Below are 57,671 nucleotides of genomic sequence, written 5' to 3'. Positions count from 1 at the left end.
CATTTTGATATTATCTCTTTAATATTAGTATATTTATTATAGCCCAAAATGTCAACCCTTTATTTGGAAAATAATATTGTTTAAAAATCTATATTTAACATTTAACATGTCTTATCTCTTTAACTATTGTAAATACTAAGATATAAGGTTAAAATTAGTGAATATGAAGATTGAAAGGTATGATGATATAAATATGAAATTTGAAGATTTAAATTTACATTCTGATATATTAAAAGCTATAAATGGTCTTGGATATACTGAGCCATCTGAAGTTCAAGAAAAAGTTATTCCCTTAGCACTAAAAGGTGAGGATATTATAGCTAAAGCTCAAACTGGTAGTGGTAAGACAGCAGCTTTTGCTATTCCTGTTATTCAAAATATGGATGTTGAGCTTAATGAAGTTCAAGCATTAGTATTGACTCCAACTAGAGAACTTGCAGTGCAAGTTAAGGAAGATTTCTCTAGTCTAGGCTTATTTAAAAGATTAAAAACTATAGCAATTTACGGTAAACAACCTATGTCTGTTCAAAAAACCCAGCTAAAACAAAGAGTTCACATAGTTGTTGGTACTCCTGGTAGAACTTTAGACCATATTAAAAATGGTACACTAAAACTTGATAATATTAAGTATCTAATAATAGATGAAGCTGATGAAATGCTTAATATGGGATTTATTGACCAAGTAGAAGATATTATAAAGTACGTTTCCAAAGAAAGACAAACTTTAATGTTTTCTGCTACATTAGCTCCTGAAATTAAGGAACTTATTGAAAGACATATGAATGATGCTAAGACTATCGAAATAGCTGGTGAAGCCTTAACTGTTGATAGAATAAACCAACGTTATTATGAAATAGCTGAGAATCATAAGTATAATTTATTAAGAGATATCTTAACTTTAGAAAAAGTTAATCAAGGTATATTATTCTGTAGAACTAAAAGTAATGTAAGTATGTTAGCTTCAAGAATGAGAACTAATGGATATTCAGTTACTGAGATTCATGGCGATATGCTTCAACGAGAAAGACTTATAGCCTTAAAAGAATTTAAAGAAGGTAAATTCAAATATATAGTTGCTACTGATGTTGCTGCTAGAGGTATTGATGCAAGTGGAGTCTCTCATGTATTTAATTATGATATTCCACTTGAGTTAGAAGCTTATGTTCATAGAATAGGTAGAACAGGTAGAGCAGGTAAATCGGGTGAAGCTATAACTTTTGTAACTCCTCATGAAGATAAATTCTTAAAAGCTATAGAAGAGTTTATAGCTTTTAAAATTCCTAAAGCTATGAGACCTGATAGAGATGAAGTTTTAAATGCTCCTAAAGAAGAAACATCAACTATAGTTAAAGAAAAGCCTAAAAATCTTGGTGAAGTTACTAAAATATATATTAGTGGTGGTAAAAAGAAAAAGGTTAGGAGAGGCGACATAGTTGGTGCTTTAATAAATAGTGGTAACATACCTGGAGATAAAATAGGTGTTATAGATATTTATGATAACTATAGCCATGTAGATATATTAGAAGGATTTGGGCGTGATTTGCTAAGGAAAAATAGAGAAATACTTATTAAAGGAAAACCTTTCAGAATTAAGAAAGCTACACCTAAAGATTTCTAAATATTAAAAAGAGTTGTTATTTGTGTAACAACTCTTTTATTTTTAATTATGATATTGGTGCTATATAACCTTTTTTAAATAAATCTTTAACTATTTCATATAAAGCATCACAGTATTCATCATATTTTTGTGATACCGCTTTATCATTTACGCCTTCTTTAGTAGTCCATTCTAAGTTTATAGAATACATTCCATTTTCTATTATAGGCATTGGGAATACTCCAGTATGTGCTTGAATAATTCCTATCATTTCTCCTACATTTATTTTATATCCATATTCCATTAACATTGCATCTTCTCTTTTTAAACCTTGGTTATACTCTTCTATTAAATATTCTCTATTTAAGCCTAAAACTAAAGATAAAAGTGTTATTCTTTCTTCAAATCTGACTTCTTTTAATTGTTTACCTAATAAATGTTGCTTCATAAAATTCACATTCCTTCCTTTGCTATTCAGCTCTAATATTTTTATAAATCGTATACTCAATTAAATGCTTTGTTTCTAAGCATACGTTTAATATAAAAGCTTAGAAATATAGTGTATGTTTATTATATATCACTTTTAACATTTATTAAACTACCTAAAAGCTAAAATTATAATATATTTCTTAAATATTCTAAAAATTGTGTCTACAAACTTTACATCCAAACTATTTCTATATTTTGTACTTATTAACTTTATATATTATTTGATTTTTTTAATGATATTATCCACCTTTTATTTTAAATACACCACAGAAATTAGAAAATAGATTTCTTACTCTTATAAATAACCTTTATGTTTTTATGCATAAAAAAAACACTCTAAAAATTAGAATGCTTAATTACAAATTAAAAGTTGTGCACCTTGCTTTGACAATAACGTATGAGCGTTACCTATGCAGTTAGCTCAGGCCAGATTTTTCCACGGCACATAAGAGTACTTGCTTATCGCTGCTTCGGTCAAGATCTGACGAGGTTCACAAGCTCTTATTGCGTGGGACCCAACCCTCAACACCACTTACATAGGTCAGACCCCACAAGTTAAGGCCGAGGCAAGGAATTCGATCCTGCTATAGCGGATTGCAGGTTACAGGGCACCGCTGACTCCCCATCTAGCACAACTATGGCGGAGAGAATGGGATTTGAACCCATGATAGAGTTTCCCCTATACACGCGTTCCAGGCGTGCTCCTTCGACCACTCGGACATCTCTCCATATAGAATAACTTATTTAATTTAAATTACTTTTTCATTCTATCATAGGTATAATAGACTGTCAATTAAGTATTTAATGCATACTTGTCCTATTTTTTCTACTATTAAAATTTAAAAATAAAATTTAATTTATATCTTTTATTAATATATTTTTTGAAAAATTATAATTGTATTTTCTATAACATCCTATCTCCACATTTTTTCCTCTATATAATATTAACTTAGCTAAGTATTCATATATTAAATAATTTAACCATATAAAATGTTCAATTATTTTTCTATTATTTTAATTATATCTTTATTATTGCAACTATTTCAAAATATAAAAATAAATCTTTATATTACTCATCTAATTAAAATAATAATATATATTTAGATAACAAACCTAAAACTATATATTACTAAATGTAATATATAATTGACAAAAAGACTTTTATATATTAACATCAGATTAAGAGAGGTGGTAAAATTATGATTAAAAGGTTTAGTTTAAAAGACGAGAGAATTACAAAAAAGATTAACGAAATAGGTTCTAATTTATATCCAGTAATATTAATTTTAAGTATTATAGAAATATTGTTTAAGTTTAATATTGGCAAATACCATATTGAAGATAATTTATTAGTTTTAATCGCTCTTATAATGTCAATTTTATATTTATGTATAAGAAGCTTAATACTACGAATACCATTATTTAAAACTACCGATATGTGTATAAAAGAAATACAAAACGAGTATAGACATCACAGCTTTGCAATTTGTATAGGTACTTATATTATAGGATATTTTATTTGTGAATCTTTCTTTACTGAAGCTAAGTTATATGCTAATTTTATATGGTTAGTCCCACTTATTATATATATCACAAGTATTGTAAAAGCTGGAGCACTTAGTATAGATAATAAAAAAGCTAAAAAGTATGAAAAAAATATACTAATAATAGCCACTATAATAGGTAGCATATTTTCAGGAATATTTTTTAATAGATATAACTTATTTGTAAATGGAAATATTAATTTTGATGCATTAGAATTAACTATTATTTACTCATTAATTTTTGGTGTGGTTTATTATTTTTTTATAAGTTTTCTAATAAAAAAATCAATAAAAAATACTAATAGAGAAGCTAAAGACTTATTATCTGATGACTTTTAAAATTCTAAAATTAGGAGATAATTATGAAAAATATAAAGATGAAGTTAGCTAGAGTTGAAGCTGATTTATCCCAAGAGCAATTAGCACAAATAATTGGTGTAGCAAGACAAACTATAAGCTTAATAGAAGCTGGAAAGTATAATCCTTCTTTAAATTTATGTATATCAATATGTAAGGCTTTAAATAAAACGTTAGATGATTTGTTTTGGGAATAACCAAATTAAAGTTTGAATTCTCACTTAAAACATAAGGAATCTTAATAATTTATCTTTCTCAAATTATTAAGATTCCTTATTTATTTTAATTTACAATATTTATAACAATATATTTATAAATATTGTTGCAATAATTATTTGAAAAGCTCCTATTAGTAATCCATACCCCATGGCTTTAGGTCCTTGTGCTTTTAAATCTGCAAATTTAACTCTCATTCCTATTCCAGCTAAAGCTATTATCTCAAAATTTCCACTTATCCATTTAAATACAGTTGATACTTCATTTGGTATAAAACCTAAACTGTGAATTATACTTAATATAAAGAATCCCGTTATAAACCAGGGCACTGACACTTTTACTCTTTTATTTGAACTTGCACTGTCAGTATTATCTTTATCAGATATTTTACTAAATACAATTACTACTACAACCAAAAATATTATTCTTATTATCTTAAATATTGTAGCCATTTGTACTACATCATCATTTATAAATTTAGCTGATGCTATAACTTGTCCAACAGATTGAAGTACTCCACCTATAGTTGCTGAAGTATGAACTAAACTGTTTTTGTATAAGATTGAAGTTATTAAAGGCAATAGAAACATAAGTATTGTTCCTGTTACATTTACAATAGTTATCGCTATACCTTTATCAGAATCAGTTGCTCCTACAACAGGTGCTGTAGATGCTATAGCTGAAGATCCACATACTGCATTTCCTGAGCACATAAGCAATGAAAAATTTTTACTAAACTTTAATTTTCTGCCTACATAATATGCAAATATTATAGTAGCTGTCATTTGAAGAGCTATAAATAGAACACCAAATCCTCCAACTGAAGCTATTGCACTAAGATTTAAAGTTCCACCCATTAGAACTATTGAATATGCCAATAAATTACTTTCTGAAAATTTTGACCCTAAATTATATTTTGACTTATTAAATATTGTATTTCCAGCTAACATCCCTAAAAAAATTGCAAATGTTGCAGCTCCTAAGCTTGGAACAAATTTAGCTAAAAACATGCCAATTAATGCTATAATGGTACATACTATAAAACCTGGCAATATACCCTTAACTTTATTTATCATGTGTTCACCTCATTTTTTATCTTTATGTTTTTATTATATTTTACACAAGTTAAAAAGTAAAATCGGTTATTTTTATATTATCAATAGGTAAATACCTATATGCTAATTTTGATATATAAATAAATTATTTGGTTCTTTAATTTTTTCTATAGAATTAACTTTAACTTCCGGAACAACTCTATCTCTTCCTTTTGAATCCTTTATGGTATTTTTTGTTACAGTTCCTTTTATATTAACCCAAGTATTAGTTTTTACATTTCCTCCATAATAAGTACAAGTTACACCTATATATTGAGAATCAGCAGCACAACAATTCATAACCAATCTAGTCACAATAAAACTATTATTATTCATATTTTTCTTAGCATATACCATCCCTTCAACTTGAACTTCTCTTCCTATGTAATCATCTATATTTTTTTGAATATCTTCTAAATAGCAATAAAAATTCTCATCCTTTAGTTCTATAATTCCACTTGGTATAGATGTCTCATGATTATGTTTTTCTTTAACCTCATGATCATCATAATATGGGAATAGATTGACACCTTTGAATTCTAAATAAGTTGAGCTTACATTTATATTTCCAGCAATCATTAACATAGCTACTGCAAATATAAATATTAAATTATTCTTCTTTAAACCACCTCTATCAGGTATAGTAAATATCTTAGGAAATTGCATAATTGTAAATATAAATAAAATAATAAATCCTATAATTAAATATACCTTCATCTTTGGATGTATTAATATATAAATTTTACCTGTATATATCATAAAAAAAATATATAAGCTTAAAGTTAACAAAACTAAAAACCAAATCAATTCATTCAAATTAAATTTCTTCATCTTTACCTCCTACCATATAAAGCAGGATGCTATAAAGCATAAGCTAAATACTACAAATATTAATTTAAAAACAAAAGTCTTTTTATAAGTTGAAAATAACATTAAAGTATTTTTAAGATCAACCATAGGCCCAAGTAATAGAAACCCCATTACTGCTCCAAAGGAAAAGCTTCCCAAAAATGCAGAAGCTACAAAAGCATCTGCCTCTGAACAAAGTGATACAAAGAATGCAAATAACAACATTATGACTACTCCTAAAATAGGGTTTGTCCCAAGCAAAAGAAACTTTTCTTTTGGTACAAATACTTGGAATAATGCCGCAAGAGCTGCTCCTATAATAAAATATTTTCCTATATCATAGAGCTCTTTTATTCCATGGTTTATCATTAAGTTAAGCTTTGATTTTCTTATACCATAAGTATTACAACCACATGTACACATATTAGAGTTACAAAGAAAATCATCTTTTATAAAGTCATTATTCTTTTGAAGTACAAGCATTATAAGTCCAGTTGCAACTGATATTACAAAACCTAGTAAAACTCTAAGCCCAACTACTTTAGCATTTCCATTAAAAGCATAATAGGTGGATAAGATAACCAATGGATTTATTATTGGAGCAGCTAACATATATGTTACTGCAATATTCATAGGTACACCTTTTTTTATAAGGCCCCTTGTAATAGGCACTGCAGCACATTCACAAATAGGAAAAATAAGTCCTATTAAACCTGCCGCAAGTGATCCTACTAAAGGGTTTTTAGGCATTGCCTTTTCTAATATTTCTTCTGTTAAAAAGGTTTGCATAAATGCAGATAGCATTGCTCCTATCAATATAAAAGGAATAGCTTCTATCATTATGCTTGAAAATATAAGTGCAAACTTCGTTATTATCTCAATTGTGTAGCCCATTTTAATCTCCTTCTATATTTAAAATTTATTTATATATTCTTTAATCCGTTTGTACATAGCTTTATTAATTAAGTCACATTGATTTAAATTCTCTCTCAAGTCCTCCTTAGAATAACAAGTTATTATATGCGCATGAATATTTACTGCCTCTAATTTATTTATTTGCTCACTTAAAACCTCTTTACTTACTTTATTACTATTATTTAAGACTATAAGGTCAGCAGAATATATATTAGGCAATATTAAACTTCCCAAATTTTTCAAAAACATATTTAATGTTATGGCATCTAATACAGTAACTATTCCACCCCTTCTTAAATAATTTTTAAGATCAGCTTTATCTATTAAATCTAAAAGCTTATCAATATTAGATATTCCGTTACTTTCTATAATTAGTCTGTCAGGACTGTAAAACTTAACCAAGCTCAAAAATCTTTCGTAAATTAATTCATCGTTTGCATTAAAAGTCTTAAGTGTTACATTTCTTTTTTTTATTACAGAATCATCAATATTTTCTTTTCCGCACTCTAGTTGAACTATAAGAATTTCATCATCATTATCTAAGGTAATATTTAAAAAATTATTTATAAAAGTTGTCTTTCCAGCTCCTAAAAATCCAGTAACTATTTCTACATCACTTTTCTTCCTCATAGCATATTAACTCTCCTTTAAGAATAATTTGCTTATAGGTTCCTTATTAATTTTACTTCCTATAACGCATATTCTACCTGTGTAATCAGATGAAAAATCTACAATCTGAATATCATTTGGTACATAATCAAATTGAACCCACCTATTACCTTCAATTCTAACTATACCCTTCGCCCTAAGAACTTCACCATAAATACTTTTATCATTCAAAGCATTTAACGCCTGTTTTAGCTCTTTTAATGAAAATATTCTAGGAGTTTCAGTCCCCCAATTTTCAAAAACATCATCTGCACTTCCATTCTTAGTTCTTATTTGTCCTCTTATAGCAGGTGTATTAAGTGGCATTTTTATCAGATTCACCTCTTTAAAAACATCTTTTAGTTTATGCTCAGCAACTTCTATTATCCTTTTTGACTCTATTTCTTCCCAAGGTGTTGTTATAATAGAGCAATTTGGATTTAGTTTTCTTATTGCCATTGACGCATGGGTAAGTTCCTTTATATTTGAGTATTGTGTTCTACTTAAAACTATTGTGTTTGCACTTACTATTTGATTTATATAAAACTCTCCAAAATTCTTAAGATACATATCTAGATTTTGAATATCTACGACTGCTATTTTCATGTTTATCCTTGCACCTTTTAGTTCTGAATTATTAACTATTGCCGCTATTACCTGAGAAAGCTTAGCAACACCAGATGGCTCTATTATTATTCTTTCTGGTCTATATTCCTTTATTATATCTATTATTGCTGCCTTAAAATCTCCTGTTATAGTACAACAGATACAACCTGAAGTAATTTCTTTTACATCTATTTTTTCATTTTTAAGTAAGTTGCCATCAATTCCTACTTCTCCATATTCATTTTCAATAATTGCTATCTTTTCTTTATTTAATTCCTCCTTAATAAGCTTTTTAATAAGGGTAGTTTTTCCTGCACCTAAAAAGCCTGATATAATATCTATTTTCATAAAATCAACTCCTAAAAAATTACAGTTACTGCCTTATTGATTATATTCTTATGCTATAAAAATTATTACTATAATAGGATAAGTATTAAGCCAAAAATAGTTAAAAATAAAAAGCTTAACCCAAGTAGTATAATTCTACTTGGATTAAGCTTACAATTTGGCGGAGAGAAAAGAATTCGAACCCTTGATACTTTACTATAAGTACAATGGTTTTCGAGACCACCGCTTTAAGCCACTCAGCCATCTCTCCATAATATTATTAAATAACCCCAAGCTAAAAAGCTCGGGGCAAAACTCTAATTATTAACTTCTTCTACCTGTTGTAACATCATTGATCTATATTCTTCATTCTTAACTAAGTATTCCTTTTCTAAATACTTCATGGCCTGCTCTCCTTTTCCTTCTCCATAAAGAAAATTAAGCATAGTATAAACACTGGTTCCGAACCAAATCCTAGTAAATGTATGATCTAACATAAGAGCGTGACTTTCTTTGTCACCTTTTATTTCTATATCTTCCCCTTCAGTCATTATCTGATTAAAATGGGCTACTAATCCCTGCATTAGGCTATCCCCATTTTCAGGCTTTTCATCTGCAATAGTAACAAAATAATATGACCATGCTAAAAGCAAATTTTGTTCTACTTGTATTCCTGCAACCTTCTCCCCTATAGTATGTTTAAAAAATTTATACATGTAAACTGATAGTCTTTGATAATTTTCTTCAAATCTTTTTTCAAAATTATTAATATCATAACCTACTAACATTTCAATATGTTCCATAATTTTACCCCCGTTTTATAATACTATTATTTTCTAACATAGTATTCTTTTTATTAACCCTTGATTTTAGTGTCTAGCGTAGTTTTAGTATATCACATTTAAAATGTTAAATATATACATAACTTTTATTATTTTAAGTTCTTCTTTTTTCTTTAAAAAATTCACTTAAAACCCTACTACACTCTTCATTATAATTCCAATTAACCTCTAAAAAATAACTTAAATTTCTGTTTTGAACTAAATTTATAACCGATCCACAAGCTCCACTACTTTCATCAAAGGTTCCTATATATAACCTTGAAATTCTACTTTGTAATATTGCACCTGCACACATAGGACATGGTTCTAAAGTCACAAAAAGCTCACATCCGTTAAGTCTCCATGAACCTAAAGTTTTACTAGCCTCTTCTATAGCTAAAATTTCAGCATGAGCAATTGGAGAATTTAAACTTTCTCTTAAATTATGAGCTCTAGCTATTATTTTATTATCCTTCACTATAACAGCTCCTACTGGTACTTCACCTTTATCTTTAGCTTTATAAGCTTCCTTTAAAGCTTCCTTCATAAAATCCACTCTAGTCACCTACCAAAATTCATTTATAATTTGATTAAAACACATTTATACAATACTTAAAAGTAATAATATACTTTTTATTTTCCAATTCATAGTTTAAAATATAATTAAAGTAAACTTTTATTAACTTTTGTTCATAGCAGACTATTAAAAAGTAAGTTCGTAATATACAAATCAAAATTTAGATACTTGTTCAATCTTAAATAACCAAATTAAAAATTTGGATTCTCACTTATATATAAAAAAGAGGTGATTGTTGTGACTACTGTACTTTTAGTAGAAGATGAAGTTGAAATTCAAAATTTAGTTAAAGACCATTTGGAATATGAAGGGTTTAATGTTATTTGTGCTAATGATGGTGTTGATGCTATTAATAAATTTCACAAAGATAATTTTGATATTATACTCTTAGATATGATGCTTCCTAAAATTAATGGTAAGGAAGTTCTAAAAGCTATAAGACAAGAAAGTAAAGTTCCTGTAATTATTGTTTCGGCTAAGGACTCTGAAGTTGACAAAGTCTTTGGTTTAGAACTTGGTGCTGATGACTATTTGACTAAACCCTATTCTTTAAATGAATTAGTTGCTAGGATAAATTCTACTCTTAGAAGGATTAGTTACTATAGTGAAATTAAACCTATTGAAATAACCTCTCTAAAATATGAAGATTTAGTTTTAGATTTAGAAAACTATATACTTACTAAAGGTACTACTCCAATAACCCTTACCTCAAAAGAATTTGAAATAATAAAAATGCTTTTAGAAAATCCTAAGAAAGTATTCACTAAAGCTCAGATATTTTCTAACGTTTGGAATGATGATTTTTATAAAGATGATAATACTGTTATGGTCCATATAAGAAGATTAAGAGAGAAAATAGAGGAAGACCCTTCAGATCCTAAATATATAAAAACGGTTTGGGGTATTGGGTACAAGCTAGGAGATATTTAATATGATAATATTTCTTTCAATTATAATATTTATATTAGTTTGTGTAATTATAGCTTTAACATTAAATATAAAAGAAAAAAATTCTAACTTAAGATATATAAATAAAGTATTACTTAGAATTATAGACACTGATTCCACTGAAAGAATTAGGGGAATAACAATTAATGAAGACGCTAAAGAACTTTCAAAAACTATAAATGATTTCATTAATAAATATAATTTGATAAAAACAAAAGAGATTGAAATGGAGCTATCTATGAAAAAGATGCTTTCAAATATGTCTCATGATTTAAGAACCCCTTTAACAGTTATTTTAGGATATATAGATCAAATAATTTCAAATAGGAACATAACAGAAGAGCAAAAACAAGACTACTTAATGAAACTTAAATCAAAAATTGAGGCTATAATCTTACTTATAAACGACTTCTTTTCTTTATCTAAGCTTGAATCAGGTGATAATTCTATAGAACTTTCAAAAATAAATGTATCAGAGGTGTTACGAGAACTTGTATTAGGATTTTATGAAACTATTGAATCTGCTAAAATAGATATCAATATAGAAATACCAGATGAAGACATTTATTGCGTAGGAAATATAGATGCCTTAAAAAGAGTCCTTAACAATTTAATTTCAAACGCTTTGAAATACGGTATGGATGGCAAATATTTAGGAATTAAACTTTATAAAGATAATGCCAATAACTACGGATTAAGAAATAAAATTTGGTTTGAAGTAACAGATAAAGGTAAGGGAATCCCTGAAAAAGAGGCTTCTAATGTATTTGAGAGATTATATACTCTTGAAGATTCTAGAAATAAAAACTATCAAGGTAGTGGTCTCGGTTTAGCTATATCCAAAATTCTAGTTAATAAAATGAATGGAGAAATCTTTTTAGAGAGTATTCCTTATAAAAGAACAATCTTTAAATTTTTTATATTAGAAGATTAATTATTTAAGAAATTTGTAAGCTTTAATTAAAAAATATTAAAGCTTTTTTCTTTATTATGAAACCATAGTAAAGATTCAAAACAAATTGGAGGTAATAAATATGGAATATGTAATAACTACTCATAACCTTTGCAAAAACTTTAAAAATGGCGCAGTTTTAAGCAATTTAAATATGAAAGTTAAAAAGGGTGAAATATATGGCTTCCTAGGTGAAAATGGCTCAGGTAAGACTACTACAATAAAACTTTTAGTTTCACTGCTTAAACCAACCTCAGGTTCTATTGATCTTTTTGGTGAAGATATGACTATTGATACCTTTGACAAGCTTAAAAGAATAGGTAGTGTTATAGAATATCCTGCTTTTTATGAAAATCTAACTGCTAGAGAAAATTTACAACTTCATAAAATGATAATAGGATATGATGCACCTAATTGTATTGATGAAGTTTTAAACCTTGTTAAGCTAAAGAATCATGAAGGTAAAAAAGTAAAGAATTTTTCTCTTGGTATGAAACAAAGGCTTGGTATTGCTAGAGCAATACTTCATAAGCCTGATTTACTTCTTTTGGATGAACCTATTAACGGATTAGATCCTATTGGTATAAAAGACATGAGAGAACTATTAGTAACTCTAAGCAAAAAGCATGGTATGACAATATTAATATCTACTCATATTCTAAATGAAATAGAGCTTATGGCTAATACGATAGGTATAATAAAAAATGGTTCTTTAATTGAGGAAGTTAACTATGAAACAATTAAAAATCAAAACTTAAATGCCTTAGTAATAACTGTAGATGATGCAAATAAAGCCTGCTTTATTTTAGAAGAAAAGCTTAATATTAAGAACTTTAAACTTTGTAATGAAAATACCTTAAAGGTATATGAAAGAATAAACGATTCGGCCCTAATAAATAAAACTCTATGTCTAAATGATGTATTTGTAGAATCTATAGTAGTAAAAAACAATTCCTTAGAAGATCACTTTGTTTCAATAATTGGAGGTAATAAAAATGATTAATTTAGTAAAAGCAGAATTTTTGAAATTAAAAAGAAGAAATAAGCTTACCCCATTTTTAATTATATCTATAGTTTCTTGTTGTTCTATTTTATTAATATTACCATCTAAAGATGGTAAATCAGTTAAAGACTGGAGTTCAATGATACTCTTCACAAGCTCATTCAGCAATCTACTGGTTTCCATATTTATAGCCATACTAACTGGAAAATTATTTATGAGTGAATATAAAGATAAGACTATAAGTGTAGCCTTTACCTATCCTGTAAGTAGACTAAAAATATATTTTTCAAAGATAATAGTAATTTCTATACACTCTTTATTATTTACACTATTTAATTTTGCCTTATTTATAGTTTTTACACCTTTGCTTCCTATAATACATTTCAATTCTGGTTCAACAATAACTTTTATACAACTTACTGATAATTTTAGCGTAAATTTATTCCCCTTAATTATTTTTTCTATTGTAGGATCAGTTATATGCCAAACATTATTTTCAGTAATCTACTCCTTCTTTTGTATAGTTAAACGTTCTACCTTAGCATTAGTTCTTTTATCTATAGCTTTCATAAATTTTGTTGCAAATTATGAATTTATTAACTTAACAAAATTTTTATTAATTACCTGTAGTACAGCCTTAGTTTCACTTTTATTCTTAGTATTTATAATAAATCATCTATTAAATAAAGATGTTACCTATTAATGATGATTATAATTTAATTTTAACAAAAAAATACAAACAGATTATAGTAATTACACTATGATCTATTTGTATTTTTTATTAGGTAAATATTCTAACTTTTTTAACCCTATTTTTATCCATATCTTCTACTATGAATCTTAATCCTTCAAAGACTAATTCCTCTTTTTCCTCTGGTAATCTGCCTAATATACCTATTATGAATCCTCCTAATGAATCAAATTCTTCCGACTCCATTAGAACCCCTAACATATCACTTAAATCATCAAGTCTAGCACTACCATCTACAACATATTCATCTTCTTTTATGACTTCTATTTCCTTATCTGAATCGTCATCATACTCGTCCTCTATTTCGCCAACTATTTCTTCTACTAAATCCTCTATAGTAACAATACCTACGGTACCGCCATATTCATCTAATACTACTGCTATATGGTTTCTTGTTTTTTTCATTTCATTAAATAATTCTGTTATCTTTTTAAATTCAAATGTATAAAAAGGTTCTCTCATATATTTTTTAATGTCAAAATTATTTTTAATATCTTCTACAAAGATTAAATCTTTAACATTTAAGACACCTACTATATCATCTATATTATCATTATAGACAGGTATTCTTGAAAATTGCTCTTCTTGTATTACTTGCTTTAAAGATTCATAATCAACATTAGTATCAACTGCTATAATGTCCACTCTTTGAGCCATTACATCCTTAACCTGTAAATCACCAAAATCAAAAACGTTAAATATCATTTCCTTTTCTTCATTTTCTAAAACGCCTTCTTCTTCACTTACATCCATCATAGTCTTAAGTTCTTCTTGCGTTATAAAAGGTTGATTAGTCTTAACATCTCCACCTAATAATTTAATAAATACACTTGATATTTTTCCTAATACAAATGCAATCGGAGTTAATAAAATAACAACTAAATTTATAGGCTTTGAAACTATAAAAGATATTCTTTCTGAATTTTGTTTTGCTAAAGATTTTGGAGTTATTTCTCCAAAAATTAATATTAAAATCGTCATAACGACAGTTGCTATAGCAGCTCCTTTATAGCCCGCGAACATTTTATATGCTATTGACGTAGCAAGAACTGAAGCCCCTATATTTACAACATTATTTCCTATTAATATTCCTCCTAATAATTTATTAGGATCATCTAAAAGTTTTTGTACAAGTTTAGCCCCTTTAACATTTTCATCTACTAAATGTCTTATCCTTATTTTACTTAAAGACATAAGTGCAGTTTCAGCTGAAGAAAAAAATGCTGAAAGCAATAATAAAATTAAAAGTAATCCTAACTCCCACGTAAAAGAGTCCAAAAAACACCACGCTCCTATTTTTATGATAAAATTTCCATTACTTTTTATTATATCATATTTTATCAAAAATTATTAATCGGCTTTAGTATTAAATCTACTAATATTATATTAAAAACTAAGTTTATCTTATACCTATATAGATAAACTTAGTTTTTACTTGTTCTTACTTCACTATAAAAGCCGTAGGTAATGGTCTTGGCCCACCAGAACTACATGGCTTATTTACTATTTTATCTTTATAATACATAGTAGTTGATGCTCCACCATCTAAATTTGCAGCATTATATACATCATACTCAAGCAATAAATCTTGAACTTCTTTTAATGTCGCTCCTTTACTTGAAATTTGTCTTCCATCTATAGCTAAAAATACAACATCACCATTCTTTTTTTGACCTATAATAGTCCTTGGAGCTATTCCCCATCCGCCATTACCACTTTTGATCATTGGTTCTCCATTAACTATTAAAAATGGCTCAAAAGAAACTGCTTCTGTAATATTCTTTTCTCTTATTTGACTTAAAGTATATTTTCCTAAAACAAGTACACCTTCCTTATTAAAACCAATTACTGAATGCTCTACTTTTTCATTTCCAAAAACAACTTTTCCATCATGTATAATTAGCCCTAAAGGAGTTCCACCAGAGCCATGTCCACCTTCATCCTTAAATCCTCCTGCATTTATGCCTGCTATAGCCTCTTCTTGTTTTATCATATCTGCAAGCTTCGTGCCTGAACTTCCAATCTTATCAGAAACTGAAACTTTAACTCTCTTACCATCAGTTATAGTTAACATATATCCTTTAAATTTATCATTACTTATATCTGTAAACTTAACTAACTCTTCAGGCGTCTTAACCTTTTCTATTGTTTCTGCTACAGGTTCTACCTTTATATCTTCTACTTCAGAATTAGTATCATTTACAATTTTATTCTTGTCCATTATTTCAGCTATCTCTTTATCACTTAAAAACCAAGTTGCAAGATATTGATGGCTTAAAGTTGTCATAGCTGTTGTTACTACATATTCTTTTGTATTTTTAAAAGGTCCATAATAAACCATTGGTATGCTAAACGTACAACCTATTATTAAGTTTGCCAATATCAAAAGTAAAAAATTTATACTTATATTTTTTACTTTTTTTGAAGTCTTGTTTCGTTCACTTCTCTTTCTCCTCATAAACTGTTTACCTTTCATACTAGTTTTTATATTGAATTTTTTCTATATTTTTTATATTCACATTATATATTTATTATAGTATATTATTCTTATATAATATATTTAAATTTTATTGAACTTTTTGTTTTTTTATTATATAATATGAACATGGTTCAGAAAGGATGTTTTAATATGCCAAAGATAATACCAAACCTAAAAGAAACAATAATACTTCAAGGACGTAAGACACTTTTAGAAAATGGTTATAAAGGATTTAATATAAGAGAAATTGCTAAATGCTGTGGCATAGGAATAGGTACTTTATATAATTATTTTGCAAATAAAGATGAACTTATAATAGAAATTCTAAACGATGATTGGAATTCTATAATTAAATTTTCTAATAATCAAATAGAAAGAGATGTTCCTTTAAGAACTAAAATCAAAGATCTCTATATACGTATAGATTCATTTTTATCGAATTATATGGATGCATTTATTGAAATGGCTTACTCTGGTAATAAAACAAAATGTGAACATTATAAAATAATGAGTCCACTTTATTTATCATTTGAAGCTGTACTTGCATATCATAAAAATAAAGGTGAAATAAAAAACGCTGTTCCTATAGATAAATTATCTATATTTATAATTTCCAATATGGTTATGTTTTCTAAGAATAAAGATTTAAGTTTTGAGGAAATATATAATTGCTTCAATTTATAACTTACATTTAGGCTATTTTGTCTAAATGTTTTATTTAAAATTTTAATGAACAAAGTTCATAAAGGAGTGAAAAAATATGAAAAAAACAAGTAAAAATTTAATGTTAATAGTATTCCTACTTGGAATATTTATAGGTGCTATGGATACTGGAATAGTATCTCCAGCTCGTACTGTTATTGCTAATTCTTTAAATATAGCTTCTAATACAAGTGTATGGATGATAACAATATATACTTTAGCCTATGCAGTTTCAATGCCTATAGCTGGCAAAATAGCAGATAAGTTCGGTAAACAAAAGATATTTACAATTAGTATAATCGTTTTTGCCATTGGATCATTACTATGTGGTCTTTCAAATTTCTATGGAAACTTCTCATTTTTACTAATAGCTAGAGTTATTCAAGCTATCGGTGGCGGTGGAATTATGCCAATAGCAACAGCCTACATTGGTGAAAGCTTTCCACCAGAGAAAAGAGGAACAGCTCTTGGTATGGTAGGTGCTGTTTATGGTATATCTACAACTTTAGGACCTACTATAGGTTCAGCTTTATTATCTGCAGTAGGTAACTCCAATTGGGGCTTCTTATTCTTCATAAATTTACCTATATGCTTAATAGTAGTTCTTATCTCTTCAAGATGTAAAGACGAGACAATCACAAAAGCTCCAAGCAAAATGGATATTAAAGGTAGTATTTCTCTAAGTATATTAATATTATCTCTTATGTATGGACTAACAAATGTTGATTTTCATAACTTCACAAATAGTATAAAATCTACAACTGTATATCCTTACTTTATAGTATTTTTAATTTTATTGCCTATATTTATTCTAATTGAAAAAAAAGCAGAAGACCCTATTATGAATTTAAACTATTTTAAAGATAAAAATATAGCTATTACTCTTTTACTAAGTTTCATAGTGGGTTGTGGTATGATGGGAATAGTTTTTATACCTCAATTTGGTGAAAATGTTCTTAAGATAAAAACTGGTTCAGGCGGATATTTAGTTACATTAATGGCTATATTTTCAGGTATTGCAGCTCCTTTAGGAGGAAAACTTATAGATAAATACTCTGCTAAATTTATACTTATTTTAGGTTTTGGTTCGACCTTTATAGGAAGTTTAATTTTAGCATTAGTTACAGCTAAAAATCCTACTGCAACATCCCTTATAATAGCCTTAGCTTTTATGGGCTTAGGTATGGGATTTACAATGGGTACTCCACTTAACTATTTAATGCAAATATACGCCCCAAAAGATGAAACAAGCTCAGCTCAATCTACTTTATCACTTGTTAGAAGTATAGGTGTCGCTATATCTCCTAATATCCTAGTAGGTTTTTTAACTTCATCTGTTAAAGATATGCCTAGTAAGCTTATGGAGGTTATACCAACAGTTAAATTACCTAATGTACCTGGTATACCTCAAAATATAAATATAGGTCAAGGAAGTATATCTCCTGAGCTATTAGATAAATTTAAAAATGCAGATGTAACTACTATATTTGATGCCTGTAAAGATTTTTCAAACTCTATGATTAATAATTTTATACCAATGCTAAAAGCTAAAATGCAAGGAACTAAATTACCACCTCATACGACAGTTGATAGTTTAATAACTAATTGGAAAAATGATTATTTAGCACAAGTAGATGCTACAAGAATATCTATAGAAAACACTTTCCAATCTGTATTAAACTCTGGATTCTCCAATCTATTCATGGCAGCTGCAATCATAGCCTTAATAGGATTTATTATTACTTTACTTTTAAAAGGTTCTACTAAAAAGTTTTCTATGTAAAATTAAAATATTTATAGTTTACAGTGCCTTAATAAATGAGATTTTCTATTTTATTATTTCATTAACTATTTATTCTAAACTTAAAGTGAGTGTTAACAAGTTTAAACTTTTTAATGCTCACTTTTTTATTTATAGTTGAAAATTTTGTCCTTAGTTGTTAAAATCCCCCTGTTACCAATATGATGAAAATGATGAAAAACAAGGGGGATAAGTATATGAATTTATTAAAAAAAATTTTATTATCTAGTTGTATCTGTATAGGATTAATAAGTTTGGTTGGATGTAGAAACGGTTATTTTAGGACAACCGTTAATGGAAAGGATACAAAAAATTCAACAAAAGTATCAAAAGTTGAGTTTATAAAGGAATATAAAGATAGCTTCAAAGATGAGGTAATAACAAATAAGTATAGTAATACAAAAGGTCTTTTTGGTAGGGTTTATTTTAAAAATGTACCAGATGGAGATCCAACAAATATAAAATTTATTTGGAAAATCAACGAAAATGTAGCTGATACTGTTCATTTTAGTATTGATGAAAAAAATTCAAAATCACCTACTAAATGCTATCTTTCTGGAAATGATACTTTTCCAGATGGAAACTATACTTTAGAAATTTATTTAGAAGATACAAATGAACTTTTAAATACAACTAATATAGATGTACAGAACTAAAAAATATTATAGTTAATACTAAAAACTATATTTTCTCAGTTTAATAGTATATATTTTTATATTTTTGCCTTTTAAAATCTTTTATGGTAATATTTATATGTAAATTTATATAGACGGGGGAAATTGATACATGAAAAAATTAATAATCTCACTTATGCTTGTGTGTTCTATAAGCACTTTTATAGGTTGCGGAGGTACAGCTTCTAAAAAAGATACCTCTTCTAGTAATGAAACTAAGAAAGAAGATATTAAGAAGGAAGATACTAAAGTAACATATGAAAATTTCTTAAAAATTAGTATGGGACAAAGTTATGATGATGTAAAAGCTATTTTAGGCGAAGGAAAAGAAACAAGCTCTTCTGAAGTAGGTGGAATTAAAACAGTTATGTATACTTGGAATGGAAATGGAATAAGTAATATGAATATTACTATCCAAAATAACGTTGTTACTGGTAAGGCACAAGTTGGACTTACAAAAAATAATTCCGATATTACATTAGAAAAATATAATCAAGTAAAAGAAGGCATGACTTATGATCAAGTGAAGGCTATAATTGGAGAAGGTCAAGTCACCTCTCATACAAAAATAGCTACTGTGGAATCAATAATGTATTCTTACATAAATAAAACAGGTGCTAATGCCAACTTTACATTTAACAAAGGTAAACTACAATTAAAGGCTCAATTCAATTTAAAATAATAATTAATAAAAGGGAGTTTGTTATAGTAATCAACATAACAAACTCCCTTTATAAACATAATTAAATAACTTTGCACCTCTTTTACATATATGTTATTATTTACATTATATTGTATTTTTTCTAAATTTAAGGAAGTATGTTATGAAAAAACTTTTTTGCTTAAGTTTATGTGCCGGAATTATATTTATCAACTCTAGTAGCCTAACTTCTTTTGCAGCTACCAACACTGTTTCAAGTAATAGCACTTCTGTTAATATCGTAGCAGATAATCCTACTGTTTACTCTGTTCCAACTGGCTTAAAAGCAGACTCTTTAGGTAGTGACTTTATCAAAATAACCTGGAATAGAGTTCCACTAGAAACTACATGCCAAATGAGCTATGATTTGTTAATTGACGGTAAATTGATATCTTCAGTAAGTCCTTCATATATTCACAAAAATTTATCATCAAATTCAACTCATACTTATGCAGTAAGAGCTAAAAATGATCGCATTCAAACTGCTTGGTCCTAATCCATAATAGTAACAACAAAAAGTGCAAACTAATACTCTATAGTATTAACTTTACACTTTTTTGTTATATGTTTTATTTAAATTGCTTTTTTATATTAACAAAAAAGGCTTAACCGCTACGGTTAAACCTTTTTCTTATATTAGCGTGGTATCCCCAACAGGGATCGAACCTGTATCTGTCCCTTAGGAGGGGACTGTTCTATCCATTGAACTATGGAGACATAAACCAACAACAATATTTTAATCCTTTTAGAAAATGCTGTCAACCTTTATGTAATCTATTTTTTAACTATTATCTATAAAATTTTTATTATTTTTTTATCTCATCACCAACTTTTTTAGTTTCTTCTGTTTTTGGATTATTTTCTTGATTATTTTTTCCAGCATTAATATTATTGGAATTATTATCTGCAGGCTTTTCTGTACTATTATTCGTACTATTACTACTATTGTTATTATTTGTAGTATTACTTTCTGAATTACTTGTATTACTCGATTTATTATCTATTTTATTATTTTCATCATTGCTTGAGTTATTAGAATTATCACTTGTCTTATTACTTTCTACATTACTTGAATTGCTCTCAGTTGTGCTGTTTCCTTGCTTACTCTCATTACTATAATTATTAGCTTTATTCTCATATTGTTTTTTATTTATACTTTTATTATTATTTGATTTATTGCTTACATCTTGAGTATTCTTTATTTCTTCTTCAGTTTTCTTTGTCTCTTCTTTATTATCTTCCTTAACTTCTTCTTTAATGATTTCTTGTTTTCTAATATCATCTTCTTTTTTATCATCTATATTATTTTCTTTGCTTTCAACATTTCCCTTTGACTCAATATTTTTATTAATACTATCTTTACTAAGATAGTTATATTTATTCATACCTATAACTATAATTACAATTAGTGTAAGGGCTAAACTGACATCAATTATTATGAATTTAATATTCTTTCTCATATAAATACTCTCCCCTTATATATTATTTTAAATTATATAAATTTTAACATCTTATATAGGGAAAATCCACTAAAAGCATATGCCTTTAGTGGATTTTGGGGATATTATCTATTTTGGTGAACATTTTATTATGCTGCTTGCTCTTTTTTTGCTTCAACCTTTTGTTGAAGTAACTCACCTTTTTCTTGGAATATCATTGAGATTACCAGTGATACAATTCCTATACATGCAAGTACAAATGCTGACTGTACTATTACACTTATATCTGAACCTGATATAGCTTCTCTTAAACCAGCTACACCATAAGTAAATGGCATAAATGGATTTAAGAATTTAAATAAATCTGGTACAACTTCTAATGGGAATGTTCCCGCACAAGATGTTAATTGAAGTATTAGTAATACTATTGCAATTAATCTTCCTGCATCTCCTAATAGAGATATTAGACATTGTATTATAGCGATAAATGTATATGACATTAAAATGTTAAATACAAAGTACATTACAATATTGTTTGGTTTAAGTCCTAAAGTTAATACTACTGCACTTACAAGTACTGACTGTAATAGTCCTATAAATCCATAAGATAAGTACTTACCTGCAACTTTAGATTTTGGACCTGCGCCCATTTCATCTTCAACCTTAGGTGATATTACGAAGAACATCATTATTGCTCCTACCCATAATGAAAGTGGTATGAAGTAAGGAGTAAATCCTGTTCCGTAATCTTTAACTGCATTAAGTGCTTCATTATTCATAGTGAATGGTTCTGATACAAATGTACCCATATCTGAGCTTGAATTCTTCAATCCATCATTCATCTCAGTATAACCATCATTTAATTTATCTGATAATTCTTTTGAACCATCAGCAAGTTTAGTAGCTCCATCTTTTAATTTGTTTCCACCATCAGCAAGTTCTGGCATCTTACCATTTAAAGTTCCAAGACCATCTGATAATTGAACTGTACCATCATATAATTTTGCAACTCCATCCTTTAAAGTTGGAATAGATGCTACAAGTGATTGAGCTTTTTCTAAGTTACCTTCTGTTAATTTTTCATTAGCCATTCTCATTAAATCTTGGCTATCTTTTATTTCGCTTTGAACTTGTTTTAACTTAGCTGCAAGTTCAGGTGATTTTTCTATTAATGCTAAATTTTGTGGTGTATTTAATTTATCCATTAATGGTTTGGCAGCATCTAAATCATTTTTAACTACTGATATTTTAGGAACTAAAGCTTGCATATCTTTAGTTGACATCGCCAAATCCTTTAATAAATCTAAATTTTCTCCATTTTTAGCTAAATCCACTTTAATATTGTTAGCCATATTTACTGTTTGTGATATAGCTTTTGCATTATCATCATTTAGCATTGCATTTACTTTTGTTAATAAAGCTTGATTATTAGACATAAATTGCTTTACTTGACTTAATTTTTGATTTAATCCATCTAATTGAGTCTTCATTCCACTAATATTACCATTTAAATAATTTGCGCCATTAATTAAATTTGTAACATCACTACTATATTTAGTATATAAACCCGAAACAGAAGCCAGTGTTTTTCCTTGCTCTTCTATTGTACCTTTTGCAATTTTAACATTATTCTGTTCTTCAGGTGTTAAATTCGGGTTTTTGGATAAACTATCTAAAGTTTTTAAAACCTGTTGAGTTTGAACTAAATCTGGTTTCTTTGCTAATGACGTTATTAAATTTTTATAGTTATCATCATTAACAATATTTTGTGTTAAGCTTTTTGCATTTTTATTTAAAGTATCTGCATAATTCATTAAATCATTGACTTGTTTCATTTGCGAGTCAATATTATTAATTCCAGCAGCCATTGTATTTATAGTTGCTATTGTATTTTTTATTTCACTAAACTTAGCTTTTAATAAATCTTCTGAACCAGCTAATTGAACTAGTTCCTTTGGCATTTGTTTCTCTAGCTGTGAAAGCTGTGTTTGAAGTGCAACTCCATCAGCTATTAATTTTTGAGCATTAGCAACTCTAGTATCTAATATTACTTTATTTTGTGGATTTGATAAATCCATATTTAATAATGTATTTATTGATGGCTTTCCAAGTATTGTATTAAATTCATTACTTGCTAATATACTATTTACATCACCATAAGTTTTCTTTCCAAAGTTTAAATTATCTTTATTAATAAGATCTAACATAGATGTGTCCATACCAGCTATTTTTTGAGTCTCACCTATAGCATTTTGAGCCATATGTAAGTTATTAGAGTTAAGTATCTTTGAAAAATCAACTCCATTTATTGCTGAAACTCCACCATCAATTTTTGATTTAAAAGTTCCAAAACCATTCTTAACTTGAACTGAACCATCATGTAATTTTGAAACACCATCTTGCATTGTTGGAATTCCATCTGTTAATTTAGTAACTCCATCAAGCATTTCCTTATTTCCATCTGCAAGTTCTTTACTTCCATCAGATGCTTTTAACATACCATCTTTTACATCAAATAATTTGTCAAAAGTAGCCTCTGTATATTGTTTAACTACTTTTGCTGTTATTTTTTCTTTTAATTTATCTTCTACCTTACCACCTATTTGTGCTGCAAGGAAATTTTTCTTTTCATTTGGTATATATTGAATTTTTGGTTGTTCTGGTTTTCCATCTTTAGCACTTAAAATCTTAGCTGAAAAATCTTCTGGAATTACGAACATTGAGTAATATTTTTCGCCTTCTACTCCTTTTTTCGCATCCTCTAAATTTGCAAACCTCCAACCTACCTCGGTATTGGATTTTAATTCATCAACTAGTTGAGAACCTGCATTCTCATACTTTCCATCATTATTAGCACCTTTATCTAGATTTACTACCGCGACTGGCAGTTTGTCCATTCTTGAGTATGGATCCCAGAATGCTGCTAGATATAGTAAGCTATATAATAGAGGAACTATGATAATAGCTACAACAGATACTCTAATAAACCTGTTATGGAATATCCCACTAATATCCTTTTTTGCAATTTTAGCAAATTTCATATGTCCATCCCTCCTTAATTTTTAATTCTTTTGTACTGACTGGTCAGTTTATTTATACTATTTTTCTGATTCTTTTGCAAATTTTTATTTTTTCGTTTATACAAAAAGATAACGTATTCTCTAATTTTTATTCTTATTTACTCCACTTTTCTAGGTTTTGCTTTTTCAAACTTATTCTTATTTTTGCGCAAAAAAATTCTGAAGTTTACACTTCAGAATTTGTATTTTTTTTCAATATTCCATTTAATGCTATGTTAGTTACATTGTCTATAACTTCGTCTAAGTTCATTTTTTCCATATTAGAAACCTCATAAACTGCGGCAGAAATTAAGCTCCCAAAAAAAGTATATGCCATAAGTGATATATTTCCTGTTACTAATAAACCCTTATCCATAGCTGACTGCATCACTTTTTCTATTTCATGTATGTATAAAAATAATTTGTTTCTAAGTTCTGATTGTCTTAATTCTTGCCCCCAAAGTTGGCTTATTATAACTTTAAAGAAATCTTTATCATTATAAAGTAATGTTAGTTGAAGCTTGCATATTCTATTTAAGGTTTCAATTGGATCTAGGTTTTCATCTTCTATTATCTGGAGTTCATTTTCTAACATATTTAATCCTTCTTGTATTATAAAATTAAAAATATCTTCCTTACTTTTAAAATGATAATACAATGTTCCTTTGGCAACACCTGCTTCTAAAGCAATATCATCAACAGTGGCTCCATTGTAGCCGCTCTTTGAAAATACAGCAATACCTGCATTAAAAATAGCTTTTTTTGTTTTATTCATTTTCTCAACTCCAATATATATATTGACCAGTCAAGTTCAATATAGTACTCCTAAGATAAATATACATTATTTATTAATAGTAAACAACATTAATTTTAATAATTGGTGTATACTATTAATAAAATATCTACCTATTACAATTTTATTATGTTAAAATTAAATGGATTATTTTAAAAGAGAGGGATTTTATGATAAAGATATATAATAGAGTTTCTAAGCAATATGAAGAAGAACAAGTCGCCGGTAAAAAGTATATAGAATGGTCTTATATGTCTCCTGTCGGAAAGAGCTTTACAGAATTACTTATAAAGAAAAAACTTTTTTCTAAATTGTTTGGATCTTTTTATGATTCTCCAAGAAGTATGAAAAAGGTTAAACCTTTTATAGATGAATTTAATATAGATATGTCTCTATGTGAAAGTTCTCTATCCGACTTTAACTGCTTTAATGACTTCTTTATAAGGAAACTTACTAAAGATGCTAGACCTATAGATATGTCACCTGAAAAGCTTGTTTCCCCTGGTGATGGTAGACTTCTAGCTTTTGATAATATAGATATGGATAATTTAGTTCAAGTTAAAGGCTTTACTTATTCTTTAGAAGAACTTTTAGGGGATAAAGAGGTAGCTTCTAAATATAATGGTGGTGTTTGTCTTATATTAAGACTTTGCCCTACTGATTATCATAGATTTCACTTTATAGATAACGGTAGTTGTGGACATACCCATAAAATTGAAGGTGCCTATTATTCAGTAAATCCAATAGCACTTAACAATATTCCTAAATTATTTTGCCAAAATAAAAGGGAATGGAGTATTTTTAAATCTGAAAATTTTGGAGATGTAATCCATGTTGAAGTTGGAGCTACTTGTGTTGGAACTATAATACAAAGTTATACTCCAAATACACCTGTAACTAAAGGTAGTGAAAAAGGCTACTTCAAATTTGGGGGCTCCACTACAGTATTATTCTTTAAAAAAGATACTATAAAGATTGATGAAGACATCTTAGAACAGACTAACTTAGGTTTTGAAACAAAAGTATCTATGGGTGAAACTATAGGTTCAAAAATATAATTAAACCCCTCAGTAGGATTATCTTACTGAGGGGTTTAATATATCATTTAGTTTATTTTTAAACTCATTTTTATTACCATTGTACACAACTAAATGTATATTCATTTCCTTAGCCCTTTCTAAAACAGATGCTTTTAGAGGTTCTTTAGTGGCAGCTAGTATTTTTATTACATTTTCTCCACCCAATTCATCTGCATACACATTGAGTTCATTTAATGCAACCTCATCATATTTACTACTATCTTTACACGATATGCATATAAGTAACGAATCCTTTATCGCTACAACATCCAATTCGTTTCTTAACTTCTTTTTATCTTCGTTCCACAAAAATAAAACTCCATTTTTAACTTGATCTACATATTCAATTTCCTCAAATATAGCTTTTGTAAAAACTTCAAACCAAGTTCCGCTTTTAAATATAAATCCCTTTATATAATTATTATTAAAATATATTTTAATTTCATTATCCTGTATTTTATAATCTATCTCACCATAATATTTTAACTTATTTAATATTTTATAATATATAGCTGTTTCCTCATCAGTTAATAATCTACTATTAACAGTTATAAAATAAGGGTTATTTATATCATGTATAAACACTCTACCATCATAAAGTTTACTTTTGAGCTTATGCCATAGAGTTAAATTTTTAGAAATCATATCAGTAAGCCAATTAACAGCATTTGCTTCTGTTATTTCCGTTGAATCTACTATTATAGAACCTCCATTAGATTCTATAACTTCATCTATATTTAAGTCTATAAATTTTCTTTTTTCAACACTTACAAGTGAATCCTTAAATTCATATAATAATGAATTTTCTATGTCAACATAATGAGATACTATTTTATTCTTAATCGCAAACTGTAATAATAATAAAACATCTAATTTTTTACCTGATGTTAAATTTATAAGTATACTCTTATCTAGATTATCTTTAAAAACTTTCTCTAACTTATTAGCATCAAAAATATCTAACTGAAAAAATGTAAATTTTACATTCTCAAATTTGTTTCTATAATAATCTTTTAACTTATATATTAAATTCTCATCCTCTTTTTTATATAAAAATAAGATAGCCTTTGGATTATATATTTCTGTCAACAATATGCTCGACTCATTATGGAAATCAAATATACTTACAATAAGTTCATAATTCATAATATCATCCTTGCTAAATAGTATTTTAATTTATTTTTACCTAATTTTTAAATTATATCCTCAAAGGTGTAAAATACAGTTATTTTACTTCTTCCACATAAAGATACTAGCTTTTTGTTCTATTATATTGTGTTTTAATACTAATATATTTTTATAGTATAAAATTTACTTTATTTATAACATATAAGGAAAAATGTAGAAATATTTTCCTTGAAATTGAAAATAATGTAGTTATATAATAATAATTGTAGTAATTTTAAGGGGGAAATATAAATGAAAAAGAAAATTAGTTTAGTTTTAAGTATTATATTAGCATTTACTTTTTTAGCATTTACACATCCAACTAGTGCTAGAGCAGAGGACAAGGATGTAGTAGTTGGAGCAAAGAATTTAAATGATACAACTGAGAATAGTGCTAAGGTTGGTGACCAATTATTACAACCTGAAAAGGAATGGAAGAGATATGATGATACAGATTCTAGAATTCTTTACAATGAAGGTAAAACTATAGTTCATAATCAATTTTACCAAGGTTCTGAAAGAGAATGGATACAATCTGTTAAATTTAGAATGGTAAGTGATAGATTATTACTATTAGGTTATGTATTTTCTAACTATTCAGACGATATAGAGGTAAAAATTGACAACGAGGTGGTAGAACATTTTTCAGCAATTGGCAATAATAGAAATCAAGTTGTTTTATTTAAAAAAGATGGACTGGAGTTTAAAGAGCATTATGTTGAAATAACGAATAAGAAATTTAATATAAGAACTGAAACAACACCATGGATTTTTGTATTAGATGCAATAGATATATCTGAGAAAGGTAGTTTAAAACCATATGTAGATTCAATAACATTAGATAAATCATCAATAAACTTATTAACAGGAAAAACAGATAAGTTAACAGCAACCGTAAAACCAGATAATGCAACAAATAAAGAATTTGAATGGTCATCAAGTGATGAAAAAATAGCAACCATTGATAAAGATGGAAATATAAAAGCAATTGAAAAAGGAACTGCAACAATAACTGCTAAATTTAAGGGCACTGATTTAAAAGCAACTTGCGAAGTTAGCGTAACTGAGCCTTCAGATGAAAGTGTAACAGTAGAATCTGAAATAGATAGATTAAGTATAAATAAAGAATTTACAACTGATATAGTGCTTCATGCTGGAAAGAATATATGTGCTGAAGATATAAAAATTTCTTATAATAAAGATTTATTTGAATATGTAGGATATGAACAAATAGATGGATTAAGAGTAAATAAAGAAATTAAAAATATTGATGCAGGAAATCTTAGATTTATAGTATCAAGCTTAGGAAAGAAAAATGCTATAAATGGTGATAAATCAATGATTAAATTGAAATTTAAAGCTAAAGCAATTGGCAAAGGGAAAGTTGATGTCACTCAAACTCGTATAGCTGATAATGGTTCAATAGAAAGAGATATTGCAGAAGATAAATGTGGCGAAAAAGAATTTACAATAGTTTCAGATGTAAATAGGGATGGCGAATTCAGTTTATTAGATTTAGGAATTGATTCTTGGTATCATGGAAGCGATGTAAAGGATACAGATACAACTAAATTTGATGCAGACGTTGTAGTAAATGGAAAAATAGATGATCAGGATTTAGATGAAATAACAAATCAGTTAATAGCTAATCCAAATTACCAACCAAACAAATAATCACAATATCTTAATATAAGCTGCGAGTAATCGTAGCTTTTTTATTTATTAAAAATTTATAATTTTTCCCAGTGTACCTTTGCAATAACTCATTTAAAGCCTTCCTAAAAAATAAAGCACTTAAATTCATCTCTAAGTAACCGAGCTAAATCATTTATTGTTTTTATATTTTATAATTATCTAACATAGCTTTTTGCATATCCACTCTATCTTCTATCCTATTAAAAATTATTTTCTATGAATAGTTAAAAACTTTTATTAATCATAGATATTAACTATGATGTTCTAACTACAATAAAAAAACTTAGTGAATTAAGATATTCACTAAGCTTAATGGTGCGGCGGAGAGGATTCGAACCCCCGACCAATCGGTTCGTAGCCGACTACTCTATCCAGCTGAGCTACCACCGCAAATTAAAATATTTTCAATAACAAAAATATATTATCATAATAAGCCAAATAAATCAATAGCAAAGAAGATACCTTTCTATAATATGGTACCTTCTTTATTCTTTATAATACACTTATTAAAAGCATTATATTTAATACACTAACTACTATTCCAATTACCCATAACATTATATTTTCTATTTTAGTATTTTTATATTCTCCCATAACCTTTTCTGATGCTGTTAAATATATCTGGGTGAATATAGTAATTGGTAATTGTACACTTAACAACATTTGTGAATATACAAGACCTTTAAAAGGATTCGATACAAAAAATATTATTATTAAAGCTGGTATTATAGTCATTATTATACCCATTTTAGTATGTTTGTCATGTACGTCATATGGTTCGCCAAATAATCCGGTAAATATGGATGCTCCTGCCATACCTGCTGTTACACTAGATGCTATACCTGCAAATAGTAATGCTATAGCAAATACTACAGCTGCTGAATTACCTAGTAATGGCTTTAACATAATCTGTGCTTGTTCTAACTCTGTAACTGATATCCCACTTGTAAAAAATGAAACTGCAACTAGTATCATTGCACTATTTATGGCAAATCCTATACCCATAGATAATAAAGTATCCATAAATTCATATTTTAATTGTTTTTCTATAACTTTCTTATCTTCTAAATTCCATTGTCTACTTTGTATTACTTCTGAATGTAAGAAAAGATTATGTGGCATTACTACAGCTCCTAGAACACTCATTATTATAGGTAATGAACCTGTTGGTATATTAGGAACTACCCATCCTTTTATAGCTTCATTCCAATTTGTATTAACTAATGCTACTTCAAATATAAATGCTAAGCCTATTAAAGATACAAACCCTATTATAACTTTTTCTATTTTTATATAAGAGTTCGAAAATAACATCCATATTACTAATACTGATGAAAGTAATGCGCCTATTTTTAATGGTATATTAAATAACATTTTTAGTGCTATTGCAGCTCCTAATATTTCTGCCATTGCAGTACCTATAGCTGCAAGTACAGCTGTAAATGTTATAAATCTTCCAGTCCAAGGCTTCATATATTTATTTATAGCTTCTGATATACAAAGACCTGTTGCTATCCCTAAGTGTGCAGCATTATGCTGAAGCACTATAAGCATTATTGTAGATAAAGTAACCATCCAAAGCAATTTATAGCCATAATCAGAACCTGCAGCTATATTAGAAGCCCAATTTCCAGGATCTATAAAACCTACTGTAACTAAAAGTCCTGGTCCTATATATTTTATAAAATCTCTTGCCATAAACTTAGGCTTTTGATTTTCTTTTTCAAAGAATTTTTTTATATTCATTTTCAATCACCTCTTCGTTATTATTATATAATAATTATTATCGTTTGTTAATAGGATTATTATATTATATTTTGTCTTTTTGTTTAAAAATATAGTTATATAATATATATTACCAATTTATATTTCCAGTTTGTTGTTGTTTTTACATATTTATTATTAAAATTCTATGCTTTTAAACCTTTACCTATCCCTTTTGAAACTTGAAAGTATTATTATATTGAATTAAAATATAAGATAAGATACTTTTAAAGGAGAGATTTCATGAAAGATTTTGTTATTTTTGCAGACTCAGCTTGCGATTTACCACTTAACATTATTGATGAATTAGATATAAAATACTTAGGTATCGTTTGTACATTAAATGGTGTTGAATATATAGAAGATTGTGGACAAACACTAAAACATAAAGATTTTTTTAAGGCAGTAAGAGAAGGTGCTCTTCCTACTACTGCACAAATAAATAACTTTAGATTTCAAGAATCATTCGAAGACTATGTTAAAGAAGGTAAATCTATACTATATATATGTTTTTCTTCTGCACTTAGTGGTACTTACCAAAGTGCATTTATTGCCAAAAATGAAATTTTAGAAAAATATCCTTCAGCCGATATAAATATTATAGATAGTAAATCAGCATCTGGAGGTCTTGGACTTTTAGTTTATTATGCAGGACTTATGAAAAAACAGGGTAAACCTATAGAAGAAATAATAGATTGGGTTGAAAATAATAAACTTAAGGTTTGTCACTTCTTTACAGTTAATGATTTAGACCATTTAAAAAGAGGTGGTAGAATATCTGCTACAGCTGCTACTATCGGTGGACTTTTAAATATAAAACCTGTTATGCATGTTAATGATAACGGAGAACTTAAAAATTTTGTAAAGGCTAAAGGAAGAAAAAAAGCTATTAAAACTTTATTTGAAAGCTTTGAAAAACATATTTTAAATCCCGAAGAACAAACCATTATAATAAATCATGGTGACTGTATTGATGATGCAGAAACACTAGCTAATATGATAAGAGAAAAATATGTTGTAAAAGATATTGTAATACACTATCTTGGTCCTGTTATAGGATCTCATACGGGTGCTGATCTTTTAACTTTGTTCTTTATGGGCGATACTAGAAGTATCGAAAATTAAATTTAAAATAATGATTTAAAATCATCCTTATAGCAATACTATAAATATATTTGTTATGGAGGATGATTTTTTTTATGAAAAATTTACATGGAACTAAAACTTATGAAAATCTATCAAAAGCATTTTCAGGTGAATGTCAGGCTAGAACTAGATATACGTTTTATGCTGAGATAGCAAAAAATGAAAACCATAAACAAATAGAATCAATTTTTATAGAAACTGCTAATAATGAAAAAGCTCATGCTAAAATTTTTTATGATTTTTTAGTTAAAGGCTCAGTAGACTATCATATAGATGTTAATGCCAAATATCCTATGGGCTTTGGAAATACTAAGCAAAATCTTAAATCTGCAGCAGATGGCAAAAAAGAAGAATGTATCAAAACCTATCCTCAATTTGCTAAAATAGCTTTAGAGGAAGGTTTTCCTGAAGTTAACAAAGCTTTTGAATTAATAACAGAAATTGAAAAGCATCATGAAAGAAGATTTTTATCCTTCCTTTCACAATTGGAAACAAATTCTCTTTATAGAAGTGATAAGCCCAAATACTGGAGATGTATAAATTGTGGATTTGTCTGCAAAGATATGGAAGCACCTAATAAATGTCCTGCTTGCACTCATCCACAAGGTTTTTTTGAAACTATCTACAACTTAGATTGTGATTAACATAAATATATTTTCTCACCCATTAATCTCTATCTCATATTTATATGAGAAAAATGGATTACCTTGGTTTAAGGTAATCCATTTTTCTTATAATATATTACATTATTTATTATATAAGCATTACAATAAATTGTATTGATAATTACAAGCTTTTATTTTTAAACAAAACTTATACTCACTACCCTTTCTTATGAGTAAGTTCACATTAACCAAATCTAAGATTTGGATGGCTTTTTAAATGAAACTCCTACTCACTAACGTTCGTATGAGTAATTTCGAATAACCAAATTAAAATTTGGATTCTCACTTAAATCTAGCAGTACTTCCATTCTTACCCGCTGTTACCTCTAAAATACTGTCTACCCTTTCTCTTAGCTCATTAACATGGGATATTATTCCTACAAGTCTTCCACCTTGCTGAAGAGCTAATAAGCACTCTATAGCATTATCTAGTGAAGCTGGATCTAAAGTTCCAAAACCTTCATCAACAAACATTGTATCTAATACAATACCACCAGAATAATTTTGTACTACATCTGCAAGACCTAATGCTAGGGACAATGATGCCTTAAAGCTTTCTCCACCTGATAAAGTTTTTACATGTCTTGACTTACCTGTATAACTATCAAATACTTCAAGTTCTAACCCCTCTTGTTTTCTTCCCTTGCCCTTATCTTCTTTTCTCTTTAGTCTGAATCTTCCATTTGCCATTTTATCTAATCTCATATTTGCAGCACTTATTATTTCATCAAAATAAGCTGCTAAAACATATCTTTCAAAGGTTATCTTTTTAGGATTATCTCCATTAGATACCTTAGCCAGTTCACCTATTATCTTATATTCTTCTTCCTTATCTCCTAATTTAGCATTTATATTTTCTATTTCCTTAAGTAAGTCATTATTGTTTTTTACTCTAGCAAATATAATATTATCTTTATTTAGTAATTCCTTCTCACCTTCTAGTGCCTCATTTAATTTAATCTTAAACTCTCCTATATTGACTATAGTTAAATTTTTAATATCTTCCGTAGCCTTTTTAAATAATTCTTGTAAAGTATTTAGGTTTTGTTTATATGAGTTTATTTGTTTTTCTAAAATTTCTATAAATTCTTCATTTCTATAGCTATTTTTATAATCTTCAGTATTTTTAAAATCCGATTTTTTTATACTACTTTCAAATTCTTCTTTAGCTTCCTTTGATTCTGCTTCTGACTTAATTAATTCCTGATTTTTTACTTCTTTATCTTTCTTACTTGCTGCTACTATATTACTCATTGTATTTAAATTATCCTGAGCTTTTTTATAATTTTCTTCAAGTAGCTGTAACCTATTTGATAAATTTAATATTTTATTTTGTAAATTTTTCAAACTTCTCAATTCGTCTGTTATTTCTTTTTCTATTTCTCTTAATGATACTTCTGTTGCTTGAATTTTACCGTAAATATCTAATTCTAGATTTGAAATTTCATTGTTTTTTATCTCTAATATTTTCAATTCCTTATTTAGACTTTCTAAGTCTCCATAAGTCTTTTTAAGTTTCTCTGATATTTTTTCTAAATTTAATTTTTGTAAATTTAAATCTTCAATATTTTTTGCTACTGATTTTCCTATAACTATAAGCCTATCTTTCTTTATCTTAATGTCAGTTTCAGAAATAATCTCATTTCCTAAAAGTTTAACTAACTCATTTTCCATTACCTTTGTATTATTTTCAAAGAAACTGTCTTTGTCTTTATGATAAACCTTTAATTCAGATAATAATTCATTATAACTTTTATCAGCTTTTTCAAATTCAATTCTTAAAGCTTTAAGTTCCTCTTCTGTAGGAATTCCATCTATTATCTTAGCCTTCTCTGGATGTTCTAATGAACCACAAACTGGACACTTACATCCATCTATTAGAGTTTTAGCTAATAGACCAGCTTGACCTTTCTTAAATAATTCATCCTTAACTTCAAAACTTTCTTTTAAATCTTTATAAGTTTTTTCATATTTATTAAATTGTAATACTTTTTCTTCATAAACCTTAACCTTGTTTGAATATTCTTTATAACTATTAAATAAATTTAATAGTGCAGCTTTATCAGAACTATTTTTATCTAAACTAACCTTTAAATTAACAAGTTCCGTATCATATTTTGCTACTTCCATTCTAGCATTATGAGACTCTTCTATTTTCTTTTTTATTTCCTCTATATTCATAGAAAGCTGCTTTTTTTCTTCTCTATTCTTTTGTAAATTTAAATTTAAAATTTTTAATTGTTCCTTTTTTTCTTCATATCCTTTAAGCTTCTCTTCTTGCTTTTTTAACTTTGATATTTCTTCTATTAAAAACTTTTTTTCCTCTTTATTAGCCTCTTCTTTATTAAAATCATCTTGCGCTATCTTTAATTTTTTTTCATTTTCATACAAACTATTATTAGCTATCTCATAGGATTTTTTTCTGACCTCTAGATTATTTATATTCTTAACATAATTTTCTTCATATTTTTTAATTATACTTGCTTTTTTTGCTTTTACTAATTCAGTTTGTTTTTCTTCGAATTCTAGACCTTTTTGTAATTCTAATTCAAGCTTAGCTTCAATCTCTTCTTTATACTTAAATTTTTTATTTATCTCCTCAGCCTTTATTATTTCATTTTGTAATTCCCTTTGTAATGATTTAATATTTTCTAATTTATTTTTTAAATTTTGTCTCTCTTTTTCATCTAAATCTATTAATCTTAGCGTATTTTCTATTATTTCACTAACATTATAATCTTTAGATTTTATTAAACTCTCTAGAAGTTCATCATTTCCATAATCTATCTTACTTATATTATTTGCCCTATTTAATATAAGTACTCCCATAAGATCTCTAAGTTCTTTTTCTTTTTCATATAGCTTTTTTTGAATATCTAAGAAACTATATGTATTAAATATTCTTCTAAATATATCTTCTCTATCCTTGCTATCAGCCTCTAAAAGCTTTCTAAATTCCCCTTGAGGTAACATAACTATTTGTCTAAATTGATTCTTATCTATACCAATTAAATCCCTTATAGCCTGATCTACATTCATTACCCCTGTGATAACCTTTGATTCTGATAATATAAACTCAGCATCACTTTTTTTAATAGTAAATCCATCACCTCTAGCTTTTTTCACATATTGTTGAGGTTGCCTCTTTATACAATACTTTTTTCCTCTTATTTCAAATTCAAGCTCAACATATGTAAGTATATCCTCTTTAGCAAAATCACTTCTTAAACCATCTGTATCTCTTGAACTGCCAGATGCCTCTCCAAATAAAGCAAAGCTTATAGCATCAAATATAGTCGTTTTTCCTGCACCAGTAGGACCTGTTATGAGAAAAAGATTTTTCCCATTTAATAGTGAGAAATCTATAACCTCTTCCCCTGCATAAGGACCAAAAGCACTTATTTTAAGCATTAATGGTTTCATTATTTTGTCTCCTCTCTATTAATAGCCTCTTCTACTTTCTCAATTATCATTTTCTTTTCCTCTGTTAATTTTTTTAAAACTATATTTTCATAAAATTCCTTAAATAATTCAGTCTTACTTCTATTTTCATGTCTATCTCTTAATGAATTGCTCCCTATTTCAAAATCAGTTTGTTCTACTTTTCTAAGTCCCATTATATTAGGATATATAGCTCTAAGCTTGACCATAGGTTCTAAAACCTCTCCGTTATCTGTTATATTAGCAAATACATAATCTTCTTTGTTTGACTTTTCATAATAAGTCTTATTTGTAAGTTCATCAATTGTACCTGCTATTACTCTCATATCTCTTAAAGGTTTCAAATCAGCTAACCTTACATCTACTTCTCCATTTTGATCAATTTCAACTATTGTCACGCTCTTCTTTTGTCTCTCCTCTGAAAAAGAATATTTAAGAAGTGAGCCAGAATATCTAATCTTGTCTGAACCTACTTTTTGAGCTCCATGTAAATGCCCTAAAGCCACATAATTAAAATTTTCAAAATGTTTTCCACTAATTAAATCTGTACCACCAATAGAAAGTGGTCTCTCCGAATCTGAAATATTAAGTCCTGCTCTGATTAAATTGTTATCACAATCTATTGCAACTTCGTTTAAAGCTTGGCTATTTGATTCATCACTCATAAAAGTAATGTATCCATGAGTTATTAATATATTTCTAGAGTCTTTATCCATTTTTTCTTCTATTCTTCCTATTATTGCCTTCATAGCATCATCATGAGTTCTTATACTATTATCTTCATACATAAATCTTACTACTGCTGGGTCTACATATGGAACTAAATAAAAATTAACTTCTCCATAGTTATCTTTTAAAACTACTTTATTTATTTCCTTTTTAAATATTCCCTCCATATAAAAGCCTTGATCTCTCAAAATATTACTAGCAAAAGAAAGTCTTTCAGGACTATCATGATTACCAGCTATAGCTAGTATAGGAGTCTTTAAACCTATTAAGATTTTGTCTATATATTCATCTAAAAGCTCTACAGCAACTGCTGGAGGAACTGATCTATCATATAAATCACCAGTTATAATTAAAGCGTCTGGTTTTTCTTCTTCTATTAATTTTATAAGTTTATTAAGTATATATCTTTGATCTTCTAACATACTTATTTCATTTACTATCTTTCCTATATGCCAATCACCAGTGTGAATTATTTTCATTTTGCACCTTCCTAAATAAATTATTTTTATATGTATTACTTCTATAATAATATCCTTTTTCCTTTTTATAAAACAAAAGATAACATCTTAAACATTTAATAAACAATTATACTTACTAATTTTATCATACTTAAAAGTACCAAATAAATAGTAAAAAGGCAGCTTAAAAAACTGCCTTTTTACTTACTTATTTTCAGATATTATTTTTTTTGCTAGCTGTAACATTGATGTCTTATTATCCATGCTATCTTTTTGAATTTTTCTATAAGCTTCATCTTCTAGTAGATTATATTTAACCATTAGAATTTGTTTAGCTTTATCTATAATTTTCTTGTCCTCTATATTTCTTCCCCTGTTTATTTGCTTATTGCTTACTAAGTTTTTACTAATCTCATTGCTAACATCATATACTAATTTAATAAATTCACTTGGTTTTATAGGTTTTTGCATACACAAAAGACCTACTTTTTTTTCCCATGGAATAACAAAACCATATTGTTGCATAGTACAAAGTAATATTACCTTAGATATTTTTTCCCCACATATTATCTTTGCAACCTCTGCTCCATTAATATCTGATAAATCATAATTTAATATAACTAATTGTGGTTTTGTAGTTCTACATTTTCTTATTAATAAATTTCCTGAGGTGCATATGCCGTCTACATTAAAACCCTTTTGCAAAAGTAGGCTTTTAATCTGTCCGCCGGCTTTTAACGTACTTGCCCCTATTAGGATTCTAAAGTTTGTTATCATGCACCCTCCCCCAATTAAACTAGAATTTACTTAAATATTGTTCAACTTCCCAGTTATGAACCTCAGCTCTATAGTTTTTCCATTCAATTTTCTTCGCTTCTAGGTAAACATTATATACATGTTCTCCTAAAACTTCCTTTAAGAATGGGTCCTTCTTAAACTCTTCTATTGCCCCATTTAGATCAAGCGGAAGGCTTTCTATTCCTTGAGATATTCTTTCATCATCTGTCATTTCGTACAGATTTTTTTCTATACTTTTTGGCGCTTGTAGTTTGTTTTTTATTCCATCTAGTCCAGCTGCCAAACATAACGCTAGCACCAAATAAGGGTTACAAGATGGATCTGGATTTCTAAGTTCTAATCTTGTAGTATCCTCCCTAGCAAAAGGGATTCTTATTAATGGACTCATATTCTTTGGAGACCATGACAAATACATTGGCGCCTCATAACCAGTAACTAATCTTTTATAAGAGTTAACTAAAGGATTTGTAATAATAGTCATTCCCTTTATATGCTTTAATATACCTGCTATGAAGTTATAAGCCTCGCTACTTAAAGAATACTCATCATTACTATCATAAAATACATTTTTATTATTTTTTGATAATGACATATTTATATGCATACCTGAACCACTTATACCGGATATTGGTTTAGGCATAAATGTAGCATGCAAACCATGTGATTGAGCTATTGTTTTTACTACTGATTTGAAAGTAATTATGTTATCAGCAGTATTTAAAACATTATCATATTTAAAGTCTATTTCATGTTGTCCCCCAGCACCCTCATGATGTGATGCTTCTATTTCAAATCCCATTTTTTCAAGTGCTATACACATATCTCTTCTTGCTTCTTCACCTAAGTCTATGTGCCCTAAATCAAAATATCCTGCATTATCATGAGTTTTTGTAGTTGGTTTTCCTTCATCATCTGTATGAAATAAGAAAAATTCACATTCAGGACCTACATTAAATGTATATCCCATCTCTTCAGCTTGTTTTATAACTTTTTTTAATATATATCTAGGATCTCCCTCAAAAGGCTTTCCATCTACTGTATAAACATCACAAATCATTCTTGCTATATTACCCTGATGACTTTCCCACGGTAATATTTCAAAAGTATCTACATCAGGCATTAGATACATATCTGACTCTTCAATTCTTACAAAGCCTTCAATAGAAGAACCATCAAAACTACAGCCTCTTTCTAAAGCTTTTTCTAATTGACTTTCAGTTATAGCTAAATTTTTAACATTACCAAATATATCGGTAAATTGAAGTCTAATAAATTTAACATCATTTTCTTCTACTAGACTTATGATATCCTCTTTTAAATACTTCATAAGCTTTGAGTCCTCCTTAATTTTCTTATCTTTAAAACTATCGTTTGACCAGAACAACAACTTTAAAAATACAATTCTAATATAACTTGATCAAAAAAATAGACGCTCAATAAAGGGAAACCACTCCCTCTATTGAACGCCGTTGTTCACAAAAATTATTAACTTTTCTTATATATTCATATTATGCTATTTTACTTTTAGTGTCAATATATTTAAAGTTAATTATTAAATTTGAGAGTTGATTATTAGCTATTTACTTGCATACAACTTTATTATATTTACTATAACTTCTACAGCCTTTTCCATAGATTCTATAGGAACATATTCAAATTTACCGTGGAAGTTTTCACCACCAGCAAATATATTAGGAGTTATAAGTCCCATAAATGATAATCTAGCTCCATCAGTACCACCTCTTATAGGCTTTATATTTGGCACTACTCCAGCTTCTTCCATAGCCTTAACTGCAGTATCAACTATGTGCATTTCAGGTTCAACCTTTTCCTTCATGTTCTTATATTGTTCTTTAACGGTTGTATTTACTATGCCTTCACCATACTTTTTATTTAAAGCTTCTGTTATTTCTAACATTTTTTCATTTCTAGCTTTATAACCTTCCTCAGTGAAATCTCTAACTATATAATTTAAACTTGTATTTTCAACTGATCCATTAATTCCTATTAGATGATAGAATCCTTCATAACCTGAAGTTCTTTCTGGAACTTCTTCACTTGGAAGCATACTTATAAATTCATTTGCAATAAACATTGAATTTACCATTTTATCTTTTGCATAACCTGGGTGAACATTTCTTCCGTTTATTTCAACCTTAACCCCTGACGCATTAAAGTTTTCATATTCTAATTCTCCTATAGCTCCACCATCCATAGTATACGCAAAATCAGCATTAAAATATTCTACATCAAAATGATCTGCACCTTCTCCAATTTCTTCATCTGGAGTAAAGCCTATCTTTATATCTCCATGTTCTATTTCTTTATGATTTATAAGATACTCTATAGCTGTTATTATCTCAGCTATTCCTGCTTTATCATCAGCACCTAATAATGTTGTTCCGTCAGTTACTATTAGATTATTTCCTTTATAATTAACTATTTCAGGTGATACACTTGGTCCTAAAATTAAATTTGTTTTAGCATTAAGTAATATATCACCACCATCATAATTTTCTATTATTCTAGGGTTAACGTTTTCTCCACTTAAATCTGGTGAAGTATCCATATGTGCTATAAATCCTATTGTCGGTATTTTCTTATCAGTATTAGCCTTAAGAGTAGCATAAACATATCCATGTTCACTTAATGTTACATCTTCTAATCCCATTTCTTTAAGTTCATTAACTAAGACTTTAGCAAGTTCTAATTGTCCCTCTGTGCTTGGAGTAACTCTTGTTGCTTCATCAGATTTAGTATTCATCTTTACATATTTTAGAAATCTTTCAGTTACTGTTATCATTTTATCTTCTCCTTTATATTTTTTCGTTAAAATTTATTGTTAAATTTTGAATTATACATAAATTATACTATGTTATTCATAAAATAACCAATATTTTAATAATAGATATTACATAGATAAAAAAATTTTAACTTAAACATTTTATGTATAAAAATTACATATATGGTTACAATATAAATATATTTCTGAAAGGAGTGTATTAATGTTTAAAAACTTTAAAGTAAAAAAGAAGCTTATTGTAAGCATCTCAGTAGCTATACTATTAGTTTTATCTTATTTATGCTTTTGTATAACTTCCTACAACAAGCTTTTAGCTAACTTTAAAAATAATTTTGATAATGGCGATTTTGTAAAAGCAAATTCAATCTTATTAAATTATAAACACTTTAATTTATTAAAGGATTTTAAACTTAATAAGGATTTAAACATATATTTTTCTAATCACATAGATAATTTAAATAAAGAATTACAAGAAAAAAATATTTCTGAAGAATTTTTAATTTCTACTCTATGTGAAATGGACAGATATGAAGTTTCTATTGATAAAATTAAAAAAACAGAAAATTCACTACCTCTATTCAGTAAATCTAAAACTAATTTTGAAAAAGGTATTCAATATTTTAATGATAAAAAATATACTGATGCATTATCATCTTTTAATGATGTTTCACAAGCTTATATTGATTATAATAAATCCTTAGATTATGCAAAAAAATGTACAACATTCATAAAAGAAGATGTATTAGCTGAAGCTTCTTCTTTAGCTGATGATAAATATTACTCTAAGGCAATAACTTTAATTCAAGATAAACTTAACCTTCTAAAATCTGACGAAGACCTAAAGGCTAAATTATCAGAATATGAAGAAAAGAAAAAAGAATATTTGACTGCCTCAAATCAAAAAGCTGCTAATGATGCTAAAGCTACAGCGGCATCGCTTACAGTTTTGACTAAAGATAATATTAATAAATTTGATTTAGAAAGTAATACTAAATATCTTATATTTACAAATATAGCTACTCAAAAAACTTATGTTTTTACTGGAAGCAAAAACAAATGGAATCTTGCAAGAGAATTTCTTTGCTCTACCGGTATAAAAGGTCAAGATACGCCAAAGGGTAGCTTTAGTGTAAAAAATAAAGGAGATTGGTTTTTCAATGAAGCAATTTCCGAAGGTGCTAAATATTGGGTTGGCTTCATGGATAATTACTTATATCATTCCTATCCAATGAATAAAGACCAAAAAATAACAGATAAGACCTTAGGAAAAGCAGCCTCTCATGGTTGTATTCGCTTAAAAACCGAAGACTCAAAATGGTTACATGATAATATACCAATGGACACAAAAGTAATAATTAATTAGTTTACTTAAATATAGAATTATATTATTTAACCTAAATTTTACATGAATTCCCCATCCCCCTGGAGCATTTTAATAAACATCTAGATTATTTAATTATAATTCTATTATTTAAATAAAAATTAAGGCAATATAAAATTTATTTTTATATTGCCTCATTTAAGTGAGAATCTACATCTCTTATTTAGTTATTCAAAATCAAATTCTAAACTCTAAATTTTAAATTTTTTCATTAAATTTATGTTTATAAATTCTTCTATTTTCAAGAGACCATAATCTTTCTGAAAACTGGCCAACTTGAGTTTCCTTTGTTATCTTTAGCATATCATACATTCTTGCATCCATAATATCTAGATAATGTAGCATTTCAGCTTCTGGTATCATCGGTTTTATAGGACTTCCATATTCCGGTTCATAATGATGTGAAAGTATCATATGTTGAAGTAATATAATAACCTCTTTATCAGCATTAACCTTCTTACCTACTATTTCTAACTCCTTAATTCCTTGAGTTATATGACCTAGAAGTGTTCCTTCTAATGTATATTCATTAACTATTCCTAGTTCATTAGAATCCATTTCTTTAATCTTAGCTAAATCGTGTAATATAACACCTGCATATACTAAATCCTTATTTAAAAATGTATATATTTCACAAAGTTTTTCAGCTACACTTATCATCGTCATTATATGATATAATAACCCACCTCTTATAGAATGATGATTCTTTTTAGCCGCTGGATAATACATAAGTTTTTCTTTATTATCATTAAATATCTCATTAACAATATTCTTTATATCTATTGACTTTATACCCTCTATATAATCATTAATATATTCGAACATAAATCCGCTATCATAAGGAGCAGATTGTACATAATCCTCAATTTTAATGTTATCTTCATCTTCTATATTTCTCATATCTTCTATTTTAAGCTGCAATGCATTTTGCCATGCATTTACTAAGCCTTTAACTTTTATTATAGTATTTTTTTTGTATGCATTTTCATTTGATTTATTAACTTCCCATACTTTAGCAGTTATCTCACCAGTACTATCCCCTAAAGTAAAATCTAAATATCTTTTTCCATTAGCATTTGCTGTTTTACATTCAACTGATTTTATTAAATAAAATCCTTCTATTTTATCACCTTGTGAAAATTCACTTATTTTTTTATTCACTATGCTCAAAGCAATCTCACTCCTATCACTATTTCAAACTCTTTATTATTATACCCTTTATTCTTTTTCATTTGTATACTGAGTATATATTTTTTTTTAAATTTAAAGGATTTATAGACTTTTATAAGTTATCCATAAATCCTGTAGCTGATTAATTAATACAATTCTTTTTCCAATTAATTTCTATATATTTATTTATATTTCTAAGTTTTTCTTTCCTAAACTTGTATTTCTCACTATACATTAGATTATCTGCCATTTTAAAGGTGTCCATTATACTTTCATCAGGATATTCCTTTATACTATACCCTATTGATAAACTAATAGGAAAATAACTATTTACTTTTACATAAGTCTCTATATTTCTCTTTATATTTTCATATACGTCCTTAAGATAATTTATATTCTTATGTGGTAGTATTATTGCGAATTCATCTCCTCCAATTCTACATAATATATCATTATAACCTATATTATTTTTTAATATATTTGAAACGCTTCTTAATACTTCATCACCAAAACTATGACCTAAGTTATCATTAATTAATTTTAATCCATCTAAATCACAAATTAAAATTCCTACAGGACTTACATTGCTAAGCTCTTTCATTTTTAATTCAAAATAACTTCTGTTATTTATGTTAGTCAAACCATCTAAAAATGATTTTCTTCTCAATTCTTGCTCAAATAAATGCTTTTCATAACTATTTGCTATTATTTCTGAAAATATTTTTATTCCATCAAAAGCAAAATCAAACCAATCTCCATAGCTTATTCCATCTATACATACGACCCCCATAAATTTTTCACCTAATATTAAAGGTGCTCCAATTAAAGATTTTACCATAGATTCATCATTAACATCTTTATTTTTATTATGAAATATCAGTTGTTCCTTCTCAACTCCATCTTCCCACCACGTGATATCACTAACCTTTACTGTACTATTCTTTTTAGGTTTTATATTTCTATTTTTATCAACCCATTCATATTTGTAAGTTACTTCTTTATTTTCATCATTATATAATAAAACGTATGCACTATCACATCTGACTAATAAACCTATCTCTTTTAAGGCTAAAGTTACTGCATCTTCAAAATCATATACACCTACAAATAATTCCAAAATATGTTTTAAACAGTACTCAAAATCTAATTTAAAAAGGAGATATTGATCTACTTTTTTCTGTTCTGTTATTTCTCGTATAATTTCAAATTTATATTTTCTTTCATTGAAAATTATTAATTTAGATATACTTTGAAAATATCTATCTGTTTTACTTTCATAAATTTCACATTCTATAGCCTCTCCATTATAATTTTCCAACAACTTATCTTCCCTTTTTTGATCAAATATGTTATTAGCATTGAATTTTTCCTCATCTATATTAAAGGCTTCTCTTAAACTTTTATTAGAGTAGATAACATTATTAGTTTCTATTTCTGATATATATACATAAATATTTTTTATATCAAATAATATATCAAGCATATTCTTAATTAAATTTATATTATCCAGATATTTCCTATCTAATAATATATCATTTATAACTTTAGAAATATCTTTAGCATTTATATCAGATTCCATCATTATCCCCCCTAATTATTTATGCGTATATTATAATCATACTTAATTTTTTACTACATTTCCATATAATATTATAAATTTATTAATATGTAAAAAATTCCATGTTTAAATTACTTTAAATTAACAAATTGGATAGTAAATTGGAATTTCAATATTATATATAAATATAAAATTATATCCATTAATTACATAATATGTTTATTATCAAATTGCTCATTTTAATAGTATATTAAAAATAACTATTCCAATATTCCTATATATTGAAATAGTTATTTTTATTATTCATAAATTACATCTTTATCTATATAAAATAAATACAACCACTTTTCTTTAACCTTTTTGCCAGTTATTTTTTCTATAGTTTCCGTATATAGGTTTATCTGAATCTTGTATTTTTCTAAAATTTCTTCTATCTTATCTAACTCTACATAATCTGTTTTATAGTCTAATAACACAATTCCATCATCTTCTTCAAAGAAACAATCTATAACCCCTTGAAGTCTTAATTTTTCATCTTTATATATTTCATCTTTTAATTCCTTATTAACTCTCGTACTCTCTATTTCAGTAAAGAAAGGTAATTCTCTGTATAACTCCTTTCCTTCCTTATGAGCTCTGAGCAATCTTTTTCCTAAGTTACTTTCGAAAAACTTTTTAATTTTCCAAGGGTTTATAACTTTTGCCTCTTCTTCAGTTAAAAGCTCAAATTCTATCATTTGATTAATTTGCATTTTTATTTCATTAACACTAGATATCTTATCAAAATCTACCTTTTGCATCATAAAATGAATTATTGTTCCTCTTTCTGCTGATGATAAGCCTTTTTCTTCTTGAAGAAATCTTGGCTTTCTTAAAGTTTCTCCTCTAAATAAATTATAAGTTTCTCCATCATTTTCTTCATAAGCTTCCTTCTTCAAGTCTGATACAGAAATATTTGAAGGTAACATTGTAGATTCCTTAAATTTATACTCAAAATTAAGTCTTTTTTCTATTTCTTCATCTATATCCACAGCTATTTCTTCTGTTAATAACTTTTTATTTTGAATTTCATCCACAGTTTCTTTGATTTCATCCACAAAAACATTAGATTTGTTCCAAAATTTTATTAGCCATGTGGATAAATTTTTATTATTCAATTTTATATCCACACCACCAATATCTCTTATAGCCTCACCATTTGTATGCTTAGCTAAAGACATACCTATCCAATCTAAATAGCTTTTAGCCTTTAATACTTCTGATGGAGGTATAGTTTCATCTCCTAAACTAGCAGCTCTACTCCAAGTTTTGCATGACCTTTCTAAATTTGTTGTTGCTCCTGTTATTATTAGCTTTTCCTTAGCTCTAGTAAAAGCAACATAAAGTATTCTCATTTCTTCTGAAAGTGTTTCTAATTTAAACTTTTTCTTTATAGCATGTTTGGCTAGAGTTCCATACCTTATTCTTCTTTCTATATCAACACAATCAGTTCCTATACCTAACTCCTCATGATAAAGTATGTCATTATTTAAATCCATAAGATTAAACTGCTTTCCACAACCTGATAAAAATACAACTGGAAACTCCAATCCCTTACTCTTGTGAATACTCATAATCCTTACAACATCTTCATTTTCTCCAAGTACTTTTGCACTTCCTAAATCCCCAGAAGACTTTTTAAGCTTATTAATAAAATTTATAAAGTTAAATAAACCCTTAAAACTGGTCTGCTCATATTGTTTTGCTCTCTGAAATAATATTCTAAGATTTGCTTGTCTTTGAATACCATTTGGCATAGCAGCCACATAGCCTAAATATGAAGTATCAGAATATAGATACCATATAAATTCATCTACAGGAGTATATAGAGATTTTTCTCTCCATTTATCTAAAGCTTCTTTAAAATAAATACTCTTTGTTTTTAATTCTTCTGAAACTATATCATCATATTCACCTTTGCATATGTTAACTATAATTTCATAAAAATATTTCTTCTTATCTATTAATCTTAGATCAGATAAATTTTCCACTGAAAAATCGAAAATAGGTGAACGTAAAGTAGCTAGTATATGAATATCTTGCATAGGATTATCCACTATATGAAGTATACTCATTATTGTTCTTATCTCTGTTGTTTCAAAATATCCTGTTCCTGTATCAGCATAAACTGGTATACCCTTTAATCCAAGCTCTTCAGTAAAAATTTCTGACCAGTTTTTAGTTGCTCTTAAAAGTATAACTATATCTTTAAACTTAACTCTTCTATACTTTTCCAACCCCTTATCCCAAACCATATAAACTGAATCACTATCTCTACTTGTAAGTTCCTTTATCCTTTTAGCTACAATCCTAGCCTCAAGTTGTATAGCATCTAATTCCTCTTCTTCATTAGCATCATTAACTTCATCACCGTCTAACTCCTTGGCCTCTTCTTCACCATTTTTATCTAGTATATGAAGTTCTACATCTCCAGCTGTCTGAATTTTCTTTCCTTCTTCATCTGAAGTTATAAATACATTATCAGAATCTACTTTTTTAAAATCTGCTCCTAGATTAAGCTCTTCTCTTTCATCATATTCAAGTTCTCCAACCGTTTTAGACATTACAGTTTTAAAAATATAGTTTACTCCTTCTATGACCTCACTACGACTTCTAAAGTTTTTATATAACATTATTTTTCTATTGATATCTCCATCATTTTGAGAATATCTATTATATTTATCTAGGAAAAGTTCTGGCTTTGCTTGTCTAAATCTATATATACTTTGCTTAACGTCTCCGACCATAAATACATTAGGTCTATCATCAAGCTTCCTAGAAACCATATTTACTATTGTTTCTTGAACATTATTACTATCTTGGTATTCATCAACTAATACCTCTTCAAATTTTTCTTTAAATGTCATAGCAACTTTAGAAGGTATTATATGATTTTCTTCATCTCTATCTATAAGTATTTTTAAACAATTGTGTTCCAAATCATTAAAATCTAATATACCTTTCTCTTTTTTCTTACTTTCATATCTAGCCTTAAATTCAATAACTAAACCTACTAAATATTTAATTTGAGGATACATATATAAAGTTCCGTGAACTGCTTCTTCTAAAGATGTAGAAAATACATCTCCATTTAAAGCTTTTATTTTTTTCTTTACTTCATCTCTAATAGCTTTAACTTTTTCTTGAGCCTCTAAATCTTCTACCTCTTTCTTTTTAACTGTTTTTAGTTTAGAAGGATTAAAGCTCCCTACAGAATTATAAATATCATTAAGAGAACCAGCTAATGCAATTTTTATATTTTCTATTTGATTTAAATCATCTCTAAAATTCTCACAATAAGGCTCTAACCCACCTGTATTTTCACATATATCTAAAGCTATTTCTAAATTTTTCGCAAAGCTATAAATTTCTATCTCTATACTTTGCTTAAGAACCTCTGTCCATTTAGTCTTCTCTAAATCTTCTACAGTATTTATATTTAATTCTTCGGCCTTTTCTATAAGCCATTCTTCAGGAAAAGGCCCACTCATAGAAAAATTATATAAGTCTAATATTAAATCTTTTATCTTATTATCATCCTTACTACCACCGAAAGCTTCTATTAGCCTTAAGAACATTTTCTCTGATTTATTATATTCATCTTCAAACAAATCATCTAAAATATCAGCTTTAAGTAAAGTACATTCAGTAGCATCACCTATTCTAAAATTAGGATCTAAATCTATAAGGTGAAAATTATTCTTTATGACATCTAAACAGAAAGAGTGCATAGTAGTTATATTAGACCTATTTATAAGTGCTAACTGTCTTTGAAGCACTTTTGAATTAGGATTCTTTTCTAAATTCTTTGATATAGCATCTCCTATTCTTTCTCTCATTTCAGAGGCTGCTGCAGAAGTAAACGTAACAACTAAAAGTCTATCTATATCAACTGGATTATTTTCATCTGTTATTATTCTTATTATTCTTTCAACTAAAACTGCAGTCTTACCTGAACCTGCTGCTGCTGCAACTAATAAGTTACAGCCTCTAGTTTCAATTGCAGCTAATTGTTCATTTGTCCATCTAGTTGCCATCCTCTTTACCTCCTATTAATTTACCAGTTTTTGCGGCAATGTCCTCCCATATTTCATCTTCAGTTCTTTTTCTAATTAATTTAAAATTATTATCTTTTATACTAGTATCAAACTGACAAATATGAGTATAATCACAATACTTACAGGCAGTATCTTTATTATTTTTTATAGGCTCTATTATAATATTTCCACTTATCATTTCATCACAAAGTTCAATCATTTTTAAATTAACATAATTTCTTAACATATCAAATTGTTCTTCAGTTATTAATGATTTATTTTTTCCAAGGCTACCATCTGAATTAATTCTAGCTGGTATTATTAGAGAATATCCATCTATATCTTTATCCATAGATCTTACTATTTCCGCATCCCTAATTATAAGTCCATCTAATTTTAACTCTTTAAGCACCCTTTTTTTAATCTCTTCATCAGACAAATTTTTTGATGATTTTATTATTGGATCATCTATTCTAAAATATAAAATTGCCCCTGGTATAGATTGATTTTTAATTAAAGTTTTTGAATTCTTAATTAGAGCATCTAAATATACTAAAAGCTGAATTTGAATACCACAATAAAGTTGATTTAGATCAAACTTTTTAGCACCTGATTTATAATCTATTATTCTTATATAAGTCAGTCCATTTACATCTAAAGTATCTATCCTATCTATCCTACCTGTTAAAAAAACTTCTTCTCCTGAAGGAAGCGTTAATTTTATAGGATTGCTATCTTTATAATTTCCAAAATCAAATTCATTTTTGAAAATTTCAAAATCAGTCCTTCTCATTTGCTCTGATATTATAGTTACTGACTTTGTTATTATCCTTTTAAATCTATCTGTAAAATATCTATATCTTTTTGATGAATTTAAAATTGATTCTTTATTACCATCTATAGTATCATCAACTAATTTATTTATTATTTCTCTACAATTTTCTGAATTAAGTTCACTCCATTTAAGATTATTATTTTTTACATTTTCAGTGAATTTATCTAATATGTCATGCATAAAACTACCTATGTCAGGTGCATTAAATTCATATATCTTTCTATCTTTAGCCTTAAGTCCATATTGTATATAATATGAAAATGGACAATTTGCATACTTCTCTAATCTTGATACACTAAACATAAGTCTTCCATGCTCATTAGAATATAAAAGTTTTGCTTTTTCCTTGGAGAAATTTTCTGCCTTATTTGTATATGTCAGCCCTTTAAACATTCTATCGCCTTTTTTTCTCCATTCTTCCCTTTTCATGTACCAACTATAAACATCTGACCAATAATCTTCTACTTTATGATTCTCAAATTCTAATCTAATATTATTTATTAACTTATTAAATGTTGGATATGGTGCTATTATATCTTCAAACTTATCTTTAAGCCTATCTACCTTTACTAAATCGCTTTCTTCAACTAAATTAGGAAGAATTTTTTTAAGTCTATGAATTATAATAGAAGGTCTCAATGATTTTCCCTCAAAATCAGCTAATGGATATGTTATAACTAAATAATTACTAGCTATAGTTAATGCTGTGTACACTAAAAATTGTTCTTCAAATACCTTTGTCTTTGTATCAGAAGCTAACATTATTCCATTATCCTTAAGTATACCTCTATCTCTATCTGATAATATACCTTCATCCTTATTGCTAGATGGTATAATTCCATCATTTGCTCCAATTATATATAAAGCTTTTACACCTTTACTTTTAATTCTTGCTATATCACCTATTGTTACCTGGTCTAAAGCAATAGGAATTAAACCCATCTCATATTTATCAAAACCTACATTTAATATCTTTATAAATTTTTTTATATTTACATTCTCATCACCTAATACATCCACCGCTTGGTCTAAAACTTCCATAACTATATCAAGGACTTGAGAATATTCTTTAGCCTTATCAACTATTCCTTTTTCATCAAATTCATTAACTAAAGCTTCTACTCTCTCTATAACTTTAAGTTCTATTAGGAATTCATATAAAGCAATACACATATCTTTTAATGTATGATTTCCCTTAACCTTTGAATATAATTTATCTAGTGGTAATTTTATTTCATCTTTAATCTCATTTATAAATACTAATCTTTGTTTTTCCTCTTCCGAAATTTCCTCTTGTTTAAATGATGTACTATAATAAGACCATTCTTGGTTCCATTTAGCCCCCCTTATACCGTGGGCCAAAATATAATTTTCTAATATGTCTATATACTCTGTTTCAATTCCTGTTAATCCACTTTTTAAATACTTAAATACAGACTCATAGCTCCAATTAGATGAAAGTATCTCAAAGGTAGATGTTATTAAGACTATTAAAGGATTACTAACTACATCCCTCTTCTTATCAATATAACAAGGTATGTTGTATTGATTTAATATTACAGAAGCTATCTTCTCATAACTATCTATATTTCTACATACAATAGCTATATCTCTAAATCTATATCCTTTATCTCTAACTAATCTTAAAATATCTTTTGATACAAACTCTATTTCATCATAGTTATTATTAGCTTTATAAATCCTAACTCGTTCATTTCTTCCCTCATATCTAATGAATGGATAATTATAAAAATAATTTTCTATATGACTTAATTCATACTTATTTTTAAATTTTATTGTATGCTCTTCATTTAAATCAACATATCCACTAAAACCTATTCCATTTTCTTCGATAGCTCTAATAAGTCTCTTTTCAGTAGATTTAGTTACATTAAATAAGTCCGTTTCAGAATAACTTTTTGACTGAACATCTATAGATAAAGTTATGTTAACTTGCTTAGCTCTTTTCATTAATTTAACTAAAACCTCCATCTGTTGTGGAGTAAAAGTAGTAAACTCATCCACCCAGATTTCGGCTCCATCATATAACTCACAAGTATCTAAAACTTTACTTAATAAAGTAAGTTCATCATCAGTGTCTATATATTTATCCTCTATTCTTTTATTAAAATCATTATAAAGTAATTTTAAATCTTGTAACTTAAATCTTAATTCTTCTTCTTGAATATTACTAATAGTATCTGATAATATTTCCTGAGTAATATTATACTTTTTAAACTCAGTTATAGTTTTAGATATTATATCAATAAACCCTTGTTTTTTTGAAGCTATATTAAATATTTGCATATTCTTATTTTCATCTTCTAATATCTTATGAATGAGCATACTTTTTCCTGCATCCTTAATAGACTTATGCTTAAGTCCACCACATTGATTAAAAATTCTATGTGCAAGCCTTTTAAAGCTTAAAACTTCAGCTCTAAGAACACTTTTTTCTGATGCTACTTTTAAAAGTTTATTTTCTGTTTCAAATGTAAATTGCTCTGGAACTATAAGTAAAAGTCTATTCTTCTTATCATTTGTTTCAATTTTATTTTTTATTTCATTAATACAATATGTACTTTTTCCACTACCTGCTCTTCCATAAATAATCCTTAATCCCATAGCTCACACTCCTATATCTATTCCTATATCTAATTATACCCCAAAAAAATAAGTAAATAAGCACAAAACTTATCTACTATTAAAATAATATTCCTTATTCCTTAATATTTATCAATTGCTTCAGGTCCACCTATAATAGCTCTAACTACTACTAATTGTCCTTTTTCCAAAGCTTTAATATTCCATTTTACTAAAGATATGTTTCCATGTTCTATTTCTATGGTACTTATAGACATTGGCTGCACGCAACAGCCATCATTAAAATATGGTATTCTATCAACGTCAGGAAATCTTGTTCTATGTGTATGTCCTGCAATTATTATTTGATTATTTTCTTTAGCCCATTTCTCTATTATTCTATCAACTTTAGTTCTTTTAGCATTACTTTTAGCAGGACTGGTTGGATCCTTTATTCCAAATTCCTCAACTATTCCCCAAAAATATCTAACTAGAAACTTTGTTAATGGCGCTAACTGATAATTTAATAAATCTACTTGATGACCATGAACTGTAAAAATACTTTTGTTATTTTCCTCATTAATAAGTTTTATTCCTTCATATATGTCTAAATCCTTATAGAACTTATATAAATAACTACTTTCACCACTACCGTTTACTATTTTTTTAAAAAATGATTTTTTCTTTTTTACACTATCATGATTACCATATATCATGTACATTCTATTTTCATTTTTATAAGCATTTAAGATCTTATATACATCTTTATATCCATAGTATATATCATTTATATTAGTAAATTTCCAAAGCTCATCACCATCACCAACCTCTATATAAGTAAAGTCATTGTTATAATAATATCTAAGCGCTGTTAAATATATATTAGCATTTGGTAATAATGAATCTTTAAAACTTCCATCTCCTCTATGGCAATCACTTATAAAAACAATCTTTGAACGTTTATTAAAATATATCTTTTTAGAGTTATTAAATACCTTGTCTAAATGTTTCCCTCTATTCATAATACATTCTCAAATAATTACTACTAATATCATATATATGTAGCTTAATTATTCGGTGTACTTTTTTTTATAAAAAAGTATTTATATATGTTGTAATATGCTTTCTGCAAATTAAATTTGAGTTACCTTTGTTTTATGTTTAGTAATATATTAATATAAATATAAAATTAAAACATATACATTTTTCATAATAATAAATATTTTCATATAAAAAACACCTAAGTAAAAACCTAGGTGTTCTTTGGCGGAGAAACCGGGATTTGAACCCGGGCGCCGGTTACCCGACCTACGCCCTTAGCAGGGGCGCCTCTTCAGCCACTTGAGTATTTCTCCATGTGCCTTCTTAAATAAATTTTTAATATTAAAGTGGCGGAAAGACAGGGATTCGAACCCTGGGTACGCTCGCACGTACGCCGGTTTTCAAGACCGGTGCCTTAAACCAACTCGACCATCTTTCCGTATTACAACAATTCATATTATATCAACTTAAATTAGATGTGTCAACATTTAATTTTTGTATCAATTCCTACTTTATTTTGTCTCCTTACATTAAAAATATGCACTAGTATAAACAAATGTTACTATATATTTTTAATCTAATATTACTTTTTTTATTATAAAAAATTATATTGAGACAAATGTAGATTTTAAATATTAATATATATATTAAATCTTAAATCTATATATTAATATTTAAGATTTAAAAATTATTAAAATTTATATATTCTTTTGCTCAAAATTAATATATTTTTTGACATTACAAACTATATAATATAATAATTTTACCTTATCTGTAAAACTTTTATATAGACTATAATAACTAATATAAATCTATAATCTCTATTATAATCTATATGTTTGAATAATTTGAATATATGAAAATAATCAAAACTTATATATACTAAAAGCAATCATACATTTTAATTCAAAATCTAATTTTTTATTTTAAAAAAATAAACCTAAGCTTTAAGCTTAGGTTTATATGGCGGAAAGACAGGGATTCGAACCCTGGGTACGCTCGCACGTACGCCGGTTTTCAAGACCGGTGCCTTAAACCAACTCGACCATCTTTCCACATCTAACGACAAATATTATTATATTGGATGATTTTTATTTTGTCAATATATTATTAAATAAAAATTAGGATAATATTTAAAATAAATATTATCCTAAAATAATTTATTTACTATTCGGTTAGACTCCATAATGATTGTATTTTATCAGGTTCCCATCCTGGTAATGATAAATGTGCTTGTACACAAATATAATTTTTATTATTATATTTTACTTTATCTCCTGAATTATAGTTTTTGTAAGTAATCCAAGCATCTACTTTATTTTGATCTGGCTTACTTGGATCTGGTTTATTTGGGTCTGGTTTATTGGGATCTGGTTTGTTTGGATCTGGTTTATCCTCTCCTATTTGGGCACCATTTACTTTTACATTATATATTTTTAAATCTTTAGAATTCCCGTCAGCACTTCCACCGATGCTTATTGATTTTCCAGAAGGTATTACATTATTCCAACCAGCTCCTTCTATTCTATATCTATTGTTTCCTAAACTTGTTAATGTTCCATCCCAAACAGAGTTTAGCTTCTTATCAAAGGAGAATTCTACATTCCAATTTTGTAAGTCCTTATTTGTATTATTTGTTATAGTTAAATTAAAATTAGCTCCTGTTCCCCAATCTGAAGTTATATTAAAATCTACCTTTACATCTTTATTATCAGGATCTGTAACATCACCTTTTTCAACAGTTACTTTTAAGCTTGATGTTAATGTTTTAACTCCATCACTAACCTCAGCTGAATAAACATAGGTTCCAGGTTGTTTTCCCCTAAATTCCTTATTTATCACAACTTCACTATCTGAAGCATTTACTTCTTGATTAATTATTTCTTTATTATTTTCAGTAACTTTAATCTTTTTAGCAGATGTATTAGCTGGAATAGCTATATTTAAATTAAAGTCACCCTTATTTATTTGTTTATCTACTGTTAATTTAGCTTCTTTTAACTCTAAATTTGTACTTGGTTTATTTCCTGGATTTTCACCAACTCCAACATCATAAAAACCTTTATTTACAGCCCACTCTTCATAAGCACCAAAGTCACTCTTTGCTACTTTAGCTAATTCTCTTCTTGTATCTATAAATTGAGAGAACTGACCAAGTTTTTCTGTTAAAGTACGGTAATATATTTTTTGTGCTTTCTCTACACCTATAGTTGACATAATATTATAAAATGCTTTATTTGGTATTCCTGAATTTGAATGAACTCCACCAGCATCATCTTGTTTAGAGCAATTAATAAATTGTTTCATATGCGCTGGTTGTCCAAACTGTTCTGGATTTGCAAGACTTCTCATAAGTCTTGAATCTAAGGCCATGTCTTCTCCTATAGTCCAATCTGATTGACCTTTTATAGTTCCTTCTATTATACACCCAAATACATCTGAAAATGACTCATTTAAAGCACCACTTTGAAATTCATATTCTAATGCTGAAGAATATGCTGTAACTCCATGTGTAAACTCATGTGATACTACATCACATGCATTTGCAAAATTAGTTGCATATCTATTATCGCCATCACCAAAAACTAATGAACCTATTTCTTTAACAAAATATGCATTAACTTCATTTTGTCCAAAGTGTACTCCAACCTTTAGTTCTCCACCTCTTCCATCAAATCCTTCTCTATTAAAGTTTTTCTTATAATAATCATAAGCCTTTCCAACATAATAATGTGCATCTACACCAGCTTTTTGATTTTCCTCACTAAATACATTGCTATTTGATGTTATACACTCTCCTGGCAGATATTCTGGATTTCTTTCAAAACTTGCATGCTTAGAATCACATGTAGTTATTTTTCCAGGTCTAGTAAGGTCTTGCAAGTAAAAGATTCCATTTTCGCTATTTATATTTATTGTTCTATTCTGACCTTTTAACCCTATTCCTGTTCCTGTTTGACTTTCTGCAATAAGATTACTATAACTCTCTAAGATCTGTCCATCTTCTGCATTTACAATTACCTTAAATCTAAATCCGTTTCCTACTAATTGTATCGAATAAGCTGAATACCATTTATTACTCTGTTCATGAATAATTTTTTCTACACTATTACTTAATAAATCTGATTTATTTTTATTTATTTTATTTAGTGCATTTTTTAAAGCTTCATCTTCATTAATCTTAAAATCTTTTGAATATTTCTTGTTATCAAAATTAGATATAGCTTGTCCACTTATGTCATTAATAAAACCATCCTTGTCTGTATGAACTATTAAATTAGTTTTATCAACTGTTATTCCATCAAACTCATATTTGTATCTGTACAAACCACATCCTTGGGAATCTTTTTCTTCTTTTAAAAGTTTAAAGTTTCCCCCTTTTAAATTAAATGCATCCAAATTTTCTTGAAGATATTTAGTTACGTCATTACTAGACTTCATTACCTCTGGACTTAAAGTTTGTCCCCATATAGACCTAGGCGTATTTTTACCTGAATCCCAATCCACTTTTAATTTGTTATCTGCAATATAGGATTGTTTATTCATTAGTGTTTTTAGATACCCACTCTTCTCTTGTGCATAAGCATTAATTGGCGTAATAATTGATGTAGCTACGCTTAAAGCGATTATAAAGGCTAATTTTCTTTTCATAAACATACCTCCTTAATAATTTTATGTAAACGTTTGTAAGTAACATCGTAATATACTTTATGCCATTTAAATTTTTATGTACATATTGAAAATATCTTTAACTAAATATTAACATATTAACTTTTATTTTACAATACCTTAATAAAAAAATAACACCTAATTTAAAATTAGGTGTTTTGGCGGAGAAACCGGGATTTGAACCCGGGCGCCAGTTGCCCGACCTACGCCCTTAGCAGGGGCGCCTCTTCAGCCACTTGAGTATTTCTCCATGTGCCTTCTTAAATAAATTT

43 protein-coding genes, 8 tRNA genes and 1 other RNA gene are annotated in these 57,671 nt (G+C 27.6%); 17 read left to right on the top strand and 35 right to left on the bottom strand.

Going from position 1 to position 57,671, the window contains the following annotated elements:
* The first annotated feature begins 163 nt into the window (after positions 1–163).
* On the top strand, positions 164–1,618 hold the full coding sequence (locus BUB01_RS19180) for a DEAD/DEAH box helicase (RefSeq protein ID WP_278337158.1): 1,455 nt from the start codon (positions 164–166) through the stop codon (positions 1,616–1,618).
* A 46-nt stretch (positions 1,619–1,664) separates the two neighbouring features.
* Here BUB01_RS19180 and BUB01_RS19175 read toward each other — a convergent pair whose 3' ends face one another.
* The 3 genes from BUB01_RS19175 to BUB01_RS19165 all read right to left on the bottom strand — a co-directional run bounded on the left by BUB01_RS19175 (position 1,665) and on the right by BUB01_RS19165 (position 2,814).
* Positions 1,665–2,045, bottom strand: a complete 381-nt coding sequence (locus BUB01_RS19175) for a hypothetical protein (protein WP_143152538.1) — start codon at positions 2,043–2,045, stop codon at positions 1,665–1,667.
* 411 nt (positions 2,046–2,456) lie between these two features.
* An RNA gene (gene ffs / locus BUB01_RS19170) (signal recognition particle sRNA large type) lies at positions 2,457–2,721 on the bottom strand.
* Between the two features lie 3 nt (positions 2,722–2,724).
* Positions 2,725–2,814 (bottom strand) — tRNA-Ser (locus BUB01_RS19165).
* Between the two features lie 471 nt (positions 2,815–3,285).
* Between BUB01_RS19165 and BUB01_RS19160 the strand changes: the two genes are divergently transcribed.
* A complete protein-coding gene (locus BUB01_RS19160; protein WP_072992062.1) occupies positions 3,286–3,969 on the top strand; it encodes a DUF6773 family protein in 684 nt (227 codons plus the stop codon).
* A gap of 23 nt (positions 3,970–3,992) precedes the next feature.
* Positions 3,993–4,184, top strand: a complete 192-nt coding sequence (locus BUB01_RS19155) for a helix-turn-helix transcriptional regulator (RefSeq protein ID WP_072992059.1) — start codon at positions 3,993–3,995, stop codon at positions 4,182–4,184.
* Positions 4,185–4,283: 99 nt separating this feature from the next.
* Here BUB01_RS19155 and BUB01_RS19150 read toward each other — a convergent pair whose 3' ends face one another.
* The 8 genes from BUB01_RS19150 to BUB01_RS19115 form a co-directional block, all read right to left on the bottom strand.
* Positions 4,284–5,279, bottom strand: a complete 996-nt coding sequence (locus tag BUB01_RS19150; RefSeq protein ID WP_072992055.1) for a YeiH family protein — start codon at positions 5,277–5,279, stop codon at positions 4,284–4,286.
* A gap of 102 nt (positions 5,280–5,381) precedes the next feature.
* A complete protein-coding gene (locus tag BUB01_RS19145; RefSeq protein WP_072992052.1) occupies positions 5,382–6,128 on the bottom strand; it encodes a TIGR03943 family putative permease subunit in 747 nt (248 codons plus the stop codon).
* 9 nt (positions 6,129–6,137) lie between these two features.
* Positions 6,138–7,040, bottom strand: coding sequence for a permease (locus BUB01_RS19140; RefSeq protein WP_242958451.1), 903 nt, complete (start codon positions 7,038–7,040; stop codon positions 6,138–6,140).
* 18 nt (positions 7,041–7,058) lie between these two features.
* A complete protein-coding gene (locus BUB01_RS19135; protein ID WP_072992048.1) occupies positions 7,059–7,691 on the bottom strand; it encodes a GTP-binding protein in 633 nt (210 codons plus the stop codon).
* Between the two features lie 6 nt (positions 7,692–7,697).
* Positions 7,698–8,663 carry a CobW family GTP-binding protein gene (locus BUB01_RS19130; protein ID WP_072992043.1) on the bottom strand — a complete coding sequence of 322 codons (966 nt, stop codon included), beginning with the start codon at positions 8,661–8,663 and terminating at the stop codon, positions 7,698–7,700.
* A gap of 158 nt (positions 8,664–8,821) precedes the next feature.
* Positions 8,822–8,913 (bottom strand) — tRNA-Ser (locus BUB01_RS19125).
* A 46-nt stretch (positions 8,914–8,959) separates the two neighbouring features.
* Positions 8,960–9,445 (bottom strand): hypothetical protein, encoded by a 486-nt coding sequence (locus BUB01_RS19120; protein WP_072992039.1) that lies wholly within the window; start codon positions 9,443–9,445, stop codon positions 8,960–8,962.
* A 133-nt stretch (positions 9,446–9,578) separates the two neighbouring features.
* Positions 9,579–10,010: a nucleoside deaminase gene (locus tag BUB01_RS19115; RefSeq protein ID WP_072992155.1), complete on the bottom strand. Its 432-nt coding sequence runs from the start codon at positions 10,008–10,010 to the stop codon at positions 9,579–9,581.
* A 267-nt stretch (positions 10,011–10,277) separates the two neighbouring features.
* Here BUB01_RS19115 and BUB01_RS19110 point away from each other — a divergent pair, with 267 nt between their 5' ends.
* The 4 genes from BUB01_RS19110 to BUB01_RS19095 all read left to right on the top strand — a co-directional run bounded on the left by BUB01_RS19110 (position 10,278) and on the right by BUB01_RS19095 (position 13,646).
* Positions 10,278–10,970 carry a response regulator transcription factor gene (locus BUB01_RS19110; RefSeq protein WP_072992036.1) on the top strand — a complete coding sequence of 231 codons (693 nt, stop codon included), beginning with the start codon at positions 10,278–10,280 and terminating at the stop codon, positions 10,968–10,970.
* A 1-nt stretch (position 10,971) separates the two neighbouring features.
* Positions 10,972–11,922, top strand: coding sequence for a sensor histidine kinase (locus BUB01_RS19105; RefSeq protein WP_072992033.1), 951 nt, complete (start codon positions 10,972–10,974; stop codon positions 11,920–11,922).
* 100 nt (positions 11,923–12,022) lie between these two features.
* A complete protein-coding gene (locus BUB01_RS19100; RefSeq protein ID WP_072992029.1) occupies positions 12,023–12,943 on the top strand; it encodes an ABC transporter ATP-binding protein in 921 nt (306 codons plus the stop codon).
* Complete coding sequence (locus BUB01_RS19095) at positions 12,936–13,646, top strand: ABC transporter permease (protein WP_072992026.1); 711 nt, start codon at positions 12,936–12,938, stop codon at positions 13,644–13,646. Before BUB01_RS19100 ends, BUB01_RS19095 begins: the two co-directional genes overlap by 8 nt.
* A 78-nt stretch (positions 13,647–13,724) precedes the next feature.
* Here the strand turns inward: BUB01_RS19095 and BUB01_RS19090 are convergent, their stop codons facing one another.
* Positions 13,725–14,972, bottom strand: coding sequence for an HlyC/CorC family transporter (locus tag BUB01_RS19090; protein ID WP_072992023.1), 1,248 nt, complete (start codon positions 14,970–14,972; stop codon positions 13,725–13,727).
* Between the two features lie 163 nt (positions 14,973–15,135).
* The gene (locus BUB01_RS19085) at positions 15,136–16,170 is read right to left on the bottom strand and encodes a phosphodiester glycosidase family protein (RefSeq protein WP_242958450.1); all 1,035 of its coding nucleotides are present in this window, start codon (positions 16,168–16,170) and stop codon (positions 15,136–15,138) included.
* Between the two features lie 153 nt (positions 16,171–16,323).
* On the opposite strand from BUB01_RS19085, the gene BUB01_RS19080 reads away from it, so the two are divergent.
* The 5 genes from BUB01_RS19080 (at position 16,324) to BUB01_RS19060 (ending at position 20,546) form a co-directional block, all read left to right on the top strand.
* On the top strand, positions 16,324–16,857 hold the full coding sequence (locus tag BUB01_RS19080) for a TetR/AcrR family transcriptional regulator (RefSeq protein WP_072992018.1): 534 nt from the start codon (positions 16,324–16,326) through the stop codon (positions 16,855–16,857).
* Positions 16,858–16,933: 76 nt separating this feature from the next.
* A complete protein-coding gene (locus tag BUB01_RS19075) occupies positions 16,934–18,658 on the top strand; it encodes an MFS transporter (protein ID WP_072992014.1) in 1,725 nt (574 codons plus the stop codon).
* Between the two features lie 215 nt (positions 18,659–18,873).
* Positions 18,874–19,332, top strand: a complete 459-nt coding sequence (locus BUB01_RS19070; protein WP_072992011.1) for a hypothetical protein — start codon at positions 18,874–18,876, stop codon at positions 19,330–19,332.
* 130 nt (positions 19,333–19,462) lie between these two features.
* A complete protein-coding gene (locus BUB01_RS19065; protein WP_072992008.1) occupies positions 19,463–20,032 on the top strand; it encodes a DUF3862 domain-containing protein in 570 nt (189 codons plus the stop codon).
* Between the two features lie 142 nt (positions 20,033–20,174).
* Positions 20,175–20,546, top strand: a complete 372-nt coding sequence (locus tag BUB01_RS19060) for a fibronectin type III domain-containing protein (protein ID WP_072992004.1) — start codon at positions 20,175–20,177, stop codon at positions 20,544–20,546.
* 146 nt (positions 20,547–20,692) lie between these two features.
* Here the strand turns inward: BUB01_RS19060 and BUB01_RS19055 are convergent.
* The 4 genes from BUB01_RS19055 to BUB01_RS19040 form a co-directional block, all read right to left on the bottom strand.
* A tRNA-Arg gene (locus BUB01_RS19055) sits at positions 20,693–20,767 on the bottom strand.
* An 89-nt stretch (positions 20,768–20,856) separates the two neighbouring features.
* On the bottom strand, positions 20,857–21,510 hold the full coding sequence (locus BUB01_RS23330; protein WP_072992001.1) for a hypothetical protein: 654 nt from the start codon (positions 21,508–21,510) through the stop codon (positions 20,857–20,859).
* Positions 21,511–21,638: 128 nt separating this feature from the next.
* A complete protein-coding gene (locus tag BUB01_RS19045) occupies positions 21,639–24,530 on the bottom strand; it encodes a YhgE/Pip domain-containing protein (protein WP_072991998.1) in 2,892 nt (963 codons plus the stop codon).
* Positions 24,531–24,735: 205 nt separating this feature from the next.
* Complete coding sequence (locus BUB01_RS19040; RefSeq protein WP_072991995.1) at positions 24,736–25,323, bottom strand: TetR/AcrR family transcriptional regulator; 588 nt, start codon at positions 25,321–25,323, stop codon at positions 24,736–24,738.
* 188 nt (positions 25,324–25,511) lie between these two features.
* Between BUB01_RS19040 and BUB01_RS19035 the strand changes: the two genes are divergently transcribed.
* Positions 25,512–26,399 carry a phosphatidylserine decarboxylase gene (locus tag BUB01_RS19035; protein WP_072991993.1) on the top strand — a complete coding sequence of 296 codons (888 nt, stop codon included), beginning with the start codon at positions 25,512–25,514 and terminating at the stop codon, positions 26,397–26,399.
* A gap of 18 nt (positions 26,400–26,417) precedes the next feature.
* On the opposite strand, the gene BUB01_RS19030 is transcribed toward BUB01_RS19035, so the two are convergent.
* Positions 26,418–27,566, bottom strand: a complete 1,149-nt coding sequence (locus BUB01_RS19030; protein ID WP_072991990.1) for a Card1-like endonuclease domain-containing protein — start codon at positions 27,564–27,566, stop codon at positions 26,418–26,420.
* Positions 27,567–27,839: 273 nt separating this feature from the next.
* Between BUB01_RS19030 and BUB01_RS19025 the strand changes: the two genes are divergently transcribed.
* A complete protein-coding gene (locus tag BUB01_RS19025; protein WP_072991988.1) occupies positions 27,840–29,261 on the top strand; it encodes an Ig-like domain-containing protein in 1,422 nt (473 codons plus the stop codon).
* A gap of 334 nt (positions 29,262–29,595) precedes the next feature.
* On the opposite strand, the gene BUB01_RS19020 is transcribed toward BUB01_RS19025, so the two are convergent.
* A tRNA-Arg gene (locus BUB01_RS19020) sits at positions 29,596–29,672 on the bottom strand.
* A 102-nt stretch (positions 29,673–29,774) separates the two neighbouring features.
* Positions 29,775–31,028 carry an Nramp family divalent metal transporter gene (locus tag BUB01_RS19015; protein WP_072991985.1) on the bottom strand — a complete coding sequence of 418 codons (1,254 nt, stop codon included), beginning with the start codon at positions 31,026–31,028 and terminating at the stop codon, positions 29,775–29,777.
* A gap of 261 nt (positions 31,029–31,289) precedes the next feature.
* Between BUB01_RS19015 and BUB01_RS19010 the strand changes: the two genes are divergently transcribed.
* A complete protein-coding gene (locus BUB01_RS19010) occupies positions 31,290–32,171 on the top strand; it encodes a DegV family protein (protein ID WP_072991982.1) in 882 nt (293 codons plus the stop codon).
* Positions 32,172–32,245: 74 nt separating this feature from the next.
* Positions 32,246–32,836 (top strand): rubrerythrin, encoded by a 591-nt coding sequence (gene rbr, locus BUB01_RS19005; protein WP_072991979.1) that lies wholly within the window; start codon positions 32,246–32,248, stop codon positions 32,834–32,836.
* Positions 32,837–33,139: 303 nt separating this feature from the next.
* Here the strand turns inward: rbr and BUB01_RS19000 are convergent, their stop codons facing one another.
* The 5 genes from BUB01_RS19000 to pepT form a co-directional block, all read right to left on the bottom strand.
* Positions 33,140–36,280, bottom strand: a complete 3,141-nt coding sequence (locus BUB01_RS19000) for an AAA family ATPase (protein ID WP_072991977.1) — start codon at positions 36,278–36,280, stop codon at positions 33,140–33,142.
* Positions 36,280–37,506: an exonuclease SbcCD subunit D gene (locus BUB01_RS18995; protein ID WP_072991974.1), complete on the bottom strand. Its 1,227-nt coding sequence runs from the start codon at positions 37,504–37,506 to the stop codon at positions 36,280–36,282. Before BUB01_RS18995 ends, BUB01_RS19000 begins: the two co-directional genes overlap by 1 nt.
* Positions 37,507–37,689: 183 nt before the next feature.
* A complete protein-coding gene (locus BUB01_RS18990; protein WP_072991971.1) occupies positions 37,690–38,262 on the bottom strand; it encodes an ANTAR domain-containing response regulator in 573 nt (190 codons plus the stop codon).
* 19 nt (positions 38,263–38,281) lie between these two features.
* Positions 38,282–39,610, bottom strand: a complete 1,329-nt coding sequence (gene glnA / locus BUB01_RS18985) for a type I glutamate--ammonia ligase (protein ID WP_072991968.1) — start codon at positions 39,608–39,610, stop codon at positions 38,282–38,284.
* Positions 39,611–39,859: 249 nt separating this feature from the next.
* A complete protein-coding gene (gene pepT, locus BUB01_RS18980) occupies positions 39,860–41,086 on the bottom strand; it encodes a peptidase T (RefSeq protein WP_072991965.1) in 1,227 nt (408 codons plus the stop codon).
* Positions 41,087–41,288: 202 nt separating this feature from the next.
* Between pepT and BUB01_RS18975 the strand changes: the two genes are divergently transcribed.
* Positions 41,289–42,449, top strand: coding sequence for a L,D-transpeptidase (locus tag BUB01_RS18975; protein ID WP_072991962.1), 1,161 nt, complete (start codon positions 41,289–41,291; stop codon positions 42,447–42,449).
* A 216-nt stretch (positions 42,450–42,665) separates the two neighbouring features.
* On the opposite strand, the gene BUB01_RS18970 is transcribed toward BUB01_RS18975, so the two are convergent.
* The 10 genes from BUB01_RS18970 to BUB01_RS18925 form a co-directional block, all read right to left on the bottom strand.
* Positions 42,666–43,637 (bottom strand): 3'-5' exoribonuclease YhaM family protein, encoded by a 972-nt coding sequence (locus BUB01_RS18970; protein WP_072991960.1) that lies wholly within the window; start codon positions 43,635–43,637, stop codon positions 42,666–42,668.
* A gap of 142 nt (positions 43,638–43,779) precedes the next feature.
* Complete coding sequence (locus tag BUB01_RS18965) at positions 43,780–45,216, bottom strand: sensor domain-containing diguanylate cyclase (RefSeq protein ID WP_072991956.1); 1,437 nt, start codon at positions 45,214–45,216, stop codon at positions 43,780–43,782.
* Between the two features lie 278 nt (positions 45,217–45,494).
* Positions 45,495–49,271 carry a helicase-exonuclease AddAB subunit AddA gene (gene addA / locus BUB01_RS18960; RefSeq protein ID WP_072991953.1) on the bottom strand — a complete coding sequence of 1,259 codons (3,777 nt, stop codon included), beginning with the start codon at positions 49,269–49,271 and terminating at the stop codon, positions 45,495–45,497.
* The gene (addB, locus tag BUB01_RS18955) at positions 49,261–52,731 is read right to left on the bottom strand and encodes a helicase-exonuclease AddAB subunit AddB (protein WP_072991950.1); all 3,471 of its coding nucleotides are present in this window, start codon (positions 52,729–52,731) and stop codon (positions 49,261–49,263) included. Before addB ends, addA begins: the two co-directional genes overlap by 11 nt.
* Before the next feature lie 101 nt (positions 52,732–52,832).
* A complete protein-coding gene (locus BUB01_RS18950) occupies positions 52,833–53,711 on the bottom strand; it encodes a metallophosphoesterase (RefSeq protein ID WP_072991947.1) in 879 nt (292 codons plus the stop codon).
* A gap of 242 nt (positions 53,712–53,953) precedes the next feature.
* Positions 53,954–54,044 (bottom strand) — tRNA-Ser (locus tag BUB01_RS18945).
* Between the two features lie 34 nt (positions 54,045–54,078).
* A tRNA-Ser gene (locus BUB01_RS18940) sits at positions 54,079–54,169 on the bottom strand.
* Between the two features lie 525 nt (positions 54,170–54,694).
* Positions 54,695–54,785 (bottom strand) — tRNA-Ser (locus BUB01_RS18935).
* 112 nt (positions 54,786–54,897) lie between these two features.
* Complete coding sequence (locus BUB01_RS18930; RefSeq protein ID WP_072991943.1) at positions 54,898–57,381, bottom strand: M4 family metallopeptidase; 2,484 nt, start codon at positions 57,379–57,381, stop codon at positions 54,898–54,900.
* Positions 57,382–57,558: 177 nt separating this feature from the next.
* Positions 57,559–57,649: transfer RNA gene (locus BUB01_RS18925), tRNA-Ser, on the bottom strand.
* Positions 57,650–57,671: the final 22 nt, after the last annotated feature.

The organism is Clostridium cavendishii DSM 21758 (assembly GCF_900141845.1).
GTDB classification, from domain to species: Bacteria; Bacillota; Clostridia; order Clostridiales; family Clostridiaceae; genus Clostridium_AG; species Clostridium_AG cavendishii.
The sequence above is the reverse complement of the archived record's forward strand: the minus strand, read 5'-3'. Positions and strand labels throughout refer to the sequence as shown.

Bases quoted from the DNA above. Each gene is read 5' to 3' on its own strand.
- BUB01_RS19085 (WP_242958450.1), bottom strand. From the start codon at position 16,170: ATGAAAGGTAAACAGTTTATGAGGAGAAAGAGAAGTGAACGAAACAAG.
- rbr (WP_072991979.1), top strand. From the start codon at position 32,246: ATGAAAAATTTACATGGAACTAAAACTTATGAAAATCTATCAAAAGCA.
- BUB01_RS19000 (WP_072991977.1), bottom strand. From the start codon at position 36,280: ATGAAACCATTAATGCTTAAAATAAGTGCTTTTGGTCCTTATGCAGGG.
- BUB01_RS19155 (WP_072992059.1), top strand. From the start codon at position 3,993: ATGAAAAATATAAAGATGAAGTTAGCTAGAGTTGAAGCTGATTTATCC.
- BUB01_RS19175 (WP_143152538.1), bottom strand. From the start codon at position 2,045: ATGAAGCAACATTTATTAGGTAAACAATTAAAAGAAGTCAGATTTGAA.
- BUB01_RS18965 (WP_072991956.1), bottom strand. From the start codon at position 45,216: ATGGAATCTGATATAAATGCTAAAGATATTTCTAAAGTTATAAATGAT.
- BUB01_RS19065 (WP_072992008.1), top strand. From the start codon at position 19,463: ATGAAAAAATTAATAATCTCACTTATGCTTGTGTGTTCTATAAGCACT.
- BUB01_RS19160 (WP_072992062.1), top strand. From the start codon at position 3,286: ATGATTAAAAGGTTTAGTTTAAAAGACGAGAGAATTACAAAAAAGATT.
- BUB01_RS18930 (WP_072991943.1), bottom strand. From the start codon at position 57,381: ATGAAAAGAAAATTAGCCTTTATAATCGCTTTAAGCGTAGCTACATCA.
- BUB01_RS19135 (WP_072992048.1), bottom strand. From the start codon at position 7,691: ATGAGGAAGAAAAGTGATGTAGAAATAGTTACTGGATTTTTAGGAGCT.
- BUB01_RS19015 (WP_072991985.1), bottom strand. From the start codon at position 31,028: ATGAATATAAAAAAATTCTTTGAAAAAGAAAATCAAAAGCCTAAGTTT.
- BUB01_RS19035 (WP_072991993.1), top strand. From the start codon at position 25,512: ATGATAAAGATATATAATAGAGTTTCTAAGCAATATGAAGAAGAACAA.
- BUB01_RS19010 (WP_072991982.1), top strand. From the start codon at position 31,290: ATGAAAGATTTTGTTATTTTTGCAGACTCAGCTTGCGATTTACCACTT.
- BUB01_RS19030 (WP_072991990.1), bottom strand. From the start codon at position 27,566: ATGAATTATGAACTTATTGTAAGTATATTTGATTTCCATAATGAGTCG.
- BUB01_RS19180 (WP_278337158.1), top strand. From the start codon at position 164: ATGAAGATTGAAAGGTATGATGATATAAATATGAAATTTGAAGATTTA.
- BUB01_RS18990 (WP_072991971.1), bottom strand. From the start codon at position 38,262: ATGATAACAAACTTTAGAATCCTAATAGGGGCAAGTACGTTAAAAGCC.
- BUB01_RS19095 (WP_072992026.1), top strand. From the start codon at position 12,936: ATGATTAATTTAGTAAAAGCAGAATTTTTGAAATTAAAAAGAAGAAAT.
- BUB01_RS19040 (WP_072991995.1), bottom strand. From the start codon at position 25,323: ATGAATAAAACAAAAAAAGCTATTTTTAATGCAGGTATTGCTGTATTT.
- BUB01_RS19120 (WP_072992039.1), bottom strand. From the start codon at position 9,445: ATGGAACATATTGAAATGTTAGTAGGTTATGATATTAATAATTTTGAA.
- BUB01_RS18995 (WP_072991974.1), bottom strand. From the start codon at position 37,506: ATGAAAATAATTCACACTGGTGATTGGCATATAGGAAAGATAGTAAAT.
- BUB01_RS19115 (WP_072992155.1), bottom strand. From the start codon at position 10,010: ATGAAGGAAGCTTTAAAGGAAGCTTATAAAGCTAAAGATAAAGGTGAA.
- BUB01_RS19145 (WP_072992052.1), bottom strand. From the start codon at position 6,128: ATGAAGAAATTTAATTTGAATGAATTGATTTGGTTTTTAGTTTTGTTA.
- BUB01_RS19150 (WP_072992055.1), bottom strand. From the start codon at position 5,279: ATGATAAATAAAGTTAAGGGTATATTGCCAGGTTTTATAGTATGTACC.
- BUB01_RS19075 (WP_072992014.1), top strand. From the start codon at position 16,934: ATGAAAAAAACAAGTAAAAATTTAATGTTAATAGTATTCCTACTTGGA.
- addA (WP_072991953.1), bottom strand. From the start codon at position 49,271: ATGGCAACTAGATGGACAAATGAACAATTAGCTGCAATTGAAACTAGA.
- BUB01_RS19025 (WP_072991988.1), top strand. From the start codon at position 27,840: ATGAAAAAGAAAATTAGTTTAGTTTTAAGTATTATATTAGCATTTACT.
- BUB01_RS19080 (WP_072992018.1), top strand. From the start codon at position 16,324: ATGCCAAAGATAATACCAAACCTAAAAGAAACAATAATACTTCAAGGA.
- BUB01_RS18950 (WP_072991947.1), bottom strand. From the start codon at position 53,711: ATGAATAGAGGGAAACATTTAGACAAGGTATTTAATAACTCTAAAAAG.
- glnA (WP_072991968.1), bottom strand. From the start codon at position 39,610: ATGAAGTATTTAAAAGAGGATATCATAAGTCTAGTAGAAGAAAATGAT.
- addB (WP_072991950.1), bottom strand. From the start codon at position 52,731: ATGGGATTAAGGATTATTTATGGAAGAGCAGGTAGTGGAAAAAGTACA.
- BUB01_RS19105 (WP_072992033.1), top strand. From the start codon at position 10,972: ATGATAATATTTCTTTCAATTATAATATTTATATTAGTTTGTGTAATT.
- BUB01_RS19100 (WP_072992029.1), top strand. From the start codon at position 12,023: ATGGAATATGTAATAACTACTCATAACCTTTGCAAAAACTTTAAAAAT.
- BUB01_RS19140 (WP_242958451.1), bottom strand. From the start codon at position 7,040: ATGGGCTACACAATTGAGATAATAACGAAGTTTGCACTTATATTTTCA.
- BUB01_RS19130 (WP_072992043.1), bottom strand. From the start codon at position 8,663: ATGAAAATAGATATTATATCAGGCTTTTTAGGTGCAGGAAAAACTACC.
- BUB01_RS23330 (WP_072992001.1), bottom strand. From the start codon at position 21,510: ATGAGAAAGAATATTAAATTCATAATAATTGATGTCAGTTTAGCCCTT.
- BUB01_RS19070 (WP_072992011.1), top strand. From the start codon at position 18,874: ATGAATTTATTAAAAAAAATTTTATTATCTAGTTGTATCTGTATAGGA.
- pepT (WP_072991965.1), bottom strand. From the start codon at position 41,086: ATGATAACAGTAACTGAAAGATTTCTAAAATATGTAAAGATGAATACT.
- BUB01_RS18975 (WP_072991962.1), top strand. From the start codon at position 41,289: ATGTTTAAAAACTTTAAAGTAAAAAAGAAGCTTATTGTAAGCATCTCA.
- BUB01_RS19060 (WP_072992004.1), top strand. From the start codon at position 20,175: ATGAAAAAACTTTTTTGCTTAAGTTTATGTGCCGGAATTATATTTATC.
- BUB01_RS19045 (WP_072991998.1), bottom strand. From the start codon at position 24,530: ATGAAATTTGCTAAAATTGCAAAAAAGGATATTAGTGGGATATTCCAT.